The sequence below is a fragment of the Pseudoalteromonas neustonica genome (genome assembly GCF_001653135.1).
GTDB classification, from domain to species: domain Bacteria; phylum Pseudomonadota; class Gammaproteobacteria; order Enterobacterales; family Alteromonadaceae; genus Pseudoalteromonas; species Pseudoalteromonas neustonica.
Map to the genome: position 1 here is coordinate 1 of NZ_BDDS01000010.1, position 56,154 is coordinate 56,154.

Annotated in this window: 58 protein-coding genes, 4 tRNA genes, 1 rRNA gene, 1 pseudogene and 1 riboswitch (1 of these 65 only partly in view); of the genes and pseudogenes, 38 read left to right on the plus strand and 26 right to left on the minus strand. The window is 39.7% G+C overall.

Features of this window, described 5'->3' with window-relative positions; all coding sequences use genetic code 11:
• The first annotated feature begins 229 nt into the window (after window positions 1–229).
• Window positions 230–344: ribosomal RNA gene (gene rrf / locus A7967_RS14400) — 5S ribosomal RNA — on the plus strand.
• Between the two features lie 352 nt (window positions 345–696).
• Here rrf and galE read toward each other — a convergent pair.
• The gene (gene galE, locus A7967_RS14405) at window positions 697–1,710 is read right to left on the minus strand and encodes a UDP-glucose 4-epimerase GalE (protein WP_054202970.1); all 1,014 of its coding nucleotides are present in this window, start codon (window positions 1,708–1,710) and stop codon (window positions 697–699) included.
• Between the two features lie 246 nt (window positions 1,711–1,956).
• Between galE and A7967_RS14410 the strand changes: the two genes are divergently transcribed.
• On the plus strand, window positions 1,957–2,454 hold the full coding sequence (locus A7967_RS14410; RefSeq protein ID WP_054202971.1) for a DUF3016 domain-containing protein: 498 nt from the start codon (window positions 1,957–1,959) through the stop codon (window positions 2,452–2,454).
• 46 nt (window positions 2,455–2,500) lie between these two features.
• Here A7967_RS14410 and A7967_RS14415 read toward each other — a convergent pair whose 3' ends face one another.
• Entirely contained in the window at window positions 2,501–2,791 is a 291-nt protein-coding gene (locus A7967_RS14415) for a hypothetical protein (RefSeq protein WP_054202972.1), read from the minus strand.
• Between the two features lie 72 nt (window positions 2,792–2,863).
• On the opposite strand from A7967_RS14415, the gene A7967_RS14420 reads away from it, so the two are divergent.
• The gene (locus A7967_RS14420; RefSeq protein WP_054202973.1) at window positions 2,864–3,073 is read left to right on the plus strand and encodes a hypothetical protein; all 210 of its coding nucleotides are present in this window, start codon (window positions 2,864–2,866) and stop codon (window positions 3,071–3,073) included.
• A 9-nt stretch (window positions 3,074–3,082) separates the two neighbouring features.
• On the opposite strand, the gene epmB is transcribed toward A7967_RS14420, so the two are convergent.
• Window positions 3,083–4,096 (minus strand): EF-P beta-lysylation protein EpmB, encoded by a 1,014-nt coding sequence (epmB, locus tag A7967_RS14425; RefSeq protein WP_054202974.1) that lies wholly within the window; start codon window positions 4,094–4,096, stop codon window positions 3,083–3,085.
• Between the two features lie 42 nt (window positions 4,097–4,138).
• On the opposite strand from epmB, the gene efp reads away from it, so the two are divergent.
• Entirely contained in the window at window positions 4,139–4,705 is a 567-nt protein-coding gene (gene efp / locus A7967_RS14430) for an elongation factor P (protein ID WP_054202975.1), read from the plus strand.
• 61 nt (window positions 4,706–4,766) lie between these two features.
• The gene (gene epmA, locus A7967_RS14435) at window positions 4,767–5,741 is read left to right on the plus strand and encodes an elongation factor P--(R)-beta-lysine ligase (protein WP_054202976.1); all 975 of its coding nucleotides are present in this window, start codon (window positions 4,767–4,769) and stop codon (window positions 5,739–5,741) included.
• Between the two features lie 371 nt (window positions 5,742–6,112).
• Here epmA and A7967_RS14440 read toward each other — a convergent pair whose 3' ends face one another.
• Window positions 6,113–8,221, minus strand: a complete 2,109-nt coding sequence (locus tag A7967_RS14440) for a TonB-dependent receptor (protein ID WP_054202977.1) — start codon at window positions 8,219–8,221, stop codon at window positions 6,113–6,115.
• Between the two features lie 124 nt (window positions 8,222–8,345).
• Here A7967_RS14440 and A7967_RS14445 point away from each other — a divergent pair, with 124 nt between their 5' ends.
• The 8 genes from A7967_RS14445 to A7967_RS14480 all read left to right on the plus strand — a co-directional run bounded on the left by A7967_RS14445 (window position 8,346) and on the right by A7967_RS14480 (window position 15,958).
• On the plus strand, window positions 8,346–8,741 hold the full coding sequence (locus tag A7967_RS14445; protein WP_054202978.1) for an acyl-CoA thioesterase: 396 nt from the start codon (window positions 8,346–8,348) through the stop codon (window positions 8,739–8,741).
• Window positions 8,742–8,866: 125 nt separating this feature from the next.
• The gene (locus A7967_RS14450; RefSeq protein WP_064435819.1) at window positions 8,867–9,268 is read left to right on the plus strand and encodes an META domain-containing protein; all 402 of its coding nucleotides are present in this window, start codon (window positions 8,867–8,869) and stop codon (window positions 9,266–9,268) included.
• 56 nt (window positions 9,269–9,324) lie between these two features.
• Window positions 9,325–9,435: riboswitch (TPP riboswitch) on the plus strand.
• 152 nt (window positions 9,436–9,587) lie between these two features.
• Complete coding sequence (thiC, locus tag A7967_RS14455) at window positions 9,588–11,540, plus strand: phosphomethylpyrimidine synthase ThiC (RefSeq protein WP_054202979.1); 1,953 nt, start codon at window positions 9,588–9,590, stop codon at window positions 11,538–11,540.
• A 79-nt stretch (window positions 11,541–11,619) separates the two neighbouring features.
• Window positions 11,620–12,621, plus strand: coding sequence for an FAD-dependent oxidoreductase (locus tag A7967_RS14460; protein ID WP_054202980.1), 1,002 nt, complete (start codon window positions 11,620–11,622; stop codon window positions 12,619–12,621).
• 13 nt (window positions 12,622–12,634) lie between these two features.
• Window positions 12,635–12,832, plus strand: a complete 198-nt coding sequence (gene thiS, locus A7967_RS14465) for a sulfur carrier protein ThiS (RefSeq protein ID WP_054203180.1) — start codon at window positions 12,635–12,637, stop codon at window positions 12,830–12,832.
• A gap of 1 nt (window position 12,833) precedes the next feature.
• Window positions 12,834–13,637: a thiazole synthase gene (locus A7967_RS14470; RefSeq protein WP_054202981.1), complete on the plus strand. Its 804-nt coding sequence runs from the start codon at window positions 12,834–12,836 to the stop codon at window positions 13,635–13,637.
• Window positions 13,638–13,650: 13 nt separating this feature from the next.
• A complete protein-coding gene (gene thiE / locus A7967_RS14475; RefSeq protein ID WP_054202982.1) occupies window positions 13,651–15,192 on the plus strand; it encodes a thiamine phosphate synthase in 1,542 nt (513 codons plus the stop codon).
• Window positions 15,185–15,958, plus strand: a complete 774-nt coding sequence (locus A7967_RS14480; protein ID WP_054202983.1) for a HesA/MoeB/ThiF family protein — start codon at window positions 15,185–15,187, stop codon at window positions 15,956–15,958. The genes thiE and A7967_RS14480 overlap by 8 nt, the downstream gene beginning before the upstream one ends.
• 58 nt (window positions 15,959–16,016) lie before the next feature.
• Here A7967_RS14480 and asd read toward each other — a convergent pair whose 3' ends face one another.
• Complete coding sequence (gene asd / locus A7967_RS14485; RefSeq protein ID WP_197279048.1) at window positions 16,017–16,883, minus strand: archaetidylserine decarboxylase; 867 nt, start codon at window positions 16,881–16,883, stop codon at window positions 16,017–16,019.
• A gap of 17 nt (window positions 16,884–16,900) precedes the next feature.
• Window positions 16,901–17,959 (minus strand): small ribosomal subunit biogenesis GTPase RsgA, encoded by a 1,059-nt coding sequence (rsgA, locus tag A7967_RS14490; protein WP_054202984.1) that lies wholly within the window; start codon window positions 17,957–17,959, stop codon window positions 16,901–16,903.
• Between the two features lie 121 nt (window positions 17,960–18,080).
• Between rsgA and orn the strand changes: the two genes are divergently transcribed.
• The 5 genes from orn (at window position 18,081) to A7967_RS14515 (ending at window position 19,237) form a co-directional block, all read left to right on the plus strand.
• Window positions 18,081–18,626, plus strand: coding sequence for an oligoribonuclease (gene orn, locus A7967_RS14495; RefSeq protein ID WP_054202985.1), 546 nt, complete (start codon window positions 18,081–18,083; stop codon window positions 18,624–18,626).
• Window positions 18,627–18,806: 180 nt separating this feature from the next.
• Window positions 18,807–18,882 (plus strand) — tRNA-Gly (locus A7967_RS14500).
• A gap of 39 nt (window positions 18,883–18,921) precedes the next feature.
• Window positions 18,922–18,997, plus strand: a tRNA-Gly gene (locus A7967_RS14505).
• 39 nt (window positions 18,998–19,036) lie between these two features.
• A tRNA-Gly gene (locus A7967_RS14510) sits at window positions 19,037–19,112 on the plus strand.
• A gap of 49 nt (window positions 19,113–19,161) precedes the next feature.
• Window positions 19,162–19,237, plus strand: a tRNA-Gly gene (locus tag A7967_RS14515).
• 122 nt (window positions 19,238–19,359) lie between these two features.
• Here A7967_RS14515 and A7967_RS14520 read toward each other — a convergent pair.
• From A7967_RS14520 to A7967_RS14530, 3 genes and pseudogenes are all read right to left on the minus strand, one after another.
• A pseudogene (locus A7967_RS14520) lies at window positions 19,360–19,775 on the minus strand (secondary thiamine-phosphate synthase enzyme YjbQ).
• Entirely contained in the window at window positions 19,772–20,239 is a 468-nt protein-coding gene (locus A7967_RS14525; RefSeq protein ID WP_054202987.1) for a chemotaxis protein CheX, read from the minus strand. Before A7967_RS14525 ends, A7967_RS14520 begins: the two are co-directional and overlap by 4 nt.
• 80 nt (window positions 20,240–20,319) lie before the next feature.
• A complete protein-coding gene (locus A7967_RS14530) occupies window positions 20,320–20,754 on the minus strand; it encodes a transcriptional repressor (protein WP_054203182.1) in 435 nt (144 codons plus the stop codon).
• 94 nt (window positions 20,755–20,848) lie between these two features.
• Here A7967_RS14530 and A7967_RS14535 point away from each other — a divergent pair, with 94 nt between their 5' ends.
• Window positions 20,849–21,469 carry a MarC family protein gene (locus tag A7967_RS14535; protein ID WP_054202988.1) on the plus strand — a complete coding sequence of 207 codons (621 nt, stop codon included), beginning with the start codon at window positions 20,849–20,851 and terminating at the stop codon, window positions 21,467–21,469.
• Between the two features lie 405 nt (window positions 21,470–21,874).
• Here A7967_RS14535 and A7967_RS14540 read toward each other — a convergent pair whose 3' ends face one another.
• The 3 genes from A7967_RS14540 to A7967_RS14550 all read right to left on the minus strand — a co-directional run bounded on the left by A7967_RS14540 (window position 21,875) and on the right by A7967_RS14550 (window position 23,458).
• Window positions 21,875–22,279: a GNAT family N-acetyltransferase gene (locus A7967_RS14540; protein WP_054202989.1), complete on the minus strand. Its 405-nt coding sequence runs from the start codon at window positions 22,277–22,279 to the stop codon at window positions 21,875–21,877.
• A gap of 108 nt (window positions 22,280–22,387) precedes the next feature.
• Entirely contained in the window at window positions 22,388–22,792 is a 405-nt protein-coding gene (locus tag A7967_RS14545) for a hypothetical protein (RefSeq protein WP_054202990.1), read from the minus strand.
• A gap of 21 nt (window positions 22,793–22,813) precedes the next feature.
• Window positions 22,814–23,458, minus strand: a complete 645-nt coding sequence (locus tag A7967_RS14550) for a class I SAM-dependent methyltransferase (protein ID WP_167349705.1) — start codon at window positions 23,456–23,458, stop codon at window positions 22,814–22,816.
• Between the two features lie 278 nt (window positions 23,459–23,736).
• Between A7967_RS14550 and A7967_RS14555 the strand changes: the two genes are divergently transcribed.
• Window positions 23,737–24,141 (plus strand): MarR family winged helix-turn-helix transcriptional regulator, encoded by a 405-nt coding sequence (locus tag A7967_RS14555; protein WP_157756415.1) that lies wholly within the window; start codon window positions 23,737–23,739, stop codon window positions 24,139–24,141.
• A 309-nt stretch (window positions 24,142–24,450) separates the two neighbouring features.
• On the opposite strand, the gene A7967_RS14560 is transcribed toward A7967_RS14555, so the two are convergent.
• The 5 genes from A7967_RS14560 to A7967_RS14580 all read right to left on the minus strand — a co-directional run bounded on the left by A7967_RS14560 (window position 24,451) and on the right by A7967_RS14580 (window position 27,401).
• A complete protein-coding gene (locus tag A7967_RS14560) occupies window positions 24,451–24,906 on the minus strand; it encodes a GNAT family N-acetyltransferase (protein WP_054202993.1) in 456 nt (151 codons plus the stop codon).
• The gene (locus A7967_RS14565; protein WP_054202994.1) at window positions 24,903–25,232 is read right to left on the minus strand and encodes a hypothetical protein; all 330 of its coding nucleotides are present in this window, start codon (window positions 25,230–25,232) and stop codon (window positions 24,903–24,905) included. The genes A7967_RS14560 and A7967_RS14565 overlap by 4 nt, the downstream gene beginning before the upstream one ends.
• A 139-nt stretch (window positions 25,233–25,371) precedes the next feature.
• On the minus strand, window positions 25,372–26,040 hold the full coding sequence (locus A7967_RS14570) for a glutathione S-transferase N-terminal domain-containing protein (RefSeq protein ID WP_054202995.1): 669 nt from the start codon (window positions 26,038–26,040) through the stop codon (window positions 25,372–25,374).
• Between the two features lie 73 nt (window positions 26,041–26,113).
• Window positions 26,114–26,758, minus strand: coding sequence for a glutathione binding-like protein (locus A7967_RS14575; RefSeq protein WP_244507106.1), 645 nt, complete (start codon window positions 26,756–26,758; stop codon window positions 26,114–26,116).
• Window positions 26,759–26,774: 16 nt separating this feature from the next.
• Window positions 26,775–27,401 (minus strand): LysE family translocator, encoded by a 627-nt coding sequence (locus A7967_RS14580; protein WP_054202997.1) that lies wholly within the window; start codon window positions 27,399–27,401, stop codon window positions 26,775–26,777.
• Window positions 27,402–27,495: 94 nt separating this feature from the next.
• On the opposite strand from A7967_RS14580, the gene A7967_RS14585 reads away from it, so the two are divergent.
• From A7967_RS14585 to A7967_RS14620, 8 genes are all read left to right on the plus strand, one after another.
• Entirely contained in the window at window positions 27,496–28,374 is an 879-nt protein-coding gene (locus tag A7967_RS14585) for a LysR family transcriptional regulator (RefSeq protein WP_054202998.1), read from the plus strand.
• Between the two features lie 175 nt (window positions 28,375–28,549).
• Complete coding sequence (dusA, locus tag A7967_RS14590) at window positions 28,550–29,512, plus strand: tRNA dihydrouridine(20/20a) synthase DusA (RefSeq protein ID WP_212760701.1); 963 nt, start codon at window positions 28,550–28,552, stop codon at window positions 29,510–29,512.
• Between the two features lie 252 nt (window positions 29,513–29,764).
• Window positions 29,765–30,439 carry a PspA/IM30 family protein gene (locus A7967_RS14595; RefSeq protein ID WP_054202999.1) on the plus strand — a complete coding sequence of 225 codons (675 nt, stop codon included), beginning with the start codon at window positions 29,765–29,767 and terminating at the stop codon, window positions 30,437–30,439.
• 10 nt (window positions 30,440–30,449) lie between these two features.
• Complete coding sequence (locus A7967_RS14600; RefSeq protein ID WP_054203000.1) at window positions 30,450–30,656, plus strand: PspC domain-containing protein; 207 nt, start codon at window positions 30,450–30,452, stop codon at window positions 30,654–30,656.
• Window positions 30,657–30,665: 9 nt separating this feature from the next.
• Window positions 30,666–30,989 carry a hypothetical protein gene (locus tag A7967_RS14605; protein WP_054203001.1) on the plus strand — a complete coding sequence of 108 codons (324 nt, stop codon included), beginning with the start codon at window positions 30,666–30,668 and terminating at the stop codon, window positions 30,987–30,989.
• A gap of 88 nt (window positions 30,990–31,077) precedes the next feature.
• Window positions 31,078–31,596 (plus strand): copper chaperone PCu(A)C, encoded by a 519-nt coding sequence (locus A7967_RS14610; protein ID WP_054203002.1) that lies wholly within the window; start codon window positions 31,078–31,080, stop codon window positions 31,594–31,596.
• Window positions 31,597–31,604: 8 nt separating this feature from the next.
• The gene (locus tag A7967_RS14615) at window positions 31,605–32,591 is read left to right on the plus strand and encodes a DUF2333 family protein (protein ID WP_054203003.1); all 987 of its coding nucleotides are present in this window, start codon (window positions 31,605–31,607) and stop codon (window positions 32,589–32,591) included.
• Between the two features lie 3 nt (window positions 32,592–32,594).
• Window positions 32,595–33,371, plus strand: a complete 777-nt coding sequence (locus A7967_RS14620) for a TIGR04219 family outer membrane beta-barrel protein (RefSeq protein WP_054203004.1) — start codon at window positions 32,595–32,597, stop codon at window positions 33,369–33,371.
• Window positions 33,372–33,402: 31 nt separating this feature from the next.
• On the opposite strand, the gene A7967_RS14625 is transcribed toward A7967_RS14620, so the two are convergent.
• Window positions 33,403–34,290 (minus strand): TIGR03899 family protein, encoded by an 888-nt coding sequence (locus A7967_RS14625; protein WP_054203005.1) that lies wholly within the window; start codon window positions 34,288–34,290, stop codon window positions 33,403–33,405.
• Window positions 34,259–34,789 (minus strand): SRPBCC family protein, encoded by a 531-nt coding sequence (locus A7967_RS14630; RefSeq protein WP_054203006.1) that lies wholly within the window; start codon window positions 34,787–34,789, stop codon window positions 34,259–34,261. Before A7967_RS14630 ends, A7967_RS14625 begins: the two co-directional genes overlap by 32 nt.
• Before the next feature lie 238 nt (window positions 34,790–35,027).
• Here A7967_RS14630 and A7967_RS14635 point away from each other — a divergent pair, with 238 nt between their 5' ends.
• On the plus strand, window positions 35,028–37,223 hold the full coding sequence (locus tag A7967_RS14635) for a bifunctional diguanylate cyclase/phosphodiesterase (protein WP_054203007.1): 2,196 nt from the start codon (window positions 35,028–35,030) through the stop codon (window positions 37,221–37,223).
• A gap of 466 nt (window positions 37,224–37,689) precedes the next feature.
• On the plus strand, window positions 37,690–39,864 hold the full coding sequence (locus A7967_RS14640) for a YgiQ family radical SAM protein (protein WP_054203008.1): 2,175 nt from the start codon (window positions 37,690–37,692) through the stop codon (window positions 39,862–39,864).
• Window positions 39,865–39,959: 95 nt separating this feature from the next.
• Here the strand turns inward: A7967_RS14640 and A7967_RS14645 are convergent, their stop codons facing one another.
• The 3 genes from A7967_RS14645 to coaBC all read right to left on the minus strand — a co-directional run bounded on the left by A7967_RS14645 (window position 39,960) and on the right by coaBC (window position 44,799).
• Window positions 39,960–42,734, minus strand: a complete 2,775-nt coding sequence (locus A7967_RS14645; protein WP_054203009.1) for a S9 family peptidase — start codon at window positions 42,732–42,734, stop codon at window positions 39,960–39,962.
• A 169-nt stretch (window positions 42,735–42,903) separates the two neighbouring features.
• Window positions 42,904–43,491 carry a nucleoid occlusion factor SlmA gene (gene slmA / locus A7967_RS14650; protein WP_054203010.1) on the minus strand — a complete coding sequence of 196 codons (588 nt, stop codon included), beginning with the start codon at window positions 43,489–43,491 and terminating at the stop codon, window positions 42,904–42,906.
• Window positions 43,492–43,605: 114 nt separating this feature from the next.
• The gene (gene coaBC, locus A7967_RS14655) at window positions 43,606–44,799 is read right to left on the minus strand and encodes a bifunctional phosphopantothenoylcysteine decarboxylase/phosphopantothenate--cysteine ligase CoaBC (RefSeq protein ID WP_054203184.1); all 1,194 of its coding nucleotides are present in this window, start codon (window positions 44,797–44,799) and stop codon (window positions 43,606–43,608) included.
• A 179-nt stretch (window positions 44,800–44,978) separates the two neighbouring features.
• Between coaBC and radC the strand changes: the two genes are divergently transcribed.
• The 3 genes from radC to rpmG all read left to right on the plus strand — a co-directional run bounded on the left by radC (window position 44,979) and on the right by rpmG (window position 46,332).
• Complete coding sequence (radC, locus tag A7967_RS14660) at window positions 44,979–45,653, plus strand: RadC family protein (protein ID WP_054203011.1); 675 nt, start codon at window positions 44,979–44,981, stop codon at window positions 45,651–45,653.
• 275 nt (window positions 45,654–45,928) lie between these two features.
• The gene (rpmB, locus tag A7967_RS14665; RefSeq protein WP_054203012.1) at window positions 45,929–46,165 is read left to right on the plus strand and encodes a 50S ribosomal protein L28; all 237 of its coding nucleotides are present in this window, start codon (window positions 45,929–45,931) and stop codon (window positions 46,163–46,165) included.
• Window positions 46,166–46,176: 11 nt separating this feature from the next.
• Window positions 46,177–46,332 (plus strand): 50S ribosomal protein L33, encoded by a 156-nt coding sequence (gene rpmG, locus A7967_RS14670; protein WP_004335545.1) that lies wholly within the window; start codon window positions 46,177–46,179, stop codon window positions 46,330–46,332.
• Between the two features lie 375 nt (window positions 46,333–46,707).
• Here the strand turns inward: rpmG and A7967_RS14675 are convergent, their stop codons facing one another.
• A complete protein-coding gene (locus A7967_RS14675) occupies window positions 46,708–47,634 on the minus strand; it encodes a manganese-dependent inorganic pyrophosphatase (RefSeq protein WP_054203014.1) in 927 nt (308 codons plus the stop codon).
• Window positions 47,635–47,981: 347 nt separating this feature from the next.
• Between A7967_RS14675 and A7967_RS14680 the strand changes: the two genes are divergently transcribed.
• Both A7967_RS14680 and mutM read left to right on the plus strand, forming a co-directional pair.
• A complete protein-coding gene (locus A7967_RS14680; protein ID WP_054203015.1) occupies window positions 47,982–48,500 on the plus strand; it encodes a hypothetical protein in 519 nt (172 codons plus the stop codon).
• 1 nt (window position 48,501) lies between these two features.
• Window positions 48,502–49,311: a bifunctional DNA-formamidopyrimidine glycosylase/DNA-(apurinic or apyrimidinic site) lyase gene (gene mutM, locus A7967_RS14685; protein ID WP_054203016.1), complete on the plus strand. Its 810-nt coding sequence runs from the start codon at window positions 48,502–48,504 to the stop codon at window positions 49,309–49,311.
• A gap of 52 nt (window positions 49,312–49,363) precedes the next feature.
• On the opposite strand, the gene A7967_RS14690 is transcribed toward mutM, so the two are convergent.
• From A7967_RS14690 to A7967_RS14700, 3 genes are read right to left on the minus strand one after another with little or no spacing between them, the layout of a single operon-like run.
• Entirely contained in the window at window positions 49,364–49,864 is a 501-nt protein-coding gene (locus tag A7967_RS14690) for a DUF3299 domain-containing protein (RefSeq protein WP_054203017.1), read from the minus strand.
• Window positions 49,865–49,874: 10 nt separating this feature from the next.
• Window positions 49,875–51,143: an ABC transporter permease gene (locus A7967_RS14695; protein WP_064435820.1), complete on the minus strand. Its 1,269-nt coding sequence runs from the start codon at window positions 51,141–51,143 to the stop codon at window positions 49,875–49,877.
• Window positions 51,143–51,829: an ABC transporter ATP-binding protein gene (locus A7967_RS14700; protein WP_054203019.1), complete on the minus strand. Its 687-nt coding sequence runs from the start codon at window positions 51,827–51,829 to the stop codon at window positions 51,143–51,145. The genes A7967_RS14695 and A7967_RS14700 overlap by 1 nt, the downstream gene beginning before the upstream one ends.
• Before the next feature lie 186 nt (window positions 51,830–52,015).
• Here A7967_RS14700 and A7967_RS14705 point away from each other — a divergent pair, with 186 nt between their 5' ends.
• The 3 genes from A7967_RS14705 to A7967_RS14715 form a co-directional block, all read left to right on the plus strand.
• Window positions 52,016–53,122, plus strand: a complete 1,107-nt coding sequence (locus tag A7967_RS14705; protein ID WP_054203020.1) for a phosphoribosylaminoimidazolesuccinocarboxamide synthase — start codon at window positions 52,016–52,018, stop codon at window positions 53,120–53,122.
• 158 nt (window positions 53,123–53,280) lie between these two features.
• The gene (locus A7967_RS14710) at window positions 53,281–53,940 is read left to right on the plus strand and encodes a methylamine utilization protein (RefSeq protein WP_054203021.1); all 660 of its coding nucleotides are present in this window, start codon (window positions 53,281–53,283) and stop codon (window positions 53,938–53,940) included.
• Window positions 53,933–56,154, plus strand: partial view of a bifunctional diguanylate cyclase/phosphodiesterase gene (locus A7967_RS14715; RefSeq protein WP_054203022.1) — the 5' portion only. 97 nt of this gene lie beyond the right edge of the window; only the first 2,222 of its 2,319 coding nucleotides appear in the window; its start codon is at window positions 53,933–53,935; the stop codon falls past the right edge of the window. The genes A7967_RS14710 and A7967_RS14715 overlap by 8 nt, the downstream gene beginning before the upstream one ends.

Here is a 56,154-nt window from a genome sequence, read left to right on the forward strand (position 1 = left end):
GTTAAGCTAACTTGTACTAATTACCCGTGAGGCTTAACCATACAACGCCAAACGCGTTTTATGTGACTGTTTAAGCGCAGAAGTTAAGATTGTAGGTCGTGATTTATCGCGACAACTAAAGTAGATTTACTAACAGCTGTAAGCGATAAGCTTAAAGTTGTAAGAAGACAATTATCAGCATTTTCAAATTTTAGTTAGTGCGTAGAGATACGAACTGACACCCAATTTGCTTGGTGACAATAGCGTTTTGGACCCACCTGATCCCATGCCGAACTCAGTAGTGAAACGAAACAGCGCCGATGATAGTGTAGCATTTGTTATGTGAAAGTAGGTCATCGCCAGGCTCCAAATAAAGAAAGCCCGACTCACTGAGTCGGGCTTTTTTACGTCTGCAGGAAAGTGAAACAGCGAGCAAGGTGCAAGGTGGCGAGTGTCGCTCAGGCGTTCACCTGAAAGCAACACACCCCCATATATAGGTTGTCGCGATAAATCACGACCTACACTGAGTGAACTCAAATAGTGTGTGTAATACCAATCTGCATAAATATTTGAACAATTTAACGAATTAAATCACGCTATAACGTCGTTAAAAATTTTTATTTAGAACAACTAGATACAAAAAATTTTGCCTAGTTATAGCGCAATTTTCTTGTTATTAAATAGACCCCATATCTATCCAGATTGGTATAAGAAAGCTTATTTATATCCGTTAGGGTTATTGTTTTGCCAGCGCCACGCGTCTTGCATCATTACCTCTAGTCCACGTTCTGCTTGCCAATTAAGCTCAGTGAGTGCTTTTTCAGGTGCAGCATAACAAGATGCTATATCACCAGGGCGGCGTGGAGACACTTGATAGGGAACTTCTTTTCCACAGGCTTTACTGAACGCATTGAGCATTTGTAGTACAGAGTAACCATTACCTGTACCAAGGTTGTATACATGTGCACCAGTATCTTGATTAATTTTATTCAATGCTTTTAAATGGCCAAGAGCTAAGTCAACAACATGAATATAATCGCGTACACCAGTACCATCAACGGTGTCATAATCATCACCAAATACGCCTAACTGTTTTAATTTACCAACCGCAACTTGTGAAATATAAGGGAGTAGATTGTTTGGGATACCATTAGGGTCTTCGCCAATCAGACCAGATTCATGTGCGCCAACGGGGTTGAAGTAACGCAGTATAGCAAAAGCGAAGCGTTCATCTGATTTTGCTATATCTTGCAGCATCATTTCCACCATGAGTTTTGATGTACCGTATGGATTTGTTGTGCCACCTACTGGGAAATCTTCACGAATAGGTAAGCTCGCTGGATCACCATATACTGTTGCGGATGAGCTAAAGACGAGTTTAAAAACATCAGCATCTCGCATAGCATCTACAAGGGTAAGTGTACCTTGCACATTATTTTGATAATACTCGATAGGCTTTACTACAGATTCACCTACAGCTTTCAGTCCTGCAAAGTGAATAACACTCTTAATAGTATGCTTTGAAAACACATTAGCTAAAAACGCCTTATCGAGAATGTCACCTTGATAAAAAGTGATCTCTTTACCTGTTATGTTTTTTACTCTTGTAAGCGATTCTTTTGACGAGTTGCTTAAATTATCAATGACGACGACGTCATTACCCTGCTGTAGAAGCTCTAATACTGTGTGCGAGCCAATATACCCAGCACCACCTGTTACTAAAATTGTCATGTAATCTCCATATAGGGCAAGCTTTTAAGTTGACGTAATTCCATCATATATAGTGATGAATTGCATGCGCTATCGTTAAATTTAGTCCGTTTATTTGATATGTATATCTTTTTGGCGAATAGAGGTATATTTGATTACATAATTGATGTAAATGATAACAACTTAATGTGCATATATTAAGCTATAGTTAAGTCGTTACTGCTAGTATCTTACTTATATTTGGTTAGTTACCTATTGGAGAAAATTATGAATATGGTCAAAAAAATTGCACTTACTTTCTTAGTCGCATTACCTGTGTTTGCCCAAGCAGGTGAGGCCGTAGTTAAGTGGCAAGATTTTAATGATTATCGTGATGTTCGTCCATCAAATGAAGTGAGAGGGTCTTTTCATAAACGCGTAGCATCGAGTTTTGAAAAGCATTTTACTAAGCTCGCCGAAAATTTACCTGAAGGCTATAAGTTTAATGTAGAAGTAACGGAGCTAGATTTAGCCGGAGATGTTCGTTTCGGTGGTATGAATGAGTTACGTATTATAAAACCTATCTACTTTCCACGTATTGAATTTACATACTCTGTGACAGATAAAAATGGAAAGATTTTGACTGAAAGTGACAAAGTATCGTTAAAAGATATGGGTTTTATGGATAAAATTAAAATGGGCCGTGATGATGCATTTTATTACGATAAGCGTTTGCTAACAGATTGGTTTAAAAAAGAATTAATTCCAGCAGTTGTGCCTCAATAAGTAAATTTAAAAGGCACGAATATTCAAGTATTAGTGCCTTTAGTTATTATTTAAACGTTGTTAATAATTGCAATATTTGTTGTAATTTAATCACGGTTGTTTTTAATTTTTCTTCACTAAAGCCATCGCTACTTAAGCTTTCGACATCGGCTGCAACATCAAGTACGTATGGTTTGAAGCGCTTAGCTTCAAAATCAAAGCCTGCATCGGCTGGGAAGAGAGCCTTAAATTTACCGTGGCCTTGTTGTTGAAGCTCATCTAATTTTTTATCGGCATCAAGTGATTGACGATAAACAACTTTTAAGTTTTCATTTAGTTGCTCAATAATTGAATCCATTTTTTTCCTAAAGCTTTAAACTGCGATGCCGATATATTACGTGGATTGCATATAAAAGTCAGGTATTGAACTATGAATATATCAGGTGGAAGTTTACCAGCCATGAGTGGCACAGCACAAAGCGGCGAAGTATACAGCGCTGCTTTAGCTAAAAAGCAGCAACAAGCTGATGGCGCCGCTGCATTAGCCTTAATTGAAGGTGCAGCAAGCTCTAGTGCAGCACAAACGCCTACTAAGTCGGTTACAGCATCACTGGGTAATAACGTAAACGTATACGTATAGACTCTACGTTCATGTAAGCTTGAGATCGATAGGGGTTTTACTTTGTTGTCCGCCGATCTCGCGCACCAGTTTGGGCACTAAAAAACCAGGTAATGCGAGTAGCATTTCGCCCACAATTTTGCGTGCCTGCTCCTCTTTGATATCAAAATGACTCGCACCTTCAACTTTGTCTAACAGGTATAAGTAGTAAGGTAGTACATCGGCATCAAATAATGCTTCGCTTAAATCAATTTGAGCCCGAGCGCTATCATTTACATCTTTTAAAATCACCGCTTGATTGAGTAATGTAACACCTGCTTTTTTTAACTTTTGCATAGCCGTTTTGAATTCATTATCGATCTCGTTGGCATGATTAATATGATTGATAAATATAATCTTTAGCGGTGAGTCAGCCAAGCGCTGGCATAGTTCATCAGTAACCCGAGATGGGATCACAACAGGTAAACGGCTGTGAATTCGCATCCGCTTAATTTGTGGTAATTGTTCAAGTTCATCCATAAACCAACTAATCGCATCGTCTTTGGCCATTAATGGATCACCACCACTTAAAATCACCTCGTTAATATTCGTGTCCGATTTAATGTAATCGAGTGCATCAATTAAACTGCGTTTGTTTAGTTGGTTCTCTTGATACGGAAAGTGGCGACGAAAACAGTAACGGCAATTTACAGCACAGCCTGTTTTAAACATCACTAAAACACGAGAACGATACTTGTGTAATAGCCCAGGTTGTTTGTTATCTTGTTCTTCTAAGGGATCTTTATTGAAGCCTGTTTTTGCAATGAATTCTTGGTGGCGTGGCATGACTTGTAATAAAAGAGGGTCATTTACATCACCATGGCGCATTTTTTTTATAAAAGGGACAGGCACACGAACAGGGAATAAACTGCGAGCTTTTATGTCGTTTTCATGGACTTGGCTTGATAAGCCAAGCATTTCTAATAGTACTTTTGGGCAAGTAACGACATTTGCTAATTCTTTTTGCCAGTTTTTATGCAAATTTGCTTCATTTCTTTGTATCATTGGCACGTAAATTACTCGAAAAATTATTAGATAGAGGAAACGATGGCGAATTATAGCACCAACGAGTTCAAGGGCGGCCTAAAAATTATGATGGACGGCGAGCCTTGCAGTATCTTAGAAAATGAAATGGTAAAACCTGGTAAAGGCCAAGCGTTTAACCGTGTTCGTATTCGTAAGCTTATTTCAGGTAAAGTACTTGAAAAAACCTTTAAATCGGGTGAGTCAGTTGAAGGTGCTGATGTAATGGATACCGATCTTGCGTATCTTTACACTGATGGTGAGTTTTGGCATTTCATGAACAACGAAACATTTGAGCAAATTGCTGCAGATGAAAAAGCACTTGGCGATACTGTTAAGTGGTTAGTTGAAAATGACGTATGTACTATTACGTTATGGAATGGCAGCCCAATTGCTGTTGCTGCGCCTAATTTTGTAGAGCTAGAGATCACAGAAACAGATCCTGGCCTTAAGGGTGATACGGCGGGTACTGGTGGTAAACCTGCGACCTTAAGCACTGGCGCAGTCGTACGTGTTCCTTTATTCGTGCAAATTGGTGAAGTTATTAAAGTCGACACCCGTAACGGTGAATACGTAAGCCGTGTTAAGTAAGCTTTAAAAATACGACTTAACTAAATCCTGGCTTTAAGCTGGGATTTTTTTTGGAGAAAATATGTCAATCGATCTTTGGCAGCCAAGCGCACAAGTAAATACTTTGGCGCAACGAGCTACAATCTTACGAGCTATTCGTGAGTTTTTTTATCAGCGTCAGGTGATGGAGGTTGAGACACCTAGTTTAAGTAGTGCAAGTGTTACCGACGTGCATTTAGCGAGTTTCAAAACGCAATTTATTGGTCCAGGATACGCGCAAGGTTTACCTTTGTATTTACAAACATCCCCAGAATTTGCCATGAAGCGTTTATTGGCTGCGGGCAGCGGCGCGATTTATCAAATCTGTAAAGCATTTCGTAATGAAGAAGCTGGCAATCATCATAATCCAGAATTTACTATGCTTGAGTGGTATCGACCGGGGTTTGATGAATTTTCCTTAATGGACGAAATGGATGAGCTGATACAGTTAATTTTAAATGTGCAGCCTGCAAAACGTTTAACCTATCAACAGGTTTTTGAGCAAGCGCTAGGGATCGACCCGCTAACAGCTACAATTGCACAACTGCAAAACATTGCCTGCGAGCAGGGCTTTGCCGATATAGCTAAGCATGAAACGCATCGCGATACATTATTGCAGTTATTGTTTTGTATGAAAGTAGAGCCGACTATAGGCCAAGATAAACCGTGTTTTGTGTATCACTTTCCCGCATCACAAGCTGCGCTGGCGAGTATTTGTGAGCATGATACAAGAGTTGCTGGGCGGTTTGAGCTTTATTATCAGAACATGGAGCTTGCAAACGGCTTTAATGAGCTTACAAACGCACAGGAGCAAGCAAAGCGCTTTAATGATGACAATGTGTACCGTAATGCAAATAACTTAACTGCGGTGCCTATAGACACGCGTTTAATTGCCGCGCTTGAGCATGGCTTGCCACAATGTGCCGGTGTCGCATTAGGAATTGATAGATTAGTGATGCTAGCGACAGATAAAAATAGCATCAAAGAAGTTATCGCGTTTGATGTTGAAAGAGCGTGACTAGTAAGGTAGCTAGGTACTAGAAAGTTCTAGAGCCTAGCTACCTAGGGCGTGTTGACCTTTCGTGATTAATTTTGCAGCAGTATGTTTGGTATTTAGGCAAGGCAGCGCCTATGCAGTGTGGTTGTTCCCCATAAATAGGCGATAACGCAGTATAAATGCCAAACATGCGCTGCCCAAAGGGTTCTTCCTAGGGGCGATTGACTCTTTGTTACCTACACGGATGTAGGTAAGGGGCGTGAGCAGGACGCGGAAGCTTTGCTCGGTTTTTACTTAGCCCGCTAGGTTACAAACCTCGCGCCGCGATTAAATCGCCCCTAGATTGAACAAATTTCAACCCACAAAGGTCAACACGCCCTAGAGCTTATTATCTATAATTCGTAAATAAAGGTAACACCAGCGACCATTGGTTCGCCTTGCTGTGTATATGTATGAGTAACCCAGCCATCACGAGGATCGTTTGCAAATTCAAAACCGCGGGTAGGTGCCTCTTCATCAAATACATTACGGGCCCAAGCGCGGATTGACCATTGGTCGGCCTCATATCCAGCAGTAAAATTAACTAGATTAACATTGGACGCTTGTGAATTGTGGCTATCAGAAAAGTAATAGTCGTCTTTACCTTCAATACCTACCGTAGCAAATAACTCATCAGTAAAGTTATAACGAGCGGTAAATGCGTACTGGTATTTAGGTGCTTGAGCTTGCTCACGACCGTCTTGATCTAATGGAGGTGAATAGAGGCTTGTTCTAGCTACATAATCATTAATCTTAGTATCTAAATAACCAACACTACCAGTAAAAAATAAATCATCGGTTAGCTGGTAGCTGCCTTCAATTTCTAGACCGTAGTTCTCACCAGATCCTGCATTATCAAAATAGCTAGTAAAGTTTTGACCTTCTACCAACCAAGACTTTAATTGCATGTCTTCACGGTACATATAAAATGCCGCTAAGCGCAGTACAAATTTGTCATCCAATGAGCTGCCTTTAACGCCGAACTCGGCATTCCATAAGTACTCAGGATCAAAAGTTGTGTGTTGTTGAAAAAAGTCAGCGCCGAGGCCGAACTCTTGTGCTTTGGCGAGGGCTTCAGAGTTAATGCCGCCAGCTTTGTAGCCGCGAGTAATACTTGTGTAGATCATTGTTCGATCAATTACTTGATATTCAAGGGCTACTTTACCACCGACCATTACATCATCACTACTCACAATAAACCCATTACTGTCACTGTAATCACTACTGTGCTCTTCAACACGTAGACCAGTAATCAATGTTGTTTTAGCATTTATTGGAGTGGCTAATTGACCATAAACAGCAACATTACTAACTTCATAAGTAGAATTAAATAAAGCTAAATCAGAATTTTCTATGCGTTGACGATCAAGCCCTACATTACGGTTTTGATAATAGATTCCGGTAATCCAGTCTTGGGCTTTTCCATTAAATTGCAGCTCTGCCGTTTTATCTTTGCGATCACGATAGTATGCATCTTTGTAGCTATAACTTTGCTCATGTAAACCTGCACCACATAATTTTGGCTTACTGGTATCATTACATACCCAGTCTTCATCAAAACTATATAGTAATTCACTGTCTATGCCTGATAAGTTTAAGCTCACATCAAATAGATCAAAACCGGTATAAATATTGGCAAGCCCTACAGCAATACTTTCTTGGTTATCTTGTCCTGGGCTATCCGCTACACTATTACGGCTATTATCAAGGGTAAATGCGTCATAGCCATTGTTAATATCAATATAGTGAACGCTTAATTCAGTACGTAAATGATCGCTTAATTGGCTGTGTAGCTTAAAGCGGCTGATCATTTCATCTTGTTGTTGTGTTGGCTTACCTAAATACTCATTATCCATAAAGCCATCAGATTCACGTTGGTAAATACTGGCGCGTACCGCAGTGCTGTCAGTAATACCAATGCCGGCAGCAATACCTGCTTCGTAGCTATTATAGTTACCAGCACCTAGTTGAACCTTTACACTAGGATCAAATGTAGGATCAGCTGATTCCATTTGGATCATCCCACCCAAACCATCAGCACCAAAGCGTGTACCTTGTGGGCCGCGATAAATTTCAATTTGGTTTACATCAAAAAGTAATGAGCTGCCACCAAGACCTGAATAGTTAATGCCATCAATCACTAAACCAACCGATGGGTTAATTGGATCAACGAATTGTGAGCGCAGACCAACCCCACGAATTTGGATAAAGCGTCCGCGAGATGCACCAGATGAAAAGTTAACATTAGCGGCACTGGCCAACATTTCATCTAAAAAGTTAGCGCCTCGGTCATTAATTTCTTGCTGGCTAAATAAACTGGCGCTGGCACTGAGGGTTTGAATACTTTCTTTTTGAAAGTCCCCAGTAACAAGTATTTTTTCAAGATCAGTATCTTCAGCAAAAGCTGGGGCGCTTAATAAAGGTAGTAGCGCAGCGGTAATTAAAGACAGACGTAGTTTCATTCGGTTGCTTAACTCCATTTCAGGGACTTGTATGATAACAACTATTCTCATTAAAGTCGTTATTCAACTTTTGGGTGTCTATATGTTATAAACGCGCACAGTATACATAATTAGGATTACGAATATGACATTTAAAGTAGACTTTAAAGTGCGCGACTATGAATGTGATTTACAGGGTATAGTAAACAACAGTGTTTATTTTAATTATTTAGAGCATGCTCGCCATGAATTTTTATACGCCAACGGCATTGATTTCGCGCAGCTTGCCCGAGATAAAATTAATTTAGTGGTTATGCGTAGTGAGATAGACTATAAACAGTCTTTAGTGCCTGGCGATGAGTTTTATGTTGCTGTAGAGCCGGAGCGTATTAGCAGATTAAAATTCGGATTTAGGCAAACCGTGATACGTAAAAGTGATGATAAAGTCATGCTTAAAGCATTAGTAATAGGAACTAGTGTCAACGAGCAAGGGCGACCATTTTTACCAGAGCAAGTTAATCAGCTATTTAAAAGTGAATAATTCATTAGTGCGAATGTTTTTTACTATCTTAGAACAATTTTTTACATTTAAAACATGCATTATTAACGGTAAAAACTGTTAATTATTGTTACTATGTGTTGATTGAATTTTAGGTTAAGAATCACATGAAATTAGCAGCAATACCGATGCTTGTTATCGGTTTTTGTATTGGCTGCTCATCGACAGGGACAGTCACAAGTGAGCAATTGAAATACACTAAGTGGCAACTATCACATGTTGATGGTTTAGCGATCCCGACATCTTACACTGCATCATTAAGTTTTATTGAAGCGTTGCAAGTCAATGGTTTTGCGGGTTGCAATAAATTTTTTGGCGAAGGCTTGCTGGATGATAATCATTTAACGGTTAATAAGTTAGGCATGACCCGAAAATCATGTGGTGATGAGTTAGATGCGTTTGAGCAGCAATTTTTAAATGCGTTGAAGCAGGGTGTGCCGTTACAAATCCAAAATCAACAATTAGTTTTAAATGGCGAACAGACATTTGCGTTTATTCCTGCAAGTTAACCCCTTGCAGGCTAATTACATCTGACGTACACTCGTCAGCGAACAATATATAGAATTTTTACTTGTCGGAGTGCCTTGAGTTTTAGCTCAAAGGCTGAGATCGCGAAAGCGGGATCCGTGAACCTGATCAGGCTAACACCTGCGTAGGGAACAAGCTGCCATAAACGGGTGCTTGTGCGCCTGTTTGGCGTATAAGTACTCTGGCTGCCAAGGTTGGTAGTGCTTTTTTGTAACACCAATCTACGATCCATGTAGCATTTGCTACTCTCTATTGCATTGCAATATCTGACGAGACAACCCTTTAGCAATGAGGTAAGTCATGTCAAATACATCAAATAAACCGTCTCGCCGCGAAACCCGTGCGGCTGCATCAGATTATATTTATAACCTTACTGGGCAACCTTTTCCAAGTTCACACAAAGTGTATGTACAAGGTACCCAAGAGAATGTACGCGTTGGTATGCGAGAAATTACGTTAAGCGATACTTTCATTGGTGGCACTGATGAAAACCCAGTGTACGAGTCAAATGCACCACTGCGTGTTTATGATACATCGGGCCCATACACAGACCCAGATTTCACTCTTGATGTGCGAAAAGGCCTTGATAAATATCGTGAGCAGTGGATTGAAAGCCGTGATGATACCGAGGTGTTGGAATCAGTCACGTCGCAATTTTCGCAGCAACGTATGGCTGACGAAGGTCTTGACCACATTCGTTTTGAACACTTACCTAAAATTCGTCGCGCTAAAGCGGGTAAAAACGTCACGCAAATGCATTATGCTCGCCAAGGTATTATCACACCAGAAATGGAATATGTCGCAGTACGCGAAAATATGGGTCGTGCGCAAATCCAAAAAGAGTTATTAGCGCAGCAGCATAAAGGTGAATCGTTTGGCGCGAGCATTCCTGAGTTTATTACTCCTGAATTTGTGCGTGATGAAATTGCTCGCGGACGTGCAATTTTACCAAACAATATTAACCACCCTGAAACCGAGCCGATGATAGTAGGGCGTAACTTTTTAGTGAAAGTAAACGCAAATATAGGTAATTCATCAGTAAGTTCATCTATCGAAGAAGAAGTTGAAAAAATGGTGTGGTCAACCCGTTGGGGCGCTGACACCGTAATGGATTTATCAACAGGGCGTTATATTCACGAAACCCGTGAGTGGGTAGTACGTAACTCGCCTGTACCAATTGGTACCGTACCAATTTATCAAGCACTTGAAAAAGTAAATGGTGTAGCAGAAGACCTAACATGGGAAATCTTCCGCGACACCCTAATTGAACAAGCTGAGCAGGGCGTAGATTACTTTACTATTCACGCTGGTGTTTTACTACGCTATGTACCTATGACGGCAAAGCGTGTTACCGGTATTGTATCGCGTGGTGGTTCAATTATGGCTAAGTGGTGTTTAGCGCACCATAAAGAAAACTTTCTTTATACGCATTTTGAAGATATCTGCGAGATTTTAAAGCAATACGATGTGTGTTTCTCATTAGGTGATGGCCTGCGTCCGGGGTCAATTGCTGATGCCAACGATGATGCACAATTTAGTGAATTGCGCACACTTGGTGAGCTGACAAAAATAGCATGGAAGCACGACGTACAAGTCTTTATTGAAGGCCCAGGCCATGTGCCAATGCACATGATCAAAGAAAACATGGAAGAGCAACTTAAGCATTGTGATGAAGCGCCATTTTATACGCTTGGCCCGCTTACAACTGACATTGCACCAGGTTATGACCATATTACCTCCGGTATTGGTGCGGCACAAATTGCATGGTATGGCTGTGCAATGTTGTGTTACGTAACACCCAAAGAGCATTTAGGTCTGCCAAATAAAGAAGACGTAAAAGAAGGGCTGATCACTTATAAAATAGCGGCCCATGCTGCAGATTTAGCAAAAGGTCACCCGGGAGCACAAGAGCGTGATAATGCATTGTCAAAAGCGCGTTTTGAGTTCCGCTGGCATGACCAATTTAATATTGGTTTAGACCCAGTTCGCGCCCGCGAATACCATGATGAAACGCTACCGCAAGAGTCAGGAAAAGTAGCGCATTTTTGCTCTATGTGTGGGCCAAAATTCTGTTCAATGAAAATCACCCAAGAAGTGCGCGAATATGCCAAAGACCTAGAAGCCAGAGGTATCGATCCAAACAATGTTGGTGAGAGTATTGAAATAAAAATGGTTGATGTGGAAGCTGAGATGAAAGCTAAATCTGACGAATTTAAACAAACTGGCTCAGAGATTTACCATAAAGCGGTTTAAAAGCTAGTTGTAAGCGATAAGCTTTAAGTTGTAAGCAGAGCACCGCTTATGGCTTACAGCTTATAGCTGAGAGGTTATTATGTCTTACAAAATTGCGGTAATAGGTTTTGGTTTAACTGGGCGTTTGGCGGCGCTTGAATTGAGTATGCTGCATCAGGTAACTGTATTTGAAGCGGGTGATGAGCAAGCGCTTGATAGTGCAGGCCGTGTTGCAGCGGCGATGCTTGCACCACTTGCAGAATCTGTTTTATGTGAACAAGATTTAGCATTAATGGGGCTTGATTCGATAGCCCGTTGGCCTGCTATTTTAGCGCAGTTAGATGATGAGGTGTTTTTTCAACAGCAGGGCACATTAGTGGTTGCTCATCAGCAAGATAAAGGCGATTTACAAAGCTTTGCTCAGCGCCTAAAACCTTTGCTGGGGCATCAGGCTCACTCACTAACCAGTACACATATTAATGAACTCGAACCTGAGTTATCTGGGCGTTTTAACCAAGGGCTTTATTTACCTTGCGAAGGGCAAATTGATAACCAAGCATTTTATCAGGCAAGTTATAAAACACTACAAGCACGAGGCGTGAGTTTTGAATTTGGTAAAACAATTGATATAAATTCAGAAAGTATACAAGGCGCGTTTGACTATATTATTGATTGTCGAGGGCTTGGGGCAAAAAGCGTCAGTTGTAAATTACGTGGAGTCCGTGGTGAAGTTGCGCGTTTATATGCGCCTGAGGTTAAACTTACTCGGCCCATACGACTAATGCATCCACGTTATCCCATTTATATTGCACCTAAACCTAAGCATGAATATGTTATTGGCGCGACCGAAATTGAATCACAAGATAATGGTCCAGCCACAGTGCGTTCAACGCTTGAGTTACTTTCTGCTGCATACACCGTTCACAGTGGTTTTGCTGAAGCGAGACTGTTAAATATTCAAACTGGTTTACGCCCAGCATTTAGCGATAACCGCCCACAAGTAAGCAAGCAAGGTAAGGTGATCAGCATTAATGGCCTGTATCGCCATGGTTATTTATTAGCGCCAAGTCTAGTGGCTGATGCCGTAGCTAAAATCGAATAAGATGAATAAAACTATGAATATAATGATAAATGGACAGCCATTTGTATTAAGTGATAAGCACACGTTACTCGATGCGCTTAGCCAATTTGGCGCGAAAGAGCCATTTGCAGTGGCATTAAATGGGGTTTTTATCGCGCGTAGCTTATGTGCAGATACACAATTGAATGAAGGTGATAGCCTTGAGTTACTCTCGCCAATTCAAGGGGGATAGTATGAAAGATTGTATCGACGACAGTTTTAATATTTATGGCGAACAGATTAATAGTCGATTATTAATTGGCTCTGCACTGTATCCCTCACCGGCGATTATGGCTGAGTCGATTGAGGCGTCTGGTTCGCAGATTGTCACTGTGTCTTTACGCCGTCAGCAAAGTGCTGCTGCGGGGGATGATTTTTGGCAATTAATAAAAGACACTGGCTTAAAAATATTACCTAACACCGCAGGTTGCCACAGTGTTAAAGAAGCGGTTACATTGGCGCAAATGTGCCGAGAAGTGTTTGCCACCGATTGGATTAAATTAGAGTTAATCGGCGACGAATACAACCTGCAACCCGATCCCTTTGCACTGCTTGAAGCGACTAAAATCCTTTTAGCTGAAGGATTCAAAGTGCTACCGTATTGCACGGATGATTTAGTGCTATGCCAGCGCTTAGCGCAGGCCGGGTGTGAAGTGTTAATGCCATGGGGTGCGCCAATAGGCACAGGTAAAGGGTTGTTAAATCAATATAATTTAAAAACTATTCGAGAACGATTGCCAGAGCTGACTTTAATAGTTGATGCGGGCCTTGGTCTCCCCTCACATGCCTGCCAAGCACTCGAAATGGGGTATGATGCGGTATTATTAAATTCAGCCATTGCGGGGGCGGGTTGTCCTGTCACTATGAGTTGTGCATTTAAAGCTGCGGTTGAAGCTGGACGTTTTGGTTATTTGGCTAAAGCAATGCCTGAAAAAGAGGTTGCGGCTCCCTCAACACCAACAATGGGTATGCCATTTTGGCATCAAAATAAAATTTAGGATAAATGTGTTTATGAAACAGGTTGTTTGGACAATTGCAGGCTCAGATTCAGGTGGCGGTGCAGGTATTCAGGCTGATATTAAAGCGATGCAAAGCTTTGGTGTGCATGGCTGTACAGCAATTACCGCACTCACTGCACAAAATAGTTTAGGCGTTGAAGCACTAAATCCTATTTCTACAGAGGTTATTGAATCGCAGTTACTTGCGCTTGAGCATGATATGAAAGCCGCAGTAATTAAAATCGGCATGTTAGCAAATGTACAGCAAATTCAACTTGTCAGTGAACATATTAAGCATTATCAAAGTACTTGGTCTGTGCCGCCTTTAGTAGTGTATGACCCCGTTGCGATTGCCAGCAGTGGTGATTTACTTACCGAAGAAGACACCGTTAGTGCAATTAAAGAATGTTTATTGCCGCTGGTAGATGTGATCACCCCGAATACGCACGAAACGCAGCTGTTAACGGGTGTGTATTTAATTGGACCAAGCGCCGTAAGAGAAGCCGCAGCAAAGTTACAAAGCTGGGGCGCAAAAGCCGTGGTGATCAAGGGCGGTCATTGGGATTACCCGAGCGGTTATTGTATTGATTATTGTATCGATGGCAGCACCGATGGGGGGAGTGAGTATTGGCTCGGCAATGAAAAAATTCAAACACCACATAGCCATGGGACTGGCTGTAGTATGGCCTCTGTTATTGCGGCGTGTTTAGCAAAACAATACCCCTTAAAAGATGCCTTTATTTTAGCAAAAGCGTATATCAACCAAGGCTTAAAAGCCGCAGTACGTTATGGTGAAGGGATTGGCCCTGTGGCACAAACGTGTTTCCCTGAAAACCTTGATGATTACCCACAAGTGATTGAAGCCGGGAGTTGGCTTGCTGACGAATTAGACTTTGATGCGCCAAATGAATTTACTATGGCTGCTGGTTTTCCTGCTTGTGAGAGCAAACAGCTTGGTTTATATGCCGTTGTTGATACTGTTGATTGGTTAGAGAAATGCCTGGCGCAAGGTATTAAAACCGTCCAGTTAAGAATGAAACAAGGTACAGAGCGTGAGCTTGAGCTTGATGATGCCGTGTCTGCTGCGGTGATGCTGGGTAAAAAATACGATGGTCATGTATATATAAACGATCACTGGCAGTTAGCAATTAAGCATGGCGCGTACGGTGTACATTTAGGTCAAGAAGATTTGCTTGAGGCTAATTTAGTCGCCATTAAAGAAGCTGGGCTGCGTTTGGGACTTTCGACGCATGGGTTTTATGAAATGCTTCGTGCTCATAATTATCGTCCTAGTTATATGGCGTTTGGGGCAATATACCCAACCACCACTAAAGATATGACAGGGCAAATACAAGGTCTTGAAAAACTAAAACACTTTGTGCCGTTAATGAGCGATTACCCAACAGTGGCGATCGGTGGCATTGATTTAGCACGCGCGAGTGAGGTTGCAGCAACTGGCGTGGGCAGTGTGGCTGTTGTTAGAGCCATTACAGAGGCAAGTGATTATCAACAGGCGATAGCAGAATTACAAATGGCGATTAACAGCGATGGCTGAGGTAATCGAGGGCGCTTTATCTGGCAAAGAGCAGTTGCGTTACAGTCGCCATTTAATGCTTAAAGAAGTTGGCCTTGAAGGGCAGTTAAAGCTCAAGGCAGCTCACGTTGTGGTGGTTGGCGCTGGTGGTTTAGGCAGTCCTGCCTTGTTGTATTTAGCTGCTGCTGGCGTTGGCAAGCTTACTTTATTGGATGATGATAACGTTGAGCTTTCAAATTTACAGCGCCAAGTGCTTTATAAAGTAAATCACCTTGGGCAACAGAAAGTCAGTGCGGCGGGTAAAGTACTGAGTAGCTTAAATAATCAAATTACGATTAACACCTTAAACATTCAGCTTAGTGCTGAAAATGCCGAGCAGATTTTTACAGACGCAACCCTAGTGCTTGATTGCAGTGATAACTTTAATACTCGTTATGTGGTTAATCGTTTTTGTTTAAAGCTCGCTATTCCTTTGGTTTCTGGTGCAGCAATCGCAACCGATGGACAGCTAATGTGTTTTGATTTTCGTGATCAACACAGCCCATGTTACGGTTGTGTGTTTCCACGAACCGCTGATGAGCAGACGCTTAACTGCAGTAATGCTGGTGTGTTAAGTCCGTTATTAGGTGTGATTGGTTCAATGCAGGCATTATTAGCGGTTAATGTAATTTTAGGTCATCATCAGGGAAGTAAATTTGTTCGCTTTGATGGCTTAGGTTTAGTGCAGCAGCAGTTTAAATTAAGTAAAGCGCCGCAGTGTACAGAGTGTGGCTGTGAAGAGGCTTGAAATAATAGAACGCGGAATGACTGAATTAGTCTTCCGCGTTTTTATTTAAGATTAATAATTAACAATTAATCTCGGCAAATGGTGTGCCCATACGCGTTACCGTTTCCGGCTTTTGATCATCTAAAATACCTGCTTTATTAGCACCCCAGGCTAAAATAACGGTTGAGCCTAATTTAAAGCGGCCCATTTCATCGCCTTTTTTCAAGGTAATGCTGTTGTCACCTGAGGTTGGGTAATTCCAGCTAAAGACATCTTTACCTGCTGGTGGGGTAACTGTACCAGCCCAAATGGTTTCGATGCTGGCAACAATTGTTGCGCCCACTAGTACCATAGCAAGAGGGCCAATTTCAGTATCAAAAATCGCCACTACACGCTCATTACGTGCAAATAAGTTAGGTACATTTTGCGCGGTCAGTGGGTTTACTGAGAATAAATCACCCGGAACGTAAATCATTTTGCTCAAGGTGCCATCAATCGGCATATGAATACGATGATAGTCTTTCGGAGCAAGGTAAATCGTTGCGAACTCGCCACCTAAAAATGGTGCTGTATCCTGCTCAGAGCCACCTAGTAGCGCTTGTAAGCTGTAATCATGTCCTTTAGCTTGAATAAGCTGACCGTCTACGATAGCGCCTAGCTGGCTAATTGCACCATCAACGGGATGAGTAATGATGCTATCATCGGTTGTTAATGGGCGCACACCTTCTTTTAATGGGCGAGTAAAAAACTCATTAAAGGTTTTATAGTGAGCCGGATCGCTATACTGCGCTTCGTTCATATCTATTTTATATTGTTTAATAAACAATTTGATCAAAGTAGTGGTTAATGCACCAGCTTTAGCCGCGGCTAACTTGCCTACCATACGAGATACAAAATGTTTTGGCATTGCGTACTGCATTGCGATTTTGAATTTATCTAAACTCACAAGTTTCTTCCTAAAAATTAAATACGAGGAGCACGCGCTCCGGCGCGGCCATCGGCCATAGTTTCTAAAATTCTGTGGTAGCTATCAAAACGTAGCTGTGAAATATCACCTTCATCGATTGCTTGGCGAATTATACAGCCAGGATCATTCAAATGTTTACAATCCCTAAAGCGACAACCACCAATAAACTCACGAAACTCTTTAAAACACCAAGTAACGCGTTCTACATCTAAATGCCACAAGCCAAATTCACGAATACCAGGAGAATCAATTAAGTTACCGCCAGAAGGTAAGTGGTGAAGTCGTGACACTGTTGTTGTGTGTTGACCAAGGCCGCTGTTCTCAGAGACTTCTTTGGTAAGTATTTCGGCATTAGGTAATACCGTGTTCACGAGCGTAGATTTACCGACACCACTTTGACCAACAAAAATGCTATTTTTATCGACCAGAGTATCTTTGAGTTCATCAATACCTTTGCCTGTAATATTACTAACCAGTAACACTTGGTAATCAAGTGCTCTATAAATATCCAAAATTTTATTAATATTGGCAAGCCCTTGCTCATCAATTAAGTCTATTTTATTGAGCACTAAAATAGGCTCTATGCCCATGTCTTCACAGGCAATAAGGTAGCGGTCGATAATACTGGGGGTAAATTCAGGTAATACTGCTGACACCATCAAAATTTGATCGATGTTGGCGGCAATGACTTTTACACCATCGTAAAAATCAGGGCGTGTAAGCTGCGAACGGCGTTCATGCATTGCTTCAATAACGCCGGCTAAATCACCTTCACTTACTTTAGCGCGACGAAATTGCACTTCATCGCCACAAACAATACCTTTAACAGTACGGCGAATATTGCAGCGCAATACGTCACCGTCATCGGTTTCAATATCGGCATGTTGACCAAAACGACTGATCACTACAGCATTTTCAGGCGCACCTAAATTATCGGTTTGCCACTTATCAGCCTTACTTTTGGCTGGTGCAGAATCTGCATTAGATAAGCGTTTTTCATGATTGGCCTTAATCCTACGGGATTGACCTTTACTTAATTTCTTCTGTTTTGCCACTTTTGGCCCATAACTTAGTTAAATGTCGTGCTTTTTGAAAAAAAAGCTTTAGGTCGACTGATGATACTAATATGATATATCTAAATGCGTTAGATCTAAAGGAAAGCACCGCAAGGTAATTATGTCTTTTCATAAATCAAATCTGATTTGGCTCGACCTCGAAATGACAGGTCTAGAACCAAGTACAGACAAAATACTCGAAATCGCCACCGTTGTCACCGACAGTGAGCTAAACATCTTGGCCGAAGGTCCAACTATTGCAATTCATCAAAGTAATGAGTTGCTCGATGGTATGGATGAATGGTGCACTAACCAGCACGGTCAATCAGGTCTAACAGCTCGTTGTAAGACGAGTAAATTCACAGAGCAAGATGCCGTTGAGCAAACATTGGCATTTTTAAAGTTGTGGGTTCCAGCAGGTGCCTCACCTATGTGCGGTAACTCGATAGGGCAAGATAGACGCTTTATGAATAAATACATGCGCGAACTGGAAGATTACTTTCATTACCGCAATTTAGACGTCAGTACAATTAAAGAGCTCGCACGACGCTGGAAACCTGAAGTTTTAGCGCAAGTGAACAAAAAAGGCTCACACCTTGCTCTTGATGATATTAAAGATTCCATTATGGAATTAAAAGTCTATCAAGAAAAATTCTTTAAATTGTAAAAAACACTTGCAAACACATGGAATTATTGTAGAATCCCGCCCCGCTTAAGACGATAACCCCTGCGGGGTTAGTGTGTTTAAGTTGCTTGAAATAAACATGTAGTACGGCACTAGCTCAGTTGCCTGAACGTTCACTGCGACTAGTCGCGTGACAACGGACGAATTACTGACTATTTAAATGCGGCACTAGCTCAGTTGGTAGAGCGCGACCTTGCCAAGGTCGAGGTCACGAGTTCGAGCCTCGTGTGCCGCTCCAATTTCTAACCAAAGAAATTGGAGTGATTTAAAAATTAATGCGGTACTAGCTCAGTTGGTAGAGCGCGACCTTGCCAAGGTCGAGGTCACGAGTTCGAGCCTCGTGTACCGCTCCAATTTCTAACCAAAGAAATTAGAGTGATTTAAAAATTAATGCGGTACTAGCTCAGTTGGTAGAGCGCGACCTTGCCAAGGTCGAGGTCACGAGTTCGAGCCTCGTGTACCGCTCCAATTTCTAACCATAAGAAGTTGAATTATTTTTAAAAATACAATTTATAAAGCGGTACTAGCTCAGTTGGTAGAGCGCGACCTTGCCAAGGTCGAGGTCACGAGTTCGAGCCTCGTGTACCGCTCCAATGTTTATTAAACAAATCAAAATATCCTATTAAGTAAATTATCTTAAACCTTAAAGAACTGTATGCTTTTCTTGATGGCTGATGGCTGATGGCTGATGGCTGATGGCTGATGGCTGATGGCTTTAAACTTGCCCTTGCAGTGTCGCTATAAGTCTTCTTGTGCCGCCATGGTCGCGATGCTCACCTAAATAAATGCCTTGCCATGTCCCCAATTGTAAACATCCTTGATTAATAGGAATTGTAAGCTCACACCCTAAGGTACTACTTTTGATATGTGCTGGCATATCGTCATCGCCTTCATAATCATGACGATAATAAGGTTGGCACTGGGGTACAAACTTATTGAAATGACTCTCCATATCCATACGTACGGATTTTCATTAATCGTTAAGCTGGCAGAAGTGTGTTGAATAAAAAGGTGGAGTAAGCCAATTTTATAATGGGAGATTTCAGGGAGTTGAGTGAGTATTTCATTATCAATAATATGAAAGCCTCGAGAGCGAGGCTTCAAAACCAGTTGTTTTTGTAACCAACTCATATTTTATCGAAACTGACTTCAATATTTGCATTACCTGCATCAGAGGTGAATGGGATGAGTATTTTTGCGCCATCACTTTTATGCGTAATAGTATGGCCTTTACCAGATACAACTATAGGTGTGGCCATGTCAAAGTCATAACCTTTTTCACCCAGTAGGTTTTTTGCACCACCGGTAACCATGTTGGTTATTTCACCAACCATGTCAGTTACTTCTTCGTCAATTGAGTCAGGGCGCTCACCTAGCATACGTTCCATAATAGTCAGCGCTAAGCTTTCATCAAAGGTAATAGAAAATGAACCTTTAGTTTGCGGGCCTACCATACCTATTAAACCTGAAACATCACCACAGGCAACTTCATCTTTTTTAATTCTAGGCTTACCCGGTTTTAATTCGGTTTGAGCCATTGTACCTAGTACATTTAACAGAGACGTTAAAAAAGGATTGATGAACTCTACATTCATTGTTACTTATCCCTTGAGTTGGCAGTTTATACTGCTGTTATAAATTAAAGTGTAGCGGCTAATTTGAGCTCTGCACTTAATTATTCCTTACATGAACCACAAATACCATGGGCTTCTATTGTTTGCCCTGATACAGTAAATTCGCTTTCGGCGGCAAGACTGTTAAGTTCGTGTGAAATCACAGTTGAGTGTAACTCTTTGACAAAACCGCACTTATCACATATTAAAAGTTGTACAGGATGAATGTGGTCAAAATGATGACACAGCATAAATGCGTTAGTACTTTCAATTTTGTGGATAAAGCCTAGTTCTGCTAAAAAGTCTAATGCACGATATATCGTCGCAGGTTTAGCCCCTGACTCAGTGATTTTAAGTTGTTCTAATAAATCATAAGCCCCAACGCCGCCTTGGGCGCTAGCCAGTAGGCGAAATACTTTTTCACGGATCGGTGTAAATCGGGCGCCACGATTGTCGCATACTTGTTTTGCTTTACTAACGAGTGACTCTATATTCATCATTCTCTTATCCTTACGCTACCGTGATATACTAACATACTGTGTTGTACTTGCAGCGTTTTTATTAGACAGTTTTATTCTAGGAAGTCTAGCAATGAATGAATTATTAGCGATATTTATCTTCTTTTTTGCGGTTATCGATCCAATTGGCACTGTTCCTGTTTTTATTGCTACTACGCGTGGCGACTGTGAGCAGTTTAAGCGTAAAGTAGCTTACAAGGCTGTTGCGGTTTCTGCAGTAGTGTTGTTGTTTTTTGTTCTGGCGGGAGAGCTGCTTTTAAATGCAATCAAAATTCCACTGTCCGCTTTTCAGATTGCAGGTGGTATTGTCCTACTTTTGTTTGCACTATCTATGATTTTTGGTGAAAGTAAGCCTGAAACCGAAATCAAAAGTGTGAGAGATAGTACGGCAACGGCTATATTTCCTTTGGCAATTCCGTCAATTGCTAGTCCTGGGGCAATGCTCGGGGCTGTGCTTATGACACGTAATAATGAGTATACATGGGTCGAACAATCAATTACTTCAGCTGTCATGCTTGCAGTACTTGCGGTGGTGTTAGTTTTATTATTGCTAGCGACTCATGTTCATAAGTTAATAGGTGATAGCGGCGCGAGCATTATTAGTCGGATCATGGGATTGATTCTTACATCAGTTGCCGTTACGAATATATTAGATGGCATTGCTCATTACTTCGGGTTGCAGGTGTTTTCATAAGTTTGTGATCGATGTTTTTTGATTTGAATGCTTAAGATTGATGGAAGCCCTGCATTTATGTAAAATGTGGGGCTTTTATTTAGCCCTAACTGTTATTAATTACCTGAGGATTTTACTTTGAATAGACGCTTTTCTGTGGCCCCGATGCTTGATGGATGCGATTGATTATATAATGCCTATGTAATTCAATGGTTTAATTTGAATGGTGTTTTCAGAAAGGGACAAAAGGGGACAATAAATGTTCTCTTAATATCTGCTCTTATTAATTACATGCTCTAAAAATATAACGTTTTTATCAGGGCTATCCAGCTTTGAACGAATAAATCCATTTTTTTCCATTACCTTAATTGACCCAATATTATTGACTTCAACACCTCCAATTAGAGAGTGGATGTGCTTATCTAACTATGCCCAATTAACTAGGCCTTTAATTAATTCACTTCCATATCCTCTAGCCCAATAAGATTCACCTAATAGATAGCTGATATGTAAATCCAATTGTCCTCTTTTCGTCTCATCGTCATAGAGAAAAACAAAGCCAATAATCTTATTGTTTGGTTTTAGTTGGATGGATAGAAAACTGCTTTCTTCAATTCTCTGTTTCCACCAATTACTTGCCCCTTTGTAGCTTGTTATGTTTTGCCACTCACTAGGTAGAGAACTAGTCACAGCTGGCGTTAGTAACTCTAAAACTTTAAGTGTGTATAGTCGTTTACTGTCATCGTCTAATATTTGGGACTTAACACTTTTAATTAAAAGTCGTTCAGTATTAAACGCGCATCTTTGCCACAGCGGTAGGAGATCTGTCATGGTAAAATTCCTTTGTTAGGATTTTTCAAAATATTTGTAATAAAAAATGAGTGACATTACATAGTTTACGTATCACCCATATTTTATTATTAGAGGTGCATTTTATCCTTAAAGTGAATCGGTTGACTTTTCTTTAAAAGATTGCTTAAACTCCATCGTCATTTGATATCCTTTAATTGCAGGCGCTGCAATAGCATTTAAGCAAAGTTGCCCTAACATGATTAAAGTTGCCGTTGCTAATGCATCTAATATCCACGCAATGGCAGTACCACCAATACCGATATAACTAGGCATAGTTTCTAATGCTGGGATTGTCTGTAATCCAGTTATACCATGTAGGGCTAATGCAACCCAAAAGCCAAAGCAGTAGGGGCATTGCCACGCTTCGTATAAATACGCCAGTGGTCTAGGTAATCTTTCAATAATCCAGTTAAACCAGTTTCCCCAATCAGGTAACTTTTCCCACAACAAGATATATATCGAAAGTCCTATAAGCGCGAGTGTAATGTTCATATTAATCTCCTTCAGTTAATATTAAGCTTTATATCCTGTGATTATTGATGCAGTGGCATCTGGTTCACGGTGCTCCGAATTTGAAATATTTGTAAAGCCAGTTTTGTTCAGTAATTTCACAATACCATTTCTAGTTTTAAGTTCATGTTTGCATGAAGAATTTTCGTTATCTTTATCGTTAGCTTGCTCTTGGCTATATTCAACAGACTCTTCCCAAAGATCATCAACAGAGACAAACCGACCTGACGGCTTTAGTATTCTTAGTACTTCATTGAGTCCATCGTTAACATTTACCCAATGATGCAGAGTATTCACCGCTAACACTAAGTCACAGCTTTCACTTTCAACGGGTATTTTTTCCGCTCCAGCAAGTAGATATGTTACCTGTTGAAAATTGCTGTCTTTTACGGTGAGTTTCGTAGCGATTTCAAGCATTTTAGGTGTTGGAGCTATGCCTGTCGCATGTCCTGTTGTGAGGTTACTGGCAATTGCTCTAACAGCAGCTCCGCTGCCACAACCAATATCTAAAACAATCTCTGTTGGTAATAGATTACAGAATTCAGGAACTTTTTTGTGAAGTAGAAGCTCTCCCCATTGGTCAACGTAATCTTCGGTAAGTTTGTCATTCCATGCACTGGCAAGTAGGTCATCTTTATTATCATTCATATTTTCATTAATCATTGTTAGGTTGCCTAACTATTATGATTATTTAAGTTAGTTAGTCAAACTAATTTTTGTTTGTAATGTTATTTATGTGAAAAATGTAAGGAGTGACTCTTGCAAATATATGCTGTGAGGTTCGTCATATAATTAATAGTTAGTACTTATACAGAAGAAATGTTATTTTGTTAGGTAAGCTAACTAAATGAAATTGTTTAACTATGGATTTGGAAAACTCACTAATAAAGTTTCAACGAATGATCTCTAGAACGTGGGATGTTCAAGTGTTTGATAATAAAGAAAGCAGTTTGAGTTACAGTGAATTTGAGTACTTATTATGTGTTCATATTGCAGAGAATGCAGAAATTGATCCTGCAAGTGAGAAGCATGATGATAGTACTCATTTATCGGCACTGGCTGCTGAAATGCAGGTGCAAAAATCATCAGCAAGTTTAATGGTCAATAAGCTTGAAAAACGAGAGTTGATATATCGCGCCACTTGTCAATATGATGCAAGAGCACAGCATATACTATTAACAGAAAAGGGTCGGAAGTTGTTCTTGAGTATTCAAAGCTCTGTTTATAAGAATTTGGCAAAATCATTTAAAGGTCTTTTGGAAGATAAAGAGTATGATAATTTTGAGCGAACCCTAGCAAAGATTTGTGATTCACATCCTAACGAAAAATGATAGGAATCAGTCCAATCACTAACGGTAATTAATTTTTGTCTAGCCTCGTTAAATCCCGTATAATTAGCCAAAATTTCAGATGTTATTTCTAACGTCTGAATCAGGCTTTAATTCACTTATTTGTTGTTAATTATATGATTTATCACAAGTTATCCGTTGCACCCATGCTCGATGGATGCGATTGAATGGTTATTTTTATTTGAATTCAAGTATTTAGTGTTTTGTTCGTTTTAATAAGGGACAAAAAGGGATAATGTTAAGCCCGTGAATAATTAAGGTTTATCTACAGGCTACCTAGCGTGTTTTAATTTATACTTCTTTAAGCATAAATATTGTTTCTTCATTAAAACCTCTATTTATATAGATGTCTCTTGCATGTTGATTAGAGGAAAAAACGTTTAAACTAATATTTGTAATATTCAATTCGCGAGCAAATTCTTCAGAATATTTAAGTAGTTTAGTGCCAATACCAAGTCCTTCATGAGATTTAGGAACGGCCAAAATAGAAATATGCAATAAACTTTTATTGTTAAAAAAGTCTTGTCTTGTTTCTACAAATAAAATGCCGACTACTTTGCTTTCTAGCTCTGCGACATACAAATACTGGTTTGATTGACGTTTATTAAAGTAAGCCTCAATAACTTTCAAATCACCCTTTACAATTTCTTTATCAGTTCTCCAGTATGGAGTTTCAAAATCAGCAAGCCTCTCAACTATTTTTATAACTTGGGATTTATCTGCTTGACCTGCTTTTCTTATTTTCATGTGTCCATCCTTATTGCCTCACTATTACCATAAACGACTTCTTGATGTTCAACATACTTGGGTTTGTCAATAAGAAAATCATCGTCCTTAGGGTAATATTTTGCCAGATGATAATTTTCACCTGCAAAATTTTTAATCGACTCATAAGAGTCCCAAAAAGTCAGTGTTGTAAAATAAAGTTTATTGTCTTTTTCTTCTAGCGTTAAAAACGCACCTATATTACCTTTTGTACTCTTATAATCTGCAAAGCCAGTTTGCATTATATAATCTATATATTCATCACGCTTAGATGTGGGTATTGGTGCAGTCCATTTTCTAGTGATCATTGTTCATCTCCAATGCTGGTAGCTGTTGAAATATTTTAGTTTGTTCTGTTATCACATTTCCTGTATGTAATATTCATTTAGACTCAGTTAGCATTATTCCGCTAGTTCATCAATGCTATGTACTTTCAGATTAAGCTCCTCAACCCTGAATAACATAAATCTGACTAATCTTTAAAAACCAATTTTTGCAGTTGCTACTTAACTCATTAATCTCAAATGTATGGCTAGTTGTAAATAACCACTGTAAGCTGCCAAAAACAATGAAATCTGGGTATAGTGGGCTAGCTCCCCCGATAAATTCAGTTTTGGTTAAATATTTTTCGAGTACACTGAGTTTTGAGAGAAAACTCTCTTTAGCTGTATCGTAATTTTCTTGTTGAACATCTTCTAACTTCTTGCCGAAGAAACTTTCCCGCGTTTTTCTAAAGTAAGCTTTATCTTGATCTTGCAAATGGCTATGAATATCTGCAATTGCCATTTTGGCTATGTCTGAATGTAAAGAATTTGCCCATGCTTCAATAAAAGTTGATAAAACACGTCCTTCATGAGAACTAAATAATGAGGGCTTTTCAGGATAGTTAGCTTCTAAATACTCAATAACTTTAAAAGAATCATTAATTGCTATGTTCCCATCATAGATAACGGGTACTGTTTTGAATTGACCGTCAGATATTTTTTGAATGTCAGTAAATGCAGTTTCCACAGCCGAAAAGTCTAATTTTTTATGCAATAAAGCTAAACGTACTCGCCAACAATAAGGACTAAAAATGACGTTGTTTTTACCTGCTAATTCATATAATTTGATCATGTTTATTTCTCGCTATTTTGATGTGGTGTAGTCACCTTAACTTGGTTGAATAATAAACTTGAAGCCTTCTCATTTACAGTTGGTTTTGTGTTGATATTTTAGCTACTTCTAATGCTTTAATCGTAGCAGGCCTTTTACTTACTGCTTTCAGCCAGCGTTCTAGATGCTTAAAGTTAGAAATATCTTGGTTCTGATATTCATGAATTCTTATCCAAGGAAAGCACGCTATGTCAGCAATAGAGTAGAAAGTACCTGCAAGGTATTCAGTAGATGCTAATTGTTTGTCCATAACACTATATAAACGGCTTGTCTCATTCTGGTATCGCTTTATTGCGTAAGGTACTTCTTCAGTAGCATAATGGCTAAAATGATGATTTTGCCCTGCCATTGGTCCAAGTCCAGCAACTTGCCAAGTTAACCACTGAATTACTTTGTATTTATCTTCAGTTGTATTTCCTATTAAGTGACCTGTTTTCTCAGCTAAATATTGTAAAATTGCACCGGACTCAAAAATATTTATACTTTTATCACAATCATTTGGCGAGTTATCAACGATTGCAGGGATCCTTTGGTTTGGACTGATACTTGAAAATTTTTCTGAAAATTGCTCTCCTTCACTAATATTTATCGGGTGAATGTTATATGCTAATTGCAGCTCTTCAAGCACCATTGTAGCTTTGTGACCATTAGGTGTAGTCCAGTAATATAAGTCGATCATAGTTACCTCTGTTTTCTTAAGTGAATAAATTAGATGTGTTTTCGATAGTTTGTTTTATTAACAAAACACCGAATGTAAAAAATAGGGCAGCTGATATTTTATTAAAGATATAAGTGAGCTTTTTAAGGTCAATTGATTTTGCTATACGTGTAAAAACGTATGTATATATGCTGTGCACAATAATCACATTGAATGAGAATATTAGTGATAAGAGAGCAGGTTTGTGAAAGCTAATTGTTTTAGTATCTAGGTATAAAGGAAATATAAAAATACAAAAGGCAAGCGCTTTAGGGTTCAATAAGCTGATCAGTATTCCATGCTTAAATGAATTAAGTTGTACGTCTTTTTTATGCTCTTTTGGTACGCTCGTTTGCAAACTGTTAAATGATAGATAGAAAAAATACAGTGAGCCAGTAACGCTAGTTACCAGAAGAGCAAAGTTTAATGTATTTGCTGCAAAAATAAGGATCAACGTTGCAAATGCAGCCACAAAAAAAATTCCAGTAGCGACCCCGAAAATACCCAAAAACGTTTTAGTTAACTTATAATTCAGCGTGTTGTGAATTGTAAATAATACCGCTGGACCTGGGCTTAAAACCGTTATCAAAGATAAAATAAAAAAGCTTATTAAGTATGTGTTCATTCTTACTCCTACTAGTTTACGTGGCTAGTCTATCTTGCTAGCATGGAATGATTAACAGTAATTAGGTGTTAACAGCTTTAACTGAGGGTTCATAGTGGATAGAATAAAAGCAATTAATATTTTTATCGCGGTATGTCGGGAAAAGAGTTTTTCTAAAGTTGCTAATGAATTTGAGTTATCACCAACGATGGTAAGTAAATACATTAATTTTTTAGAAAAAGAGGTGAATGTAAAGCTTTTGAGTAGGAGTACACGAGGTCAAAAACTAACAGAGGCAGGTGAGTTGTATTTGAGTAAAGCGGCAAAGTTATCTGCACAATATCAACAACTGATGCATGAGATGGAATATTTTTCAGGGGAGCCTCAAGGTCGCATAAAAATAAATGCTCCTGTGACGTATGGCACATACCAGCTAACTTATCTCATTAGTGATTTTATGGATAAGTATCCTGATATTCATATTGATTTAGAGCTTTCGGATTCATTGTCTGATGTACTGTTGGATGATTTTGATATGATCTTTAGGGTCGGTGAGTTAAAGGATGCATCTTATATCTCTAAAAAAGTCGATGAGCAACAACTCATATTTTGTGCTTCTCCTGCATATTTAAAAGATTTTGGTATACCAAATAACATTAATAATCTTGAAGCACATCTATTTTTGGGATTTAAACCTTGGCAAACACACTCTAGGTTGAAAAGAGAATTTCAAATAGAATCATTACGGATTGAAGATAGTAAATTTGTGAGTAATAGTGGTAATTGCTTAAGAGTTGCAGCCTGCCAAGGTAAAGGAATAATTCTTCAACCATCTTCACTGCTTAAAGAGAACCTAGATAATTCCACCTTGATTAGAATATTAATTGGAGAAGAACCTAACCCACGACCAGTTCATTTACTCTATCCAGCGAAAAAACAATTACCTCTCAAGATACGATTGTTTATTGATTTTGTTTCAAACTATCAGAGGTAACTGCATTTGCAGTATTTTAATTTGATCATTGCGAGATTAAAACAACTATCTGTCTAATCGTAGGTTATAAATTAATTTTATTTACCTTTTTAATTCTTGTATAATCCTCAAAAATCACCAGTTATTTCCCTTAGTGTTTACACTAATTTCTAATTTTATTTTTATAGGTAAACCTTTGATTTCTAAAAAGCTATCCGTTGCTCCTATGCTTGATTGGACTGATCGTCATTGCCGTACTTTTCATCGTAAAATGACAAAGCACACAGTGTTGTATACTGAAATGATAACTACTGGTGCTATTTTATTTGGCCGTGGTGATTATCTGCATTTCAATGAGCATGAAGGACCGGTTGCTTTACAGTTGGGCGGGTCAGATCCTAAAGCACTTGCTCAGTGTGCAAAATTAGCCGCAGAGCGTGGCTATGACGAGATTAATCTTAATGTGGGTTGTCCGTCAGATCGTGTTCAAAATGGTCGTTTTGGTGCATGTTTAATGGGTGAACCGCAACTTGTTGCTGATTGCGTAGCTGCAATGAAAGAGCAGGCTAATATCCCTGTTACAGTTAAAACCCGTATAGGTATTGATGAGCAAGATTCGTATGAATTCTTATGTGCTTTAATTGAGGCCAGTCATAATGTTGGTTGTGATGATTTTATTATTCACGCACGAAAAGCGTGGTTAAAAGGCTTAAGCCCTAAAGAAAACCGTGAAGTACCGCCACTTGATTACCCACGTGTTTATCAGCTAAAAAAAGACTACCCGCAATTACATTTAAGTTTAAATGGTGGTGTTAAAACGATTGCTGACAGTCAAGCACACCTTGCTCATGTTGATGGTATTATGATTGGCAGAGAAGCATATAGTAACCCATTTATACTCAGCGAAGTTGATGAAAAGATTTACGGTGACGGTAATTTCACTCAATCACGCCATGATGTAGTGCGTTCAATGTATGATTATATTGAATCTGAGATGCAGCAAGGGGCCAACTTTTGGCATATTGCGCGCCATATGTTGGGTATTTTTCAGGGCCAGCCTGGTGCCCGTGGCTTTCGACGTCATTTATCGGAAAATGGCCACGGAAAACAAGCTGATTTATCAGTGATGGATAAGGCGTTAAGTTTTGTGCCGCAGTAAATCACTAATTTAATACCGTAATTAGTAGATTATAAAAGCCACTTTTTAGTGGCTTTTTTTGATCCTAAATTATGGTTAAAAAGCAACTATTTTAGTTTTTTTAACCATTTTACATTCAGCTTAAAGTCATTTTAAACTGTTCTTTTTTTGTTTAAGTTTTTGATATAGTTTGGTTTTTATTTTATTTAAATAACATGGCACAAGTCTTGGAATCATTAAGTGGTAATCACCCATAATCAACAGGAGAAAGTCATGGGCTTAGTTAATCGTGTAAGTGATCTGATTCAATCAAATATAGTAGCTGCGCTAGATAAAGCAGAAGATCCGCAAAAGCTCTTAAACTTGCTTATTCAAGAAATGCAGCAAGCGCTTGGTGAGTGCCGAGCAACTGCTGCGGCAATTTTGTGTGAAGAAAAAGTATTGAGACGTCAGCAGACAGAAAAACAAAACAGTATTACACAATGGCAGGAAAAAGCGGAAATCGCGGTAAGTAAAGGCCGTGATGATTTGGCGGCTGCGGCTCTCAAAGAAAAGCAGCGAGTAGTGTCTGATTTAGCGGCAATTGAGCCTGAGTTAGTTAAACTGACTGACTCGCTAGAAAAATTGCAAGATGACGCTCAGCGTTTGCAAGAAAAGCTTGGCGCGGCTAAAGCAAAGCAAAGAAGCTTGCTGCAAGTACATAACGTGGTTAATGCCAGAGTGCGTGTAAATCATCAATTAAACAGTGAAAAAGTAGCGCATGCACTTTCACGCTTTGATGTTATTGAGCGTCGTGTTGATGCGATTGAAGCGCAGGTTGAGGCTTATGAAATCACTGATTCGGCTAATCAAAATACAACAGCCGATCAAATTGATGCTTTAGTTAAAAATGATGCACTAGAGCAAGAGCTTGCAGCGTTAAAAATTAAAGTTAAAAAGTCAGCTTAGGAGTGTTGTTATGAATACTTATAATAGTCAAAAACGTTGGTATAAAGACCCATTAAATAAAAAAATATCAGGAGTGTGTAGTGGGTTAGCACGACGATTAGATCTACCTGTGTGGGTTACTCGATTGGTTACTATCTTAATGCTTATTCAGTTTCCATTAGTCATAGGTGCAGGTTATTTAATTGCCCATTGTTGCTTAGAAAGTAAAGTATATTAGGAGAGTGCCATGAAGATTGTTGCAGTTTGTCTATTAATTTTGTTACTTATGACATCAAGTCCATTTGAGATTATGCAGTTTGATTCATGGCAATTACCGCTATGGTTCACCGATCTCAGCTGGATAGGTATTGAGCTCGTAGGCGCACTTTTAGCCGTGCTAGCAGTTATTGTATGTATCGCATTGGTTGGTGTGGGGCTGTTAGGTGCTGGTATTGCAGTCTCTTTAGGATTGCTCATTGCGTTATTATTTGGTTCATTAATGATTGCTTGGCCGTTACTACTCATTGCATTTTTATGTTGGCTTGTTTCTGATAATAAAAAGGTGGCCTAACAACCACCTAAATACTAATTTTACTGACTATTTTTTCACAATTATGCTAAATTTAGTCAATAAAATGATTATCGTAACAAGGATTGAAATGACTCTTAAGCCATTACTTACAGCACTCTCTAGTGCTCTTTTAGGGATTAGCCTATACACCTCACCTGTTATTGCACATGCAGAACACCATCACGATACTGACAGTCATATTGTTGTAAATAACGCACAAGTAAGGGTTTTTCTACCTGCGAGTAAATCGAGTGTCGGTTATTTTAACTTGGTTAATCAGGGCGATAACGCAGTAACACTTACCAAGGCGAGTATTGAAAATTTAGGCCGTGTAGAAGTTCATGAGCACCAACACGTTAATGGCATGATGAAAATGAATAAAGTAGATTCATTAAAAATTAAAGCTCATTCACAAATCGACTTTAAACCGGGCGGTTATCATTTAATGGTATTTGAACCAAAAGAGCCATTAAAAGTAGGGCAAGAACTTAAACTCACGCTATATTTTAGCGACGGTAACCGTGTTTTCACTCAGGCAAAAGTGGTTTCGTTAGAGAGCCAAGCAGAACAAGCTGAGCAGTCTAAACAACACCATATGCATCATTAGGAGGTTAAATGTCACAACACAAAGGGAAAATTATCAGTGCGCTGATACTCGTGTTTATTTTATTTTATGCGACGGCAGTTTATTGGAGCGTTGAACCAGCCCGTATTGACATAATTACACACGCAAAGCAGCAAGCACAACAACGTGGTGAAAAGTTTGTTACAGGTTATACAACCACAACGTCATTAATTGAAGTTACAAGTACATTATTAAATAAGTCAGGTGGGTATTTATCGAATGATATGATGCCGCCGAGTGTGCTTATGGATAATATGCCAGCGTGGGAGTATGGTGCATTAGAAATGAGCCGCGATTTAGCGCTCTCAATGCGTAAAGATTTTAGTCGTTCGCAGTCACAATCAACAGAGCATGAAGCATTAAAAAAAGCGCAACCACAATTTAATATTAGCTCTGAAGCGTGGGCATGGCCAAGCGCAGAAAGCGAATACCAAAAAGGGATCGACTTTTTATTGGTCTACCGTTCACAAATTGCAGATCAAAATGCGCGTGAAAGCCAGTTTTATTCTCGCGCTGATAACTTAAGAGGCTGGTTAAAAGAAGCTGAAAAACGTTTAGGTAGTTTAAGCCAACGTTTAAGTGCAAGTGTTGGGCAAGAGCGTTTAAATACAGATTTAGCCGGAGATAAAGAGGCACATCAAGCAACGTATGCTCCGTTACAAAGTCAGGTTAAAACATCGTGGTGGGAAATTGATGATGTTTTTTATGAGTCACGAGGCGCAACTTGGGCTTTATTACATTTTTTGCAAGCGGTAGAATACGACTTTGCTGATGTACTTGAGAAAAAAAATGCACGTGTTAGCTTGCAGCAAATTATTCGCGAGCTTGAGGCAACCCAAGAAACTGTTTGGAGTCCGGTTATTCTAAATGGTAATGGTTTTGGTTTTGTTGCAAACCATTCATTAGTGATGGCAAATTACATATCTAGAGCCAACGCGGCTCTTATCGAACTTAGCGAACTTTTAGCGCAAGGATAAAACATGAAAAAGTACTGTTTAGCTGCCGCCCTTTCGATGGCTTTCTTAGCACCTGTTGCCCACGCAGATACCATATTGGGTTTATACGTTGGTGTTGATGGCTGGCAATCTGATAATTCAGGTAGTTTTGCTGACAAAGGTAATACAGCACAAAACTTTAATTTTGAAGATGAAACTTTTGTTAGTTACTACGCAGCGCTTGAGCATCCTGTGCCATTAGTGCCAAATATTAAATTAAAGTATACAGAGCTAGAGCTAAATGGTTCTACTACGCTCGATACAGCATTTGAATTTAATGGCACAACATATAGAAATAATACAGTCGCAAGTACGATGAGTGACTTATCGCACATCGACTATATTCTTTACTACGAAATTTTTGATAATGACTTAGTATCTATCGATTTAGGTATAAACGCGAAGCAGTTTGATGGTGAAATTACAGTAAGCGGTACTGATAGTTCGAATGCAAATGATGTACAAGTCACTGAAAAAATAGATTTCTCAGGTTTTGTACCATTGGTTTACGGTCGTGCTGAAGTAGGCTTACCGTTAACGGGGCTTAGTGTTTTCTTCGAGGGTAGCTTATTAGCAATCGATGACAGTAAAGTGCAAGATTACCAAGCTGGTATTGCATGGGCGCTACTTGATAACTTAGCGGTTGATATGGATATTAAAGCGGGCTATCGCTCAATGGTCATTGAGCTTGATGATATTGATAACGTATATACTAATATCGACGCCTCAGGTCCATTTGCAGGTATTCAAATTCATTTTTAATCTCATTAGGGATTAAAATTTTAACGTGGCATTATTTTTTCGAATGCCACGTTACATCAAACTCCTCATCAAGCGCAGTATTTAACAAATTTTTGTAGCCCTTATTAATAGGCATATTTATTAATTTTCTTAACTCATCTCCAGTTTGTGTAAACTTGTAATAGCTAAGAACGAGATCGTTGCTTTTAGATTTAAGGATTACTCGTTGCGTTAAAAACGCTAAGTTCATTTCATGCCCTGCTTTGAGTGCCGGGGATTCAATCTCTTTTCGATAAACTAGGCCGATATCCATTAAAGTCAGAATGTCAGGAAAGCTAATACCCGCTCTACCAAGGTTGAGTGATACTTTGTTACCTTTACGAAGTAAATCAAATAACGACGGCTTTTTATAAAAACCAAGTAGAATTAAATGGCTATTATCTTTTTCATTAAAACCGCAGATCGCAGTACATTTTTGTAACGCATCGGCTTCTCGTTGTGTCATTTGCTTTAGCGTTTGTAGGCTTTTAATTGAAAAAGTGCCCGGAGATACCGTTTCACCGGCTAAAATTTTGGCCCATAGTTTTTGCATTGATTCGTTCGATGTATCTTCACAGAGTGCGATAAAGCGCTCAACCCAGTCGCTGTCCGGCTGCCCTTTACAGGTTACATCAGGGCAAAAGCTCATTGCCATAGCCATAATTGCTTCGATATTTTGCTGTTGATTTACCAGTAATAGCTGTTGACGATGTTGGGCGCGAGTGAGTATTGGATCTTCACTATTTACGTGATAAGCCAAAGGGGGACGTCCCTGCGGTCCGTAGCTATCCTCACTTTTTTGTGAAACGCGAACCGTGCTTGCCTTACGTATTGGGCAACCAAGCTTTGACTCAATTATATGAGCTAAGTTAATTTTCGCCTGTGCTGCTTGTATTGTCATTCTTGACCTCAATGTCTTGTATCGTCTGTAGTTGCACGACAGTTTTTAAATTGTTGAGCCCAAGTTCAACGGTATTAGTAAGAATATACTGACTTATTAACGCTAAGTATCCACCTAATATAGGTGTTGTTACTTCGCCAAGTAAAGTGCAAGAGATTAAATTACCATTGGCTTTGCGTGTAAAATTAATAGTCCCCGTGGCAATATGCTCTTCATTAAATAAAATATTTAAATGAATTGTTGATGGTGTAATGTTGGTGATTGTCATTTCACCGAACCCCCAGTTACTCTGCCAAAATTGATGGGCACCCACACCTGAACTAGGGTTTGAAACATCAAAAATAATGCTCGGGTCCACGGCTTCCCAAGGAGACCATAGTTGCCACTTTGAAAAGTCATTTATATATGGTTCAATAATCACCTGTTCAGCTTGAATTATTATGCTTTTATTTACTTGATACTGTTGTGGCAGTACTAGCCCTAATACCAATAACAGCATACAAATAACAAAAATAAATTGGGTAATTTTTTTTATGACTTTAATAATTATTCCTTAAATATATTTAAGCTATACGAGTATCAAGCTGCTGAACTTCGACTATAATATGTAAAATGCTATTTACCAATATTAATCAATAATTATGAGCTACAGGCTAAGTAATGATACGCTGTGAGTCAACATTGGTTCGATCTTAACCCTTTAACTGTACACCGTATTTGAAACTGAAGGATTTAAAATGACGTCAGAGCACAGTGATTTTTTGTTTTTTAATCATCAAGATGAACCTCTAAATGAGGTTGTGCCTACAGAGTTTTGGGATATTTTAATTGTAGATGACGACCCAGAAATACATTCAGTGACGAAGCTGGCTCTTTCTGGGGTTGAATTTTGGGGAAAGGGTTTGCGCTTTCATCATGCATATTCAGCAGTGGAAGGTATAGAAGTATTAAGCAAAGCGCCTAGTGTATCAGTGTTACTTCTTGACGTTGTTATGGAGTCTGATGATGCGGGTTTAAAAATGGTTAAAGAGGTGCGTGAAACACTAAAAAACCATAACGTGCGCATTATATTACGTACAGGGCAGCCTGGATATGCACCTGAAGAACAGGTGATTCGTGAATATGATATTAACGATTATAAAACAAAAACTGAGCTAACTCGCAGCAAGTTAGTGACATCTTTAATCACTGCAATCCGCTCTTATGAACAGGTATGTCAGCTAGAAGCCCAAAGCAAAGCCCTAAATAATATTTTATGTGCTTCTAAAGCTATTTTAGGCTTTACTGATATTAAAGCATTTACCATGGCGGTAATTAAACAGCTTAGTGTCATTCTTGATTGTGAGGCAACAGGGGTTGTATGTGGCACGCTTGATGATAGTAATCGTATTAGCGTGCTCGGGGGGAGTACTCAGTTTAGTGCTTTTTTTAGTCAAGGTATTGAGCAGCTTGATAATGGGCGCATTATTTTACAAGTGCAAAACTGTTTTGAATATGAAGAACACCAACATACAAAGCACGATACGACCTTATTACTGAAAAGTAAAAGCCGCCAAGCTGCAATTTATCTTGAGTATGTTAGCCAGCCGAGTAATGCCCAGCTGCAATTTGCTGAAATATTTCTTACTAACGTCAGTGTCGGTTTAGATAACGTGCGACTGTTTAATAACCTCAGAGATGCGGCGTTTAAAGACGTATTAACAGGGCTATCTAATCGTACCTACTTTACTGAGCAAATAGAAAAATATCACCGCTTAACTAACAATGATCATGTGTTTGTGCTGATTGATGTAGCGCATTTTTCTGATATAAATAATGGTTTGGGGCAGGAAGTTGGAAACAACTTACTTGTTGCGATTGTTGAACGTTTGAAACAAGAGTACCCAGCAGCTAAATTATTATCGCGGATTGGAGCTGATGTATTTGGCTTTTTAATCGAGCAGCAGGGATTTGACCAAACTGAGCTCTATGATAATTTAAATTTACCTTTTGCAGCCGCAGAACATATTTTACCTGTCACGTTCAAAATTGGCATTTGCGAGCAAAAAGATTTTCAAGCAATCGGCATTGAAACCTTAAAGCTTGCTTATATAGCACTTAACCAAGCAAAAAAAGGTAAGTATAACACTGCGGTGTGCTATACACCTGATATGGAAGAGCAAATGGCATGGCGTTTAGGTATTATTCGCCAACTTCGCCAAGATTTTGAGCATAATAAATTAGAGGTGTGGTATCAGCCACAGTTCACACTCAATGATTTAGCACTTATTGGTTGTGAAGCCTTGTTACGTTGGCCTTCAGGTCAGGGGAATTATATCTCTCCTGCTATCTTCATACCTTTCGCCGAAGACGCCGGTTTAATTGTTGGCATAGGCCAATGGGTATTAGAGCAAGCATGTATGCAACAAAAGCGCTTAGAGGCAACAGGGGTAGAAATCTGTATTGCTGTTAATGTCTCTGTCCCGCAGTTTAAAGTAAAAGGTTTTGCCCAGCAGGTAAAAAATACATTATTAAAGTATCATGTGAAGCCTAAAAATATAGAGCTAGAAGTGACCGAAAGTGTCGTCATGGATGAAATGAATGCCGTGATAGAAACATTGCAAGAATTGAAAGAGTTTGGCATTCAAGTTGCTATAGATGACTTTGGTACTGGTTTTTCCTCATTAAGTTATTTACAAAAGCTGCCAATAGATCGGTTGAAAATCGATCGGACATTTATAAAAGATCTCCCGCAGAAAGATTCAGGAGCCATTGCAGCATTAGTAGTCGCTCTTGGTGCGCAGCTTGGGTTGAAAACAATTGCAGAAGGCGTTGAAACACAGGGGCAGGCTGATTTACTCAGGGAGCTTGGTTGTGATGAAGTACAAGGTTTTATGTATGCTAAGCCGATGCCTGAAGCGCAACTTATTCAGTACTTTGAGAGCAAAAGTTAGGGGTTGTTGACCTTTGTGGATTGAAATTTGTTCAATCTAGGGGCGATTTAATCGCGGCGTGAGGTTTGGAATCGAATGGGCTCGATAACTGCTCCTGCGTTATTCTACTGGCTCACATCCATGTGAGAATAAGTCAAAATCGAGCAAAGTTTCTGCGCCCTGCTTACGCCCCTTACCTACATCCATGGAAGTAACAAAGAGTTAATCGCCCTAGGCAGAACTCTTCGGGCAGCGCGTGTTTGGCATTTATGCTGCGATATCGCCTATTTATGGGGAGCAACTACATTACATCGGCTCCGCCTTGCTTGAAAACTAAACACACCGCTTGAAATTCAACCTCAAAAGATAAACAGACCCAAATAGTATTGTTGTATTAGTTGGGACTGTGAAGTAAATCGTTAATATCGTTTGGTAATTAATTCGGGTATACTTTGCGACCTTTTTTAAAGCAATTGGTCATTAATTCATGAGCGCACTTAAAGCCAAACGAGCCTTATTCTCATACCCAAAATATTGGGCCGAGTGTTATGGCACAGCACCATTTTTACCAACTACACGCAAAGAGATGGATGCACTTGGCTGGGATAGCTGCGATATAATCATAATTAGTGGCGATGCTTACGTTGATCATCCTAGTTTTGGTATGGCAGTGATTGGTCGAGTACTTGAAGCGCAAGGCTTTCGAGTGGGTATTATTGCCCAGCCTGATTGGCAGTCAAAAGATGCCTTTATGGAGCTTGGCAGACCGAATCTATTTTTTGGTGTGACAGCCGGTAACATGGATTCGATGATCAACCGTTACACAGCTGAAAAGCGTATGCGCCATGATGATGCTTACACGCCAGGTAATATTGGTGGTAAGCGCCCAGATCGCGCAGTTATGATCTATTCTCAAAAATGCCGCGAAGCCTATAAAGGCATTCCTATCGTTATTGGTGGTATCGAAGCCAGCCTTCGTCGTATTGCTCATTATGATTATTGGCAAGAAAAAGTACGACGTAGTATTTTGTTTGATGCCAAAGCTGACATTCTTATTTATGGTAATGCTGAACGTCCTTTAGTTGAAGTTGCGCACCGCATAGCGGCAGGCGAAACAATGGATACGATTCAAGATATTCGTGGTACTGCAGTTATACGTAAAGAGCCGCTTCCAGGTTGGCGTGGTAGTGATTCAACGGCAATTGATAAAATAGGCAAGATTGATCCGATCCCTAATCCGTACGGCGCAGATGATGTTGGTTGTGGTAAAAGTGAATTTAAACAAGCAGGCATCGATTTAAAAGCGGAAGCTGCTAAGCCAATTACCATTCAACCAGCGCGCCCTAAGCCGTGGGAAAAAACCTATGTTAAGTTACCAGCATTCGAACAAGTAAGCGTTAATAAGCCGTTATATGCCCATGCATCGCGTATTTTACACCAAGAAACTAACCCTGGTTGTGCCCGAGCATTGTTTCAGCGCCACGGTGAGCGTTCTATTTGGGTTAATCCACCAGCGTATCCATTAGAAACTCATGAAATGGATGCCGTGTTTGGTTTACCTTATCAGCGCATTCCTCATCCACGCTATGGAAGTGAAAAAATCCCTGCTTATGACATGATCAAAACATCGGTCAATATCATGAGGGGTTGTTTTGGTGGTTGTTCATTTTGCTCTATTACAGAGCATGAGGGGCGGATCATTCAAAGTCGCTCGCAAGAGTCGATCATTGAAGAAATCGAACAAATTCGTGACAAAGTACCTGGCTTTACTGGGGTTATTTCTGATTTAGGTGGCCCTACTGCAAACATGTACAAACTGCGTTGTAAGAGTAAAAAAGCAGAGAGTACCTGTCGTCGTTTATCGTGTGTGTACCCTGATATTTGTAAGCATATGGATACTGACCACACGCCTACAATCGATTTATACAAAAAAGCCCGTGAAGTAAAAGGGGTGAAAAAAATCCTTATTGCCTCCGGTGTACGTTACGATTTAGCTGTACAAGATCCACGTTATGTAAAAGAGTTAGTAACGCATCATGTTGGTGGTTACTTAAAAATAGCGCCAGAGCATACTGAAGATGGGCCATTATCTAAAATGATGAAGCCGGGTATGGGCGCATATGATCAGTTTAAAGAGTTATTTGATAAGTACTCTAAAGAAGCGGGTAAAAAGCAATATTTGATCCCGTACTTTATTTCCGCACACCCAGGAACTAAAGATGAAGACATGGTCAATATGGCACTGTGGCTTAAATCAAATGATTTTAAACTTGATCAAGTGCAAAATTTTTACCCATCACCGATGGCAAACGCAACCACTATTTATCACACTGAGATGAACTCGCTACGTAATATTAAAAATAATACTGAGCAAGTACCCGTGCCAAAAGGTGCGCGCCAACGTCGCTTACATAAAGCGATACTGCGCTACCACGATCCTGCTGGTTGGCCAATGATCCGTGAAGCTTTGCGTAACATGGGTAAAGCTAAGTTGATAGGTAAAGGGCCTAACTGCTTAGTGCCAGAAGAAACGCGTGACGAAAAGTCACTTAAAGCAAGCAAAGGCGGGCGTCCTGCACTGAGCCGTCATACCGGGTTTAGTCAGTTTAAAAAAGCCAATACTAAACCCAAAGTGGGTGGAAACCGCCAGCGGGCTAGATAGCTTTACAGCACACGTCAAAACGCCCAGCATTTGCTGGGCGTTTTAGTTTTGAACGAGTAAATAGTCGCTACTTATTCTTCAGTTTATTCTTCAGCTTACTCTTCAATAAACGATTCGCCTTCGGTCATCCACTTAGCGGCTGGTTTACCTTTTAAGTAATGATCAAAATACTGCATCATACGAATTGAGAAATCCACTTGGTTAGGGAATTTTTTTAAGTGATGTGGTTCACCTTCATATTGTAAAAATGTAGCATCTTTACCTGCACGACGAAGCGCTAAGTAATACTGCACACCTTCATGCCATGGTACAGCATCATCTTTATCGCCAAACATGATTAAAATAGGTGTATTTACTTTATCTGCAAAAAATACCGGTGAATTTTCAATATAAAGTTCAGGGGCTTCAAATAGATTTTTACCGATACGGCTTTGGCCTGTTTCATACTGAAACTGACGAGCAAGGCCTGACTTTAATCGAATGCCACTGTAAGCGCTGGTCATGTTCGATACAGGTGCGCCCGATACAACCGCTTTGAACATGTCGGTTTGGGTGATCATAAAGGCACTTTGGTAGCCTGCCCACGAATGACCTTGCAGGCCAATTTTATCAGGGTCGGCAATACCTAAATCAATCAGTTTTTGGGTTGCGTTGATCATCGTTTGTGTTGATGATTTGCCAGGATGGCCTATTTCAAAGCGAATATCAGGTAAAAATACTGCATAACCATTTGAGGTAAACATAGGAAAGTTGGGGCGATGGTTTAATTCCATTTTTGGAAAATCAAACATACGCTGACTCATATAACGATAAAAGTACACAACAACAGGCACTTTATCGCCTTTCTTGTAGCCTGCAGGTTTGATCAACACACCTTGCAAGTCTTCCCCATCAAAGCCTTTGTAATTTATTAGTTCTGGTTTTTGGCCCCATGCAAAGTTATCCACTTGTGGGTTTAAGTGAGTGACGCGCTGTGGTTTTTTGAAACTAAAATTTGTTTGATGAATATCAGGAAACTGATGATAGGTTTGCTCAGTAAACAAATATTTATCAGCATTTTTAGCTTTTTTAATTACATCAAAGCGCTTATTGCCTGTTAAAACTTTAGTAATTGAATTATCAGTTAAGTTAAGTTTGGCAATCTCGGTTTGCTTGTTCTGAAGGTCTGTGGCACTCACTAGAAGAGTGTCGTTTTTAGCAAAGCCTACTTGCTCTTTATCAAGCTTAATAATGCGATATTGCGTATTACTCTCTTTACCTTGCGTAAGTTGGGTTGCTTTGAGGGTGTTGACATCAAACGCCCATACGTCATATTTACTGTACACAAGTACTTGGCTGCTATCTTCTAACCAGCCAGCAAATCCGTAGCCTGGTTGGGCTGATGGGTAATCATGTTTATCATCAGCAAAAACAGCTTTTATTGCTTTTGTTAAGGTGCTTACCTTATTGTTACCTAAGTCTTTAAGTTGCACTTGACTGTTATTAAAGTAGACAGCAAACTCGCCGCTTGGCGATAAGCTAGGTCTAAACGGGTAATCTTTTATGATTGCTTTTTGTTCGCCGGTATTCACATCTACAGCATAGTAATCTGCAAAAAAACCGCCATACATAATACGTTCGAGGTAAGGTAAGTTAGATGAACCAAGTAGCGCATTACGACTGTTAGTATTTAGTGCCACATAGGGCATATCTACGTCGCTTAGCTGAGCGACCCGCTTACCATTAAGATGATAAACCGCTTGGTAATGCTTATTTTTATTGGTTTCGTTCCACTGTTGTTCTTCGCGAGGTTTTATTTCGGCGTCATTGTTATGCCACACATTAAGACCTTTTTGCGCACGTATCGTGTCGTAATCAAAAAGTGAGGCTTGATCCGTGTATTTTTTGTCTTTAACTTTAGCTGCTAACTTAGGGTGATTTTCAAAGTATAAGCGCTCACCATCTTCAGACCAGCTCAGTTTTGCTGTTTTGCCGATAGTCCAATTTTTTTCAGGTGAGGTTATATCTGTAAGCTGCTCGTTTTGCCATAATTTTAATTGATGGTCGCGACGGCGCATATCGTCATTCACATAATTACCAAGTGTGAATACGGCGATGTTTTTAGTTGGATGCCAGGCAATTTTATTTGCAACAACACCTGGTTCATCAATTAATACACTTGTTTCAAACGTATTATTTAATGAAATTAACGCCACCTGATTATCGCTACCATCTGGGTAGCTTTGGCTGACTATAAGCTCGCTGCCAGATGCATTAATAGCGTAACTAAACACACTATTTATTGTATGGGTTGTAGCATCTGTTAAATTTACAACAATGAGATCAAATACTTTATCTTTCTTATCTGGTTTGATTTCACTGGTTTTATCGGTATTTTTAGCATCATCAATATCTTTACTATCATCGTCTTTATCTGCTTTTTGGTCTAAACGGTATGCTAACCACTTTCCATCATCAGAGAGCTGATAGTCTTTTACGTTATCAAAAGTTTGTTGTTCACCAGTGGCAGTACTTACCAATACCAGATTATTTTTTAATGTACTTTTCTTTTTGGTGGTTTCTTTTGCTAGCAAAGTCGGAACTTGAGTGAATGCCACCCAGTTGGCGACTTTATTTATCTGAGGTTTAGTGCCGCGCTCAACTTCGGCGAGTAGTTTATTGTTGTTTAACGTATAAACTTGGCCTGTTGCATTGCCGCGATAGGGTGTTGCACTAAAGCTGAGCACTTTACCGTCTTCTGATAACTGTGTTGTTTTAGCTGCTTTAAAATTGAATACATCTTTAAATTGTAGCGCGTCTTTTGCGTGGGCAGGTACGCTATTTAGGCTTGCAACTAGGGCAATGCTTAGTAGGGAAAGTTGGGCTTTCATTATTGATTCTCTTTTTGTTTGATCATCCCCATCATAGCGGTTTTGTTAAACAATTCGAGTAGATACGATAAGTGGCTTAAAAAGAGGGGTGAACCTAACAAAACCTTGCGAAGAGATTCGCAAGGTTGATCATTTTAGGAGCTAGGAGCTAGGAGCTAGGAGCTAGGAGCTAAAGCCAGATCTTTTGCAGCTCAAGCCATTGTTTTTCAAATTGTGCACTGGGTTTAGCTTTAAAATCACTACGCACAAATTGGTTCATTTTACCTTCAATATAGGCAAGCAAAAAGTTTGCGATTGTTAGCTCGTCACTTTGAAACGTTTTGCCTTCACGCAATTTACGTTCACGTAGAACCTGTTTAAGCTGAGTTTCAAGTTTTTCAAATAAGCTCTGCACGCGTTCACGCAAACGTTCCTGCTCACCTTGAAGTGCATCACCCGTTAAAATACGTGTGATACCTGGATTCTTTTCTGCAAAAGCCAATAGTAATAATAAAATATTATAAACGCGGCTTTGCGTTTCTTTTTCGTTTTCAAGAATAAGGTTTATACGCGACAGTAAAGTGTCTTCAATAAATTCAATTAAGCCTTCAAACATCCGTGCTTTACTCGGGAAATGACGATATAGCGCTGCTTCAGATACGCCCACTTCAGCAGCTAATTTGGCTGTGGTGATGCGTTGTCCTGGGCTTGTTTCTAACATTTGTGCGAGTGCTTGTAGTATTTGCTCTTTGCGATTACTTCTTTTTGTCGCAGGCATGAACATTCCTTTCTTTATAGTAATTTACTTAGCTTTAATGACTACTCGCCAGTTATTTTTTGAACAAGCGATTAAGGCCATGTTAATGTTTTATGCAGCTTCTTTCCAGCCTTTTTACAACCGTTTAGCAACCTCAGTCATTACGCTCAGTGCTAATGCACTTTTTGTCTCGATAGCTAACTCTTTTTGCTCAGTTAGCCAAAATAAAGTCAGTGCATTATGATCTGAATTAAAGCCAAGGCCTGCTTGTGACACATCATTTGCGCAAATCATATCGAGGTTTTTATTACTGAGTTTACCTTTAGCATAATTCGCTACATCTTGAGTTTCGGCTGCAAAACCAACTGTGTAAGGGCGGCCTTCTGTAAGGTTTGCAATAGCAGCAATAACATCAGGGTTTTTAACTAAGGTGAGAATGAGTTCGTCACCTTGCTTTTTCATTTTTTGATCTGCAACAGCACTAGCGCGATAGTCAGCTACAGCAGCGCAGCCTATAAACACATCAGAAAGAGGGGCTAAGAGTAAAGACTCATTCAATAGCTGCTGTGCACTTTGTATTTGAATCACGTTAGCACCGGCGGGTGGCGTTATTGTGACAGGCCCTGAAATTAAATTTACGTGTGCGCCTAACGATAGTGCAGCTTGAGCAAGTGCATACCCCATCTTTCCTGAGCTGTGGTTTGAAATAAAGCGTACAGGGTCAAGTGGTTCGCGAGTTGGGCCCGCTGTAATTGTAATCGTTTTACCTGCTAACAGCTGTGGGTGTGCAGGTTGTGTGCATAGCGTTACAAGTTCATGTGGTTCAAGCATACGGCCAGCACCTACGTCCCCACAAGCTTGCTCACCTTTACCAGGTCCCCAAATAGCCACGTTACGCTGCGCTAATGTGGCTAGATTAGCTTGAGTAGCGGGGTGGGCGTACATTTGTTGATTCATCGCTGGGGCAACCGCAACCTTGGCAGGTGTTGCCAGTAACAAGGTTGTGAGTAAGTCATCCGCAATGCCAGCGGCCATTTTTGCAATTATATTGCTGGTGGCTGGTGCGACTAAGATCAAATCAGCCCATTTAGCAAACTCAATATGGCCCATTGCAGCTTCTGCAGATGGGTCTAATAATGAATCAGAAACAATCTCACCACTAACGGCTTGCATGGTAAGTGGCGTGATAAAGTGTTTGGCTGATTCAGTCATCACCACTTTTATTTCACAACCGTGATCTTTTAAGCGCCTTACTAATTCTGCGCACTTATAAGCGGCAATTCCACCACTGATCCCCAATACAATTTTTTTATTTGCTAACTTTGCCATTAAATCTGCCATAAACGTTGCCATAAGCTGATAAAGCTCTTTTCAATATGCGCTAACGATAGCAAATCTTTGGCGAATGGACGAAGTTTTTAATTTTGGATTTTATTAAGCGTTTTAGAGGCGAAACTTTATTTTTGCATTACAGTTAAATGACTACATTAGATTTTAGGGACGAAATAATGCAGCTCACTTCTTTACCGAGTAATCAGCGACCACGAGAAAAGCTATTAGCTAAAGGGGCAAAGTCGCTCAGTGATGCCGAGTTACTTGCGATATTTTTGCGAACAGGGTTACCGGGCATGAATGTCGTTGAGTTAGCACAGCACCTTATGACGCAAAACCAAACATTACATAATTTATTTAACGCATCGATTGATGATTTTTGTGCACAAAAAGGATTAGGCACAGCTAAGTTTGTGCAGTTACAAGCTGTATTAGAATTAAGTCGTCGTTACATGATGGAGCAATGCCAGCGAAAAGCAGTATTTAACTCGCCACAATCTGTGTATGACTATTTAACGCTTGAGCTGCGAGGATTGCAGCAAGAAGTATTTATGGTGTTGTACTTGGATAGTCAAAATCGCTTAATAAAAGAAGAAACGCTTTTTTATGGGACAATTAATTCAGCATCTGTTTATCCACGGGAAGTGTTAAAAGCAGCCTTAAAAAATAATGCTGCAGCACTTATTTTGGCACACAATCACCCATCAGGTATCGCTGAACCAAGTCAAGCTGATAAGCTTATTACGAATAAATTGCAGCAAGCACTGCAATTAGTCGATATAAATATCTTAGACCACATCATTGTTGGTGGTGATAATTGTGTTTCTTTTGCACAAAGAGGGTTGATTTAAGCGGTTTCGGATTACTAGCGTGTTAAAAATGAGCAGTTTAGTGCTGTTTTGCAAATTAGTTTAATTTAAATGCAGTTTTTACTTTCCCTAAGGGCATTCGATCTTTATAATTAGCCGCTATCAAATTTACACATGAGCTGGTTGGATAAGATCAATTACTTGATCTTTGCCTGTATAAGCTGTATAAAGAGCGCCCTTCGATTTATCCCTGGGGCACAAAATACATGGCCTAAGGGAAAATTAAGCTCGAGCGAAGTTATTGGAGATATATAGACATGTCTAAAGTATGTCAAGTTACAGGTAAGCGTCCAGCGGTTGGTAATCACCGTTCACACGCGAGAAACGCGACTAGACGTCGTTTCCTACCTAACCTACAAACACACCGTTTTTGGGTTGAAAGTGAAAAACGTTTTGTAACATTACGCACTACTACTAAAGGTATGCGTATTATCGATAAAAAAGGCATCGACACGGTTCTAACAGAAATCCGTGGTCGCGGCGTAAAAGTTTAAGGACCTGAGTCATGCGTGATAAGATCCGTTTAGTTTCTACAGCTGGTACTGGTTTTTTCTACACTACCGACAAGAACAAGCGTAACATGCCGGAAAAAATGGAAATCAAAAAGTTTGATCCAAAAATCCGTAAACATGTTCTTTTCAAAGAAGCTAAAATCAAGTAATTTTAGTTTTTTATGAATATTAAAAACCCAGCTTAGGCTGGGTTTTTTGTTTTAGACTAGCCGTCAGTTAAGAGCAGCTAGGAGCACTAAGCTGTAAGTTTTAAGCTGAACGGCGTTAAAATTGGCTACGTAGGTTGTGGTTGAGCAGCGCGAAACCCAACGAAAAAATACCCTCTCTGTCTGCATCAAAAAACTGCATTATGGAAGTTTTTACTCCTTCGGTTTATTTGTATAAATGGCTTACAGCCAACAAAAAACCGTTGCTATTTACATAACAACGGTTTTTAGAATTTACAGCTTACAGCTTACAGCTTACAGCTTACAGCTTACAGCTTACAGCTTACAGCTTACAGCTTACAGCTTACAGCTTACAGCTTACAGCTTAGCAAACTCATCTTGTAATGGTGGCACTACTTGTTTTTTACGACTCAGTACGCCGTCTAACCATACTTTACCGTCTTTAGGTGTTTCACCGTAAGCGCGTTCTACTATGCCCGCATCATCAGATACGATTAGCATTTGTGAACCTTCTTTCATGATGTCAGTAAGCAGTAAAAATACCGAGTGGCGTCCGCCTTCTTCTTTCAGCTTGGCAATATCAGCTTCTAGGTCTGCTTTAATATCATCAAATACAGCAAGGTCAATAACTTCTAGTTGGCCAATACCCACTAGTTGGCCGTTCATATTAAAGTCTTTAAAGTCACGCATTACTAAATCACGTGCAGGGGTGTTTTCAACCGCTGATTTAACACGGAACATATCCATGCCTAGTTCTTTAAAGTCTTCAATACCGGCGATTTCAGCAAGTGCTTCAACACATTTAATATCAGCAGTGGTGCAGGTTGGCGATTTAAAAATAACCGTGTCACTTAAAATGGCACATAACATGATGCCTGCAATGTCTTTTGGAATGTCAACATTGTAAAAGTCATACATCATTTTAATGATGGTGTTCGAACAACCAACTGGGCGGATCCAACATTCAAGTGGTGTTGAGCTAGTTAGGTCACCTAGTTTATGGTGATCAACAACACCAACTACGCGGGCTAGATCAATATCATCAGGTGCTTGCGTTTTTTCAGTATGATCAACGATGTAAACGTCTTCACCAGCATAGCTTAATTTTAGCTCTGGTGCTTCAAAGCCAAATTTATCAAGGATAAATTGTGTTTCAGGTGAAATATCACCAAGACGAGTTGGAATTGCAGGCTCATCGATTTGGTTTTTTAAATAAGCAAGTGCAATTGCACCACAAATAGAATCAGAATCTGGGATTTTATGACCCACTACATACATTGACATTGACGGAGCTCCTTAAAATTTGTCGATATTCTAACAAAGTAATTGTGCTTTGACACATCCCCATTGGTGAATTTTTATAATATACCCAAACAACCTCATTGTTCACAATTTAGCATGTTGTAGGGGGCTAATATCAAGCGCTAGTTAGCACCAAACATATTCGTTTTTAAGAAGGATTGACTATTATTTGCAATCAATATTTTGCTAAAGCGCTTTTAGTACTTGGGTTAACTGAAGCAAGTATTTTGAAGTTACTTGTTTATGGTAAGCAGAGAAAATTCGACTGCCCTTTTTTAATCTTTTTGGTTACACTTTAACGACTTGAATTTACATAGAAGAGTGCCCTAATGCAGCTCAGCCGCAAAGCGTGGAATAATGTTCTTATATTTTCTATGTTATTGATGATCTTTTTTTTTAATGGCCTTCATAAAAAGCTTAATAGTGTTCCTGTTGAATCAGGGATACAAACACTCTTGCCTGCGCAAAGCTTTATTTTAGCGCTGGAGTTTCCTGATCAAAAAATAGAGCGTATCGGGACTGCGTGGCGCAGTCAGGCTTTATTTAAAAATGCGCCAGAGAGTCAATGGCAATCAACTCAGAGCAATATTGTACAATTGATTAATAAATGGCAAGGAAGTGAGTTACCGCTTGCGCCTGCCTCTACGTCATTAAAGAGTAATGTTCCGCTCAGTGTTGCTACGATATGGCTTGCTGGTGAGCAGTTACCTTGGTTGTATCAATTATACAAAGCGCCGCAGGGGTATTATTTATTAGATAAAAGTACACAACGTGTAATGTTACTAGATAGCGTGACAGCGCGGGGGTTGTTCGTGAGCTTTAATTTTCCAATTAGTGAGTCTAAATAGTATGCCTGAATTACCAGAGGTTGAGGTTAGTCGGATGGGGATCACTCCTCATATTTTGCAGCAAACAGTCACTAAAGTGAATATTCACAATCCGAATATGCGCTGGCCTGTACCTGATGATGTTTATCAGATTACTAACTTATCTGTGATCGCGGTTGAGCGCAGGGCAAAGTACTTACTGCTGATATGTGAACTCGGCAGCGTGATTTTGCATTTAGGCATGTCGGGTAACTTACGGGTTGTAGATAAAAATGAGCCACTAAAAAAGCATGATCATATTGAATTTATCTTTGGTAATGACAAGGCGCTGCGATTAAATGATCCGCGCCGATTTGGTTGTTGTTTGTGGCAAGCACCAGACACGGTTCATAAACTACTGTCTAAACTTGGTCCTGAACCGTTAACTGATGAGTTCACTGCAAAACGAGTCTATGAATACTCTCGCAATAAAAAAGTGCCCGTTAAGCAGTTCATTATGGATAATGCTGTGGTCGTTGGGGTTGGTAATATTTATGCAAACGAATCATTGTTTAAAGCGGGTATCCACCCCAAACGTGAAGCGGGTAAAGTATCGTTAGCACGTTATCAGCAATTGATCCCAATTATTAAAGAGACTCTCGCAGCTGCAATTACCCAAGGCGGTACGACATTAAAAGACTTTGCTCAAAGTGATGGTAAGCCGGGTTATTTTGCACAACAATTACTTGTCTATGGCCGCAAAGGTGAGCCATGCATGAAATGCGAAAAAGAGCTTACTGAGATTCGATTAGGGCAACGTAGCACCGTTTATTGCAGCAACTGCCAAAAATAAGGTGTAAAAAAAACCGATGTTTAGGCATCGGTTTTAATTGTGTATTTACAGTTTATAGCTCAAATGGTGCAACGCCTACGGCTTTAATTTTATAGCCTACTTGGGCAATATCACCACTCCATCCTTCTGTGCTAATAATACCCGTAACCACAATTGCATCGTACAAGCTTTCGATAGGTACGCCGCCTTTAATCGTTACATGGACAATTTGATTTGGTGGCGGTGGTGGCACGTGGATACAGGCACCAAAATAGGGTACTAATAAAAATTCGGTGATCATTTCGCTGTCGCCCTCTAGTGGTACAACAAAGCCCGGTAAGCTAACCGATTGACCATTAAGCTCTTTTACAACAGGGGCATCAAGATCTGGTTGGATCCAGTTTTGTTCACTTCCTTCATGACTTGCTTGATCTTGAGTGTCTATTTGTACATGGCCTTTAGGGATCAAATCTTCCCAAAAAATCTCTTTTGGTGCATTCGCGTGACCATTGAAACTGTAGCAAAAACTAAAAATAACTAAGCACAGTAGCGTGAACTTTCGAAAATACTGCATGGTGTTCCTCTTAAATTTTAATGCTCATGCCATCTGACAATGAGTAAAAATAGGCGCGGGTTGCTGGGATCAAACCAACGATAAAGCCGGCCGCCATAATAGCGCCTATCAACATGAGTTCATAGCTAGAAAGCATGGCTATAGTAATTGTAATACCTGCATGCGCTTGTAAGTAACCAGCAGCAAGAGACATTAATATGTAAAATAAGCCGCACCCAAGTAGGCACCCTAAAAATGTTGTTAATAACGATTCCATGCTGATCAGCGTAAATAAATGCCAAGGACGCGCGCCTACAGAGCGTAGAATTGCTAATTCACGGCGACGCTGATTGAGACTCGCTAATAGGGTTGTTAGCATGCCAAGTAAACTCACAAGTACCACTACCATCGAAAATAGTAATAAGATTTTTTCTATAATTGTGAGCATTTCCCATAACTCACGTAAGGTAACGCCAGGCATGATTGCCAGTAATGCCTCGGCTTTAAATTGGTTTATGTTACGCCTTACTTGCAAAGTATATAGCGGGGAATCAAAGCCAATTAAAAAAGCGGTAATTTGTTTTGGCTCACCAATCAGATCACTATGCTGCTCATGCTCATGCTCATGCTCATGCTCATGCTCATGCTCAGCGTGGCCGCCAGTGCCACCATGAATTAACTCAATGGCAGCTAATGGGATGTGTAATGTTTTATCAACCGGCGTGCCAGTGGCGTTTAAAATTCCAACCACTGTAAATGGGTTATCATCATGGTGATGAAAACTGGTATTACCCATACCGTGGGAGATAATAATGCTGTCGCCCAGTTTGTACCCTAATTTTTGCGCAACTTGTGCGCCAAGAACAACTTCGTTTAGATGATTAAAAGCGTGGCCGTCGCGAAAGCTCAGTGGTTGCTTTTTAGCAAACTTATAATGTTTAAAATAGTCGGCAGATGTACCAAGCACTGCTTGGCCTTTATGGCTATCACCCAGTGACATTGGAATCGTCCATTTCACGCCGCGTTGGTGTTTAATGTATTCATAGCTTGACCAGCTAACGCTATTATTTGCGTGACCAATACGAAACACAGACGAAAGTAACAGTTGTATATCACCTGTACGGGCACCAACGATTAAGTCAGTCCCCGAAATGGTATTACTAAAACTGGTTTTTGCGTCTACCCGTACACGTTCAATACTTAGTAACAGCATTACACTAATTGCGATAGTGAATAAGGTTAAAAATGCACTGGCGCGGCGATTGTATAAACTACGAAGAGCAAGCTTTATTAAAATCATTAAATTTGCTCCTGCAATGCGACTAAATCAATACTACGATTAAACAGTGGCTGTAAGCTTTCATCGTGACTAACAAATACTAAGGTGCTGTTAACGGCTTGAGCTTGCGCAAAAAGCAGCGCAATAAATGATTGGCGATTATTGGTATCTAAAGCTGAGGTTGGCTCGTCGGCAATAATGAGTTCAGGAGCGCCAATAAATGCACGGGCAGCGGCAACACGCTGTTGTTGACCAATACTTAAATTAGCAACATTTTGCTGGTGGAATTGGTTATCTAGCCCCAATGCATTTAAAAGCCTTGCAGCTTCAAGTGGGAGGGAAGGACTACAGGTTAATGCCTTTTGCTGGCGTTGTTTTGAAAATTGGCACCCAAGAGTGACATTATCAATAGGTGACAAATAAGGCAGCAAGTTAAAATTTTGAAAAATATAGCCAATATGATCGGCCCTAAATGCATCACGTTTACTATTACTGAGCTTATTAAGCTCACAACCAAAAATACTCAGCTTACCAGTTGTTGGTCGGTTTATACCCGCTAACAACGATAATAGCGTTGATTTACCGCAACCACTGGGGCCATGTAAAAAAATATGTTCGCCTTTGGCTATTTGAAGGCGTGGGATGGCCAAGGTGGGCTTGCTTTGCTGTGGTTGCCATTGAAAGCTTAATTCTTCTATATCAATCATTATTATTCAATTACTGCTGAATTTTGATGTTATCTTATAACGTAGAGAATAAAATTCAAACTAAACTGCGTTAAATCGCATTGCGCTTTAATTGTGATTTTAGGCGGTCTCGATTATCATTAGCTCCTTATAACCCCAATACCATACACGTGCTCTTTAAGAGCATGCCATATACTCGGAGATAGCATGACTAGCTATAAAGTTTTAGACGTAAACGATGATTTACCAGTGCGTACCAAAGGTCCTGTCCACAGTGGTAAAGTTCGTTCAGTTTATTGGTTAACAGACGAAGATAGCGCGCGTTTGATCAGTGAAAAAGGCTACCAAGTGCCAAAAGGTACTGAGCTGGCTATTATGATTATTTCTGATCGTATCTCTGCATTCGATTGTATTTGGCAAGGTGAAAATGGTTTAAATGGTGTGCCTGGTAAAGGCATTGCTTTGAACAGTGTTGCCTCTCATTGGTTTAAATTATTTGATAAGGCTGGTCTGGCAGGAAATCATATTGTTGATATTCCGCACCCATATATTTGGATAGTACGCAAAGCGAGCACTGTAAAAGTGGAAGCCATTGCTCGTCAATATATTACTGGCAGCATGTGGCGCGATTACAGTAAAGGTGTGCGTAACTTTTGTGGTTTAGAGTTACCAGAAGGGCTTGTTGCAAATCAAAAGCTTGATGAGGTATTAATTACACCTTCAACAAAAGGTATTATTACTGGTGTTACCGACATACCTGAAGTCGATGACGTGAACATCACACGTGAAAATATTATTAACAACCTTGGTGTGTTTAACTTTAAATCGCCAGAAGATGTAGCCAAATATGAAAAGCTATTAGTTGAAGGCTTTAGCTTAATCAGTGACGAATTAGCAAAACTGGACCAAATTTTTGTCGATACAAAATTTGAGTTTGGTTATGTTGAAGATTTAAATGGCACAAATAAGCTTATATATATTGATGAAGTGGGCACGCCAGATTCGTCACGTATTTGGGATGAAGCAGCGTACCGTGATGGTAAAATTGTAGAAAACTCGAAAGAAGGTTTCCGTCAATTATTAATCAACAATGTTCCAGATAGCGATGTGCTACTTAATAAAGACCGCATGCCGGAGCGCGAACAACTAGCGAAAGATTATGTGTTACCAGAATCAGTTATGTTAGCTGTATCTGACACGTATGTTGGTATTGCAAGTAAAATTGTAGGTCACGATATAACTATTCCTGCCGATCCTCGCGCTGAAGTCATTGCGATACTGGATGAGCAATACGGACTGGTTTCCCATTCTTAGTCATTAGTTTTCAAGTTAACAGAATCAAAAGCCCAAAATTTAGCTATAATTTATAGTGATTGGGCTTTTATTCTTGCATTTAGGGCCTGTCTTTAATTAACTTAGGTTAAAACGAACTCAAGGTATATATTAGTGATGATAAAACAAGGAATCGCCAAATGACATGGCAACTAGTAATCACTAAATACATATTAGGTGTTGCCGGGCTTATATTTGCGAATAACGTATTTGCAGCTAACCTAACACTTAATTTTGTTGATCAGTATGGCGCTCCTCTGAGCAATACAGTGGTTGAGCATGTAAATGCAAACAGCGTTACGATACAAGATAATTTATCTATTCTTGAAATGGATCAAGTGGATAAGCAATTTTCACCGGTTTTATTAATTGCCCAACAAGGTCAACAAGTTAATTTTCCTAATAGCGATAATATTCGCCATCATGTTTATTCATTTTCACCAACAAAGCCCTTTCAATTAAAGCTTTATTCAGGACAACCTGAAAAGCCAATTACATTTGATAATGAAGGTATTGTTGTTTTAGGCTGTAATATCCATGATTCAATGGTTGGGTATATCTATGTGTCAAAAAATAAGCATGTTTACCAAAGTGACGAACAAGGTCGTATCGAACTTAAAAATGTGACATTACCTGTTCAATTAAGCGCATGGAATCCTTTACAAAAAGCGACGCTTGAAGAGAAAAAAATTATTTCATTAGCGATAAACACACCGAATAATATACAACTTAGCTTGCAAACAGCAGATCCTGCACCGCGTAACACGTTTGGTAATAAGTTTAAGGGTCGCAATGACTAATAGCTTAAAAAATCGCATCATTATTTTATGTGTTGGCTTGGTGCTGCTAACAACAATGGTTAGCCTATTTAGTTTTTGGTGGTCAACCAGCGAATTTAATGAAAAAAAGGTCACACAGGATATTAATGTCGCTGAAAATGTTTATAAGCAATACTTAAGCGCTAAACAAAGCTTATTGCTCACCGCAGCAAAAGTATTGACCTCTGATTTTGGTTTTAAACAAGCGGTAGCCACTCGCGATGCTGATACTATTAGTAGTGTATTATATAACCACAGCCAGCGTATTAATGCAGATTTAATGCTACTACTTGATTTATCGGGTAAGTTAATTTCATCAAATACCCCGCAGCAGAATTTTAGCAATGATTTAGTACAGTTAATGAGTGAGTTATTAAACAACTCAGAACAGTCTAATTTTGTTGTATTAAATAATGAGCTTTACCAAGTGATTTTACTACCCGTTAAGGCGCCGCGCACCGTAGCATATAGCTTGGTGGGTTTTAAAATTGATGAAAGTGTTGTGCTGGAGCTTAAAAACTTAACCGGTTTAGATGTTAGTTTTATTGCCAAAGGAGATGATTTAGTACGAAGCTCCTTATTAGAGCGACCAGTTCCATTTATACCAACAGAGTACTTCCATAAAAAAACCACCTCACGTATTTTTGGCGAGCAGCTTGTATATCGCAATCGCGATCTTTCTCTACCGTCACTTAACCAGCATTCAGTGAATGTGATGCTCAGTGCTGATCTAACACAAAGCTACAGTGAATTTGAGCGACTATTTTTTACATTAATGTTTCTGGCCGCAATTACGATAGTAATAGGTATTTTCACCAGTAGCCTACTTGCAAAAAATTTGACTATGCCGTTATCGCAGTTAGCCAGTTTAGCGCGTCAATTTGCGCGTGGTAATTATAGCGTTGATGCGATGAGTAAAAAGCAAAGTAGTGAAATTTCAACACTCATTGATGCATTTAAAAACATGGGTAACGATATTCAAGAGCGTGAGCAGCAAATTAGTTTTGCAGCTAAACATGATACCCTTACAGGCTTTTATAATCGTTCAGCAATGCTAGAAGTACTCAATGAGCAGTTAAATAAAGATCGAGAATATACACTGGTGGCTATCGATATCCGCGGCTTGCGTCATATCAACGATAAGTTAGGACCACGCATTGGCGATGATTGCTTAAAAGCAGTTGCAGGTCGTATAGCCGAGTTTTCTGATGAGTTTGGTGGCTTGCATGCACGTATTGGTGGTGATGAGTTTTTAACTGTATTTCCAAGTGATGGTAGCCAGAACTTTAAAAATGACATTGTAGGTTTAATGGCGCAGTTACAGGCTTGCTACACCATTCAGAAATTAAAAATTAACCTGCGTTTTAGTACCGGAGTTGTGCAATATCCTGCTCAAGGCCTAAAAGCGGATGACTTAATTCGTCGCGTATTAATCGCTGTTGATAACGGTGAGAATGCCCATGAGAGTATTCATTATTATCAAGCGGGTGAAGATGAGGAGCATCTAGAGCGCTTAGTAATGATTGATGAGCTTAAGCAGGCTATCGCAGATGACGACGGCCAATTATTTATGACTTACCAGCCTAAATTAAATATTGCTTCACAAAAAATTGATAAAGTTGAATCTTTGATCCGTTGGCAGCAAAAAGATGGCCGTTGGATTTCGCCGGAGCTATTTATTGATTTAGCTGAGCAGTCAGGTTTGATAGTTGAGCTGACCGAGTGGGTTATAAAAACGGTGATTAAGCAGGTTGAACAATGGCAGAAAAATGGCATTTATATGCAAGCTGCAATTAACGTTTCAGCGCAAGATATTGCATACCCTGGATTTCATTCTAATTTAGTGAGCACATTAAAAAATTATTCGGTCGCGCCTGCCTTGATCACAATAGAGCTGACTGAGCGCGATATGATCGAAAATGAAGAGAAAGGCATTCAAGCGCTTGAAAATCTTAAAGCAATAGGGGTGAAAATTTCACTCGATGATTATGGTGTAGGACAGACATCGCTGGGGCGCTTGAAAATGTTACCTATCGACGAGCTTAAACTGGATAAGTGCTTTATTTTAAAACTTGATGAATCAGAAAAAGATCAATTTATTGTAGAATCCACGATCACGCTTGGCCACCAGTTAGGGTTTTCAGTTGTTGCAGAAGGGGTGGAAACTGCAGGGTCACTTGAGTTGTTAAAAAGTAT

What these genes read in the sequence shown, in the direction of transcription:
- orn (WP_054202985.1), top strand. Translation starts at nt 18,081, where the DNA reads ATGTCTTTTCATAAATCAAATCTGATTTGGCTCGACCTCGAAATGACA.
- A7967_RS14635 (WP_054203007.1), top strand. Translation starts at nt 35,028, where the DNA reads ATGACGTCAGAGCACAGTGATTTTTTGTTTTTTAATCATCAAGATGAA.
- A7967_RS14600 (WP_054203000.1), top strand. Translation starts at nt 30,450, where the DNA reads ATGAATACTTATAATAGTCAAAAACGTTGGTATAAAGACCCATTAAAT.
- A7967_RS14700 (WP_054203019.1), bottom strand. Translation starts at nt 51,829, where the DNA reads ATGATTGATATAGAAGAATTAAGCTTTCAATGGCAACCACAGCAAAGC.
- A7967_RS14640 (WP_054203008.1), top strand. Translation starts at nt 37,690, where the DNA reads ATGAGCGCACTTAAAGCCAAACGAGCCTTATTCTCATACCCAAAATAT.
- coaBC (WP_054203184.1), bottom strand. Translation starts at nt 44,799, where the DNA reads ATGGCAAAGTTAGCAAATAAAAAAATTGTATTGGGGATCAGTGGTGGA.
- A7967_RS14570 (WP_054202995.1), bottom strand. Translation starts at nt 26,040, where the DNA reads ATGATCAAATTATATGAATTAGCAGGTAAAAACAACGTCATTTTTAGT.
- A7967_RS14440 (WP_054202977.1), bottom strand. Translation starts at nt 8,221, where the DNA reads ATGAAACTACGTCTGTCTTTAATTACCGCTGCGCTACTACCTTTATTA.
- A7967_RS14525 (WP_054202987.1), bottom strand. Translation starts at nt 20,239, where the DNA reads ATGAATGTAGAGTTCATCAATCCTTTTTTAACGTCTCTGTTAAATGTA.
- A7967_RS14690 (WP_054203017.1), bottom strand. Translation starts at nt 49,864, where the DNA reads ATGCAGTATTTTCGAAAGTTCACGCTACTGTGCTTAGTTATTTTTAGT.
- rpmB (WP_054203012.1), top strand. Translation starts at nt 45,929, where the DNA reads ATGTCTAAAGTATGTCAAGTTACAGGTAAGCGTCCAGCGGTTGGTAAT.
- A7967_RS14550 (WP_167349705.1), bottom strand. Translation starts at nt 23,458, where the DNA reads ATGAATGATAATAAAGATGACCTACTTGCCAGTGCATGGAATGACAAA.
- A7967_RS14410 (WP_054202971.1), top strand. Translation starts at nt 1,957, where the DNA reads ATGAATATGGTCAAAAAAATTGCACTTACTTTCTTAGTCGCATTACCT.
- A7967_RS14450 (WP_064435819.1), top strand. Translation starts at nt 8,867, where the DNA reads ATGAAATTAGCAGCAATACCGATGCTTGTTATCGGTTTTTGTATTGGC.
- A7967_RS14565 (WP_054202994.1), bottom strand. Translation starts at nt 25,232, where the DNA reads ATGATCACTAGAAAATGGACTGCACCAATACCCACATCTAAGCGTGAT.
- thiC (WP_054202979.1), top strand. Translation starts at nt 9,588, where the DNA reads ATGTCAAATACATCAAATAAACCGTCTCGCCGCGAAACCCGTGCGGCT.
- A7967_RS14610 (WP_054203002.1), top strand. Translation starts at nt 31,078, where the DNA reads ATGACTCTTAAGCCATTACTTACAGCACTCTCTAGTGCTCTTTTAGGG.
- mutM (WP_054203016.1), top strand. Translation starts at nt 48,502, where the DNA reads ATGCCTGAATTACCAGAGGTTGAGGTTAGTCGGATGGGGATCACTCCT.
- epmA (WP_054202976.1), top strand. Translation starts at nt 4,767, where the DNA reads ATGTCAATCGATCTTTGGCAGCCAAGCGCACAAGTAAATACTTTGGCG.
- galE (WP_054202970.1), bottom strand. Translation starts at nt 1,710, where the DNA reads ATGACAATTTTAGTAACAGGTGGTGCTGGGTATATTGGCTCGCACACA.
- A7967_RS14545 (WP_054202990.1), bottom strand. Translation starts at nt 22,792, where the DNA reads ATGAACATTACACTCGCGCTTATAGGACTTTCGATATATATCTTGTTG.
- A7967_RS14445 (WP_054202978.1), top strand. Translation starts at nt 8,346, where the DNA reads ATGACATTTAAAGTAGACTTTAAAGTGCGCGACTATGAATGTGATTTA.
- A7967_RS14630 (WP_054203006.1), bottom strand. Translation starts at nt 34,789, where the DNA reads ATGCTGTTATTGGTATTAGGGCTAGTACTGCCACAACAGTATCAAGTA.
- A7967_RS14480 (WP_054202983.1), top strand. Translation starts at nt 15,185, where the DNA reads ATGGCTGAGGTAATCGAGGGCGCTTTATCTGGCAAAGAGCAGTTGCGT.
- A7967_RS14615 (WP_054203003.1), top strand. Translation starts at nt 31,605, where the DNA reads ATGTCACAACACAAAGGGAAAATTATCAGTGCGCTGATACTCGTGTTT.
- A7967_RS14420 (WP_054202973.1), top strand. Translation starts at nt 2,864, where the DNA reads ATGAATATATCAGGTGGAAGTTTACCAGCCATGAGTGGCACAGCACAA.
- A7967_RS14530 (WP_054203182.1), bottom strand. Translation starts at nt 20,754, where the DNA reads ATGAATATAGAGTCACTCGTTAGTAAAGCAAAACAAGTATGCGACAAT.
- efp (WP_054202975.1), top strand. Translation starts at nt 4,139, where the DNA reads ATGGCGAATTATAGCACCAACGAGTTCAAGGGCGGCCTAAAAATTATG.
- A7967_RS14470 (WP_054202981.1), top strand. Translation starts at nt 12,834, where the DNA reads ATGAAAGATTGTATCGACGACAGTTTTAATATTTATGGCGAACAGATT.
- A7967_RS14620 (WP_054203004.1), top strand. Translation starts at nt 32,595, where the DNA reads ATGAAAAAGTACTGTTTAGCTGCCGCCCTTTCGATGGCTTTCTTAGCA.
- A7967_RS14540 (WP_054202989.1), bottom strand. Translation starts at nt 22,279, where the DNA reads ATGACAGATCTCCTACCGCTGTGGCAAAGATGCGCGTTTAATACTGAA.
- A7967_RS14535 (WP_054202988.1), top strand. Translation starts at nt 20,849, where the DNA reads ATGAATGAATTATTAGCGATATTTATCTTCTTTTTTGCGGTTATCGAT.
- A7967_RS14705 (WP_054203020.1), top strand. Translation starts at nt 52,016, where the DNA reads ATGACTAGCTATAAAGTTTTAGACGTAAACGATGATTTACCAGTGCGT.
- A7967_RS14605 (WP_054203001.1), top strand. Translation starts at nt 30,666, where the DNA reads ATGAAGATTGTTGCAGTTTGTCTATTAATTTTGTTACTTATGACATCA.
- rpmG (WP_004335545.1), top strand. Translation starts at nt 46,177, where the DNA reads ATGCGTGATAAGATCCGTTTAGTTTCTACAGCTGGTACTGGTTTTTTC.
- A7967_RS14625 (WP_054203005.1), bottom strand. Translation starts at nt 34,290, where the DNA reads ATGACAATACAAGCAGCACAGGCGAAAATTAACTTAGCTCATATAATT.
- A7967_RS14460 (WP_054202980.1), top strand. Translation starts at nt 11,620, where the DNA reads ATGTCTTACAAAATTGCGGTAATAGGTTTTGGTTTAACTGGGCGTTTG.
- A7967_RS14560 (WP_054202993.1), bottom strand. Translation starts at nt 24,906, where the DNA reads ATGAAAATAAGAAAAGCAGGTCAAGCAGATAAATCCCAAGTTATAAAA.
- thiE (WP_054202982.1), top strand. Translation starts at nt 13,651, where the DNA reads ATGAAACAGGTTGTTTGGACAATTGCAGGCTCAGATTCAGGTGGCGGT.
- A7967_RS14710 (WP_054203021.1), top strand. Translation starts at nt 53,281, where the DNA reads ATGACATGGCAACTAGTAATCACTAAATACATATTAGGTGTTGCCGGG.
- A7967_RS14675 (WP_054203014.1), bottom strand. Translation starts at nt 47,634, where the DNA reads ATGTCAATGTATGTAGTGGGTCATAAAATCCCAGATTCTGATTCTATT.
- A7967_RS14680 (WP_054203015.1), top strand. Translation starts at nt 47,982, where the DNA reads ATGCAGCTCAGCCGCAAAGCGTGGAATAATGTTCTTATATTTTCTATG.
- A7967_RS14595 (WP_054202999.1), top strand. Translation starts at nt 29,765, where the DNA reads ATGGGCTTAGTTAATCGTGTAAGTGATCTGATTCAATCAAATATAGTA.
- A7967_RS14645 (WP_054203009.1), bottom strand. Translation starts at nt 42,734, where the DNA reads ATGAAAGCCCAACTTTCCCTACTAAGCATTGCCCTAGTTGCAAGCCTA.
- radC (WP_054203011.1), top strand. Translation starts at nt 44,979, where the DNA reads ATGCAGCTCACTTCTTTACCGAGTAATCAGCGACCACGAGAAAAGCTA.
- thiS (WP_054203180.1), top strand. Translation starts at nt 12,635, where the DNA reads ATGAATATAATGATAAATGGACAGCCATTTGTATTAAGTGATAAGCAC.
- slmA (WP_054203010.1), bottom strand. Translation starts at nt 43,491, where the DNA reads ATGCCTGCGACAAAAAGAAGTAATCGCAAAGAGCAAATACTACAAGCA.
- A7967_RS14695 (WP_064435820.1), bottom strand. Translation starts at nt 51,143, where the DNA reads ATGATTTTAATAAAGCTTGCTCTTCGTAGTTTATACAATCGCCGCGCC.
- A7967_RS14575 (WP_244507106.1), bottom strand. Translation starts at nt 26,758, where the DNA reads ATGATCGACTTATATTACTGGACTACACCTAATGGTCACAAAGCTACA.
- epmB (WP_054202974.1), bottom strand. Translation starts at nt 4,096, where the DNA reads ATGATACAAAGAAATGAAGCAAATTTGCATAAAAACTGGCAAAAAGAA.
- A7967_RS14580 (WP_054202997.1), bottom strand. Translation starts at nt 27,401, where the DNA reads ATGAACACATACTTAATAAGCTTTTTTATTTTATCTTTGATAACGGTT.
- A7967_RS14415 (WP_054202972.1), bottom strand. Translation starts at nt 2,791, where the DNA reads ATGGATTCAATTATTGAGCAACTAAATGAAAACTTAAAAGTTGTTTAT.